This window comes from Methylocystis sp., assembly GCF_021731785.1.
In the GTDB taxonomy this organism is placed as follows: Bacteria; Pseudomonadota; Alphaproteobacteria; order Rhizobiales; family Beijerinckiaceae; genus Methylocystis.
Genome location: NZ_JAKFWS010000055.1, coordinates 1 through 46,931, shown reverse-complemented (window position 1 = coordinate 46,931; position 46,931 = coordinate 1). Strand labels below are relative to the sequence as shown.

44 protein-coding genes, 1 tRNA gene and 1 pseudogene are annotated in these 46,931 nt (G+C 62.7%); 19 read left to right on the top strand and 27 right to left on the bottom strand.

Translation table 11 applies throughout. The annotated features are described in order from the left end of the window. Window positions 1-139: pseudogene (locus QZ964_RS11040) on the top strand (IS630 family transposase); the annotation flags it as partial. A gap of 859 nt (window positions 140-998) precedes the next feature. Here the strand turns inward: QZ964_RS11040 and aroC are convergent. Next, window positions 999-2,081 (bottom strand): chorismate synthase, encoded by a 1,083-nt coding sequence (gene aroC / locus QZ964_RS11035; protein ID WP_292531666.1) that lies wholly within the window; start codon window positions 2,079-2,081, stop codon window positions 999-1,001. Between the two features lie 94 nt (window positions 2,082-2,175). Here aroC and polA point away from each other — a divergent pair, with 94 nt between their 5' ends. Next, window positions 2,176-5,169, top strand: a complete 2,994-nt coding sequence (gene polA / locus QZ964_RS11030) for a DNA polymerase I (protein ID WP_292531664.1) — start codon at window positions 2,176-2,178, stop codon at window positions 5,167-5,169. Between the two features lie 244 nt (window positions 5,170-5,413). On the opposite strand, the gene cysN is transcribed toward polA, so the two are convergent. From cysN to QZ964_RS10995, 7 genes are read right to left on the bottom strand one after another with little or no spacing between them, the layout of a single operon-like run. Then, window positions 5,414-7,042 carry a sulfate adenylyltransferase subunit CysN gene (gene cysN / locus QZ964_RS11025; protein WP_292531663.1) on the bottom strand — a complete coding sequence of 543 codons (1,629 nt, stop codon included), beginning with the start codon at window positions 7,040-7,042 and terminating at the stop codon, window positions 5,414-5,416. A 1-nt stretch (window position 7,043) separates the two neighbouring features. Next, window positions 7,044-7,961, bottom strand: a complete 918-nt coding sequence (cysD, locus tag QZ964_RS11020; protein WP_292531662.1) for a sulfate adenylyltransferase subunit CysD — start codon at window positions 7,959-7,961, stop codon at window positions 7,044-7,046. Continuing rightward, window positions 7,958-8,707: a phosphoadenylyl-sulfate reductase gene (locus QZ964_RS11015; RefSeq protein WP_292531660.1), complete on the bottom strand. Its 750-nt coding sequence runs from the start codon at window positions 8,705-8,707 to the stop codon at window positions 7,958-7,960. Before QZ964_RS11015 ends, cysD begins: the two co-directional genes overlap by 4 nt. After that, complete coding sequence (locus QZ964_RS11010) at window positions 8,704-9,210, bottom strand: DUF934 domain-containing protein (protein WP_292531659.1); 507 nt, start codon at window positions 9,208-9,210, stop codon at window positions 8,704-8,706. The genes QZ964_RS11015 and QZ964_RS11010 overlap by 4 nt, the downstream gene beginning before the upstream one ends. Further along, window positions 9,194-10,918 carry a nitrite/sulfite reductase gene (locus tag QZ964_RS11005; RefSeq protein WP_292531657.1) on the bottom strand — a complete coding sequence of 575 codons (1,725 nt, stop codon included), beginning with the start codon at window positions 10,916-10,918 and terminating at the stop codon, window positions 9,194-9,196. Before QZ964_RS11005 ends, QZ964_RS11010 begins: the two co-directional genes overlap by 17 nt. Then, the gene (locus tag QZ964_RS11000) at window positions 10,915-11,238 is read right to left on the bottom strand and encodes a DUF2849 domain-containing protein (RefSeq protein WP_292531655.1); all 324 of its coding nucleotides are present in this window, start codon (window positions 11,236-11,238) and stop codon (window positions 10,915-10,917) included. Before QZ964_RS11000 ends, QZ964_RS11005 begins: the two co-directional genes overlap by 4 nt. Continuing rightward, entirely contained in the window at window positions 11,238-11,609 is a 372-nt protein-coding gene (locus QZ964_RS10995) for a 2Fe-2S iron-sulfur cluster-binding protein (RefSeq protein WP_292531653.1), read from the bottom strand. The genes QZ964_RS11000 and QZ964_RS10995 overlap by 1 nt, the downstream gene beginning before the upstream one ends. 276 nt (window positions 11,610-11,885) lie before the next feature. Between QZ964_RS10995 and QZ964_RS10990 the strand changes: the two genes are divergently transcribed. The 4 genes from QZ964_RS10990 to QZ964_RS10975 all read left to right on the top strand — a co-directional run bounded on the left by QZ964_RS10990 (window position 11,886) and on the right by QZ964_RS10975 (window position 15,053). Beyond that, window positions 11,886-12,722 carry a hypothetical protein gene (locus tag QZ964_RS10990; protein ID WP_292531651.1) on the top strand — a complete coding sequence of 279 codons (837 nt, stop codon included), beginning with the start codon at window positions 11,886-11,888 and terminating at the stop codon, window positions 12,720-12,722. A 90-nt stretch (window positions 12,723-12,812) separates the two neighbouring features. Next, the gene (locus QZ964_RS10985; protein WP_292531649.1) at window positions 12,813-13,472 is read left to right on the top strand and encodes a hypothetical protein; all 660 of its coding nucleotides are present in this window, start codon (window positions 12,813-12,815) and stop codon (window positions 13,470-13,472) included. Window positions 13,473-13,482: 10 nt separating this feature from the next. Continuing rightward, window positions 13,483-14,532, top strand: a complete 1,050-nt coding sequence (locus tag QZ964_RS10980) for an aldo/keto reductase (RefSeq protein ID WP_292531648.1) — start codon at window positions 13,483-13,485, stop codon at window positions 14,530-14,532. Next, on the top strand, window positions 14,529-15,053 hold the full coding sequence (locus QZ964_RS10975; RefSeq protein ID WP_292531647.1) for a GNAT family N-acetyltransferase: 525 nt from the start codon (window positions 14,529-14,531) through the stop codon (window positions 15,051-15,053). Before QZ964_RS10980 ends, QZ964_RS10975 begins: the two co-directional genes overlap by 4 nt. On the opposite strand, the gene QZ964_RS10970 is transcribed toward QZ964_RS10975, so the two are convergent. Further along, window positions 15,033-15,683, bottom strand: coding sequence for a YqgE/AlgH family protein (locus QZ964_RS10970; RefSeq protein WP_292531645.1), 651 nt, complete (start codon window positions 15,681-15,683; stop codon window positions 15,033-15,035). The genes QZ964_RS10975 and QZ964_RS10970 overlap by 21 nt on opposite strands. 91 nt (window positions 15,684-15,774) lie before the next feature. Between QZ964_RS10970 and QZ964_RS10965 the strand changes: the two genes are divergently transcribed. Then, on the top strand, window positions 15,775-16,587 hold the full coding sequence (locus QZ964_RS10965; protein WP_292531644.1) for a protein-disulfide reductase DsbD domain-containing protein: 813 nt from the start codon (window positions 15,775-15,777) through the stop codon (window positions 16,585-16,587). Window positions 16,588-16,608: 21 nt separating this feature from the next. On the opposite strand, the gene QZ964_RS10960 is transcribed toward QZ964_RS10965, so the two are convergent. From QZ964_RS10960 to QZ964_RS10930, 7 genes are read right to left on the bottom strand one after another with little or no spacing between them, the layout of a single operon-like run. Continuing rightward, entirely contained in the window at window positions 16,609-17,904 is a 1,296-nt protein-coding gene (locus QZ964_RS10960) for a glycosyltransferase family 2 protein (RefSeq protein ID WP_292531642.1), read from the bottom strand. Window positions 17,905-17,912: 8 nt separating this feature from the next. Continuing rightward, window positions 17,913-19,070 carry a glycosyltransferase gene (locus QZ964_RS10955; protein WP_292531640.1) on the bottom strand — a complete coding sequence of 386 codons (1,158 nt, stop codon included), beginning with the start codon at window positions 19,068-19,070 and terminating at the stop codon, window positions 17,913-17,915. Further along, window positions 19,067-19,927, bottom strand: a complete 861-nt coding sequence (locus tag QZ964_RS10950; RefSeq protein ID WP_292531639.1) for an SDR family oxidoreductase — start codon at window positions 19,925-19,927, stop codon at window positions 19,067-19,069. Before QZ964_RS10950 ends, QZ964_RS10955 begins: the two co-directional genes overlap by 4 nt. Before the next feature lie 33 nt (window positions 19,928-19,960). Further along, window positions 19,961-20,365 (bottom strand): MaoC family dehydratase, encoded by a 405-nt coding sequence (locus QZ964_RS10945; RefSeq protein ID WP_292531637.1) that lies wholly within the window; start codon window positions 20,363-20,365, stop codon window positions 19,961-19,963. After that, window positions 20,362-20,757, bottom strand: coding sequence for a hypothetical protein (locus tag QZ964_RS10940; protein WP_292531635.1), 396 nt, complete (start codon window positions 20,755-20,757; stop codon window positions 20,362-20,364). The genes QZ964_RS10945 and QZ964_RS10940 overlap by 4 nt, the downstream gene beginning before the upstream one ends. Then, the gene (locus QZ964_RS10935; RefSeq protein ID WP_292531634.1) at window positions 20,747-21,982 is read right to left on the bottom strand and encodes a beta-ketoacyl synthase; all 1,236 of its coding nucleotides are present in this window, start codon (window positions 21,980-21,982) and stop codon (window positions 20,747-20,749) included. The genes QZ964_RS10940 and QZ964_RS10935 overlap by 11 nt, the downstream gene beginning before the upstream one ends. After that, a complete protein-coding gene (locus QZ964_RS10930; RefSeq protein WP_292531633.1) occupies window positions 21,983-22,258 on the bottom strand; it encodes an acyl carrier protein in 276 nt (91 codons plus the stop codon). Between the two features lie 290 nt (window positions 22,259-22,548). Here QZ964_RS10930 and QZ964_RS10925 point away from each other — a divergent pair, with 290 nt between their 5' ends. Both QZ964_RS10925 and QZ964_RS10920 read left to right on the top strand, forming a co-directional pair. Then, window positions 22,549-24,414, top strand: a complete 1,866-nt coding sequence (locus QZ964_RS10925) for a methylmalonyl-CoA mutase family protein (RefSeq protein ID WP_292531632.1) — start codon at window positions 22,549-22,551, stop codon at window positions 24,412-24,414. Further along, window positions 24,411-24,833 carry a hypothetical protein gene (locus tag QZ964_RS10920; RefSeq protein ID WP_292531631.1) on the top strand — a complete coding sequence of 141 codons (423 nt, stop codon included), beginning with the start codon at window positions 24,411-24,413 and terminating at the stop codon, window positions 24,831-24,833. The genes QZ964_RS10925 and QZ964_RS10920 overlap by 4 nt, the downstream gene beginning before the upstream one ends. A gap of 9 nt (window positions 24,834-24,842) precedes the next feature. Here the strand turns inward: QZ964_RS10920 and QZ964_RS10915 are convergent, their stop codons facing one another. From QZ964_RS10915 to QZ964_RS10905, 3 genes are all read right to left on the bottom strand, one after another. Further along, entirely contained in the window at window positions 24,843-26,195 is a 1,353-nt protein-coding gene (locus QZ964_RS10915) for a L,D-transpeptidase family protein (RefSeq protein ID WP_292531630.1), read from the bottom strand. A gap of 268 nt (window positions 26,196-26,463) precedes the next feature. After that, on the bottom strand, window positions 26,464-27,195 hold the full coding sequence (locus QZ964_RS10910) for an arginyltransferase (RefSeq protein WP_292531629.1): 732 nt from the start codon (window positions 27,193-27,195) through the stop codon (window positions 26,464-26,466). Window positions 27,196-27,281: 86 nt separating this feature from the next. Continuing rightward, window positions 27,282-27,767 (bottom strand): RDD family protein, encoded by a 486-nt coding sequence (locus tag QZ964_RS10905; RefSeq protein ID WP_292531628.1) that lies wholly within the window; start codon window positions 27,765-27,767, stop codon window positions 27,282-27,284. 183 nt (window positions 27,768-27,950) lie between these two features. On the opposite strand from QZ964_RS10905, the gene QZ964_RS10900 reads away from it, so the two are divergent. Next, window positions 27,951-28,199, top strand: a complete 249-nt coding sequence (locus tag QZ964_RS10900; RefSeq protein ID WP_292531627.1) for a DUF2312 domain-containing protein — start codon at window positions 27,951-27,953, stop codon at window positions 28,197-28,199. A 72-nt stretch (window positions 28,200-28,271) separates the two neighbouring features. Beyond that, window positions 28,272-29,780: a bifunctional aminoglycoside phosphotransferase/ATP-binding protein gene (locus QZ964_RS10895; protein WP_292531626.1), complete on the top strand. Its 1,509-nt coding sequence runs from the start codon at window positions 28,272-28,274 to the stop codon at window positions 29,778-29,780. Window positions 29,781-29,863: 83 nt separating this feature from the next. Here QZ964_RS10895 and QZ964_RS10890 read toward each other — a convergent pair whose 3' ends face one another. Next, window positions 29,864-30,847 carry a zinc-dependent alcohol dehydrogenase family protein gene (locus QZ964_RS10890; RefSeq protein ID WP_292531668.1) on the bottom strand — a complete coding sequence of 328 codons (984 nt, stop codon included), beginning with the start codon at window positions 30,845-30,847 and terminating at the stop codon, window positions 29,864-29,866. An 8-nt stretch (window positions 30,848-30,855) separates the two neighbouring features. Beyond that, window positions 30,856-31,317, bottom strand: coding sequence for a GNAT family N-acetyltransferase (locus QZ964_RS10885; RefSeq protein ID WP_292531624.1), 462 nt, complete (start codon window positions 31,315-31,317; stop codon window positions 30,856-30,858). Between the two features lie 9 nt (window positions 31,318-31,326). On the opposite strand from QZ964_RS10885, the gene QZ964_RS10880 reads away from it, so the two are divergent. From QZ964_RS10880 to QZ964_RS10845, 8 genes are all read left to right on the top strand, one after another. Continuing rightward, entirely contained in the window at window positions 31,327-32,295 is a 969-nt protein-coding gene (locus QZ964_RS10880) for a polysaccharide deacetylase (protein WP_292531622.1), read from the top strand. Between the two features lie 202 nt (window positions 32,296-32,497). Next, window positions 32,498-35,326, top strand: a complete 2,829-nt coding sequence (gene secA / locus QZ964_RS10875; RefSeq protein WP_292531621.1) for a preprotein translocase subunit SecA — start codon at window positions 32,498-32,500, stop codon at window positions 35,324-35,326. 19 nt (window positions 35,327-35,345) lie between these two features. Beyond that, window positions 35,346-35,759 (top strand): surface-adhesin E family protein, encoded by a 414-nt coding sequence (locus QZ964_RS10870; protein ID WP_292531620.1) that lies wholly within the window; start codon window positions 35,346-35,348, stop codon window positions 35,757-35,759. Between the two features lie 118 nt (window positions 35,760-35,877). Further along, window positions 35,878-37,098 (top strand): 6-phosphofructokinase, encoded by a 1,221-nt coding sequence (locus tag QZ964_RS10865; protein ID WP_292531619.1) that lies wholly within the window; start codon window positions 35,878-35,880, stop codon window positions 37,096-37,098. A gap of 234 nt (window positions 37,099-37,332) precedes the next feature. Then, the gene (gene clpX, locus QZ964_RS10860) at window positions 37,333-38,598 is read left to right on the top strand and encodes an ATP-dependent Clp protease ATP-binding subunit ClpX (RefSeq protein WP_292531618.1); all 1,266 of its coding nucleotides are present in this window, start codon (window positions 37,333-37,335) and stop codon (window positions 38,596-38,598) included. Between the two features lie 214 nt (window positions 38,599-38,812). Beyond that, on the top strand, window positions 38,813-41,242 hold the full coding sequence (gene lon / locus QZ964_RS10855) for an endopeptidase La (protein WP_292531617.1): 2,430 nt from the start codon (window positions 38,813-38,815) through the stop codon (window positions 41,240-41,242). A 305-nt stretch (window positions 41,243-41,547) separates the two neighbouring features. Further along, the gene (locus QZ964_RS10850; RefSeq protein WP_292531616.1) at window positions 41,548-41,829 is read left to right on the top strand and encodes an HU family DNA-binding protein; all 282 of its coding nucleotides are present in this window, start codon (window positions 41,548-41,550) and stop codon (window positions 41,827-41,829) included. 149 nt (window positions 41,830-41,978) lie between these two features. Further along, window positions 41,979-42,054: transfer RNA gene (locus tag QZ964_RS10845), tRNA-Val, on the top strand. A 181-nt stretch (window positions 42,055-42,235) separates the two neighbouring features. Here the strand turns inward: QZ964_RS10845 and QZ964_RS10840 are convergent. The 6 genes from QZ964_RS10840 to QZ964_RS10815 form a co-directional block, all read right to left on the bottom strand. Beyond that, on the bottom strand, window positions 42,236-42,478 hold the full coding sequence (locus QZ964_RS10840) for a hypothetical protein (RefSeq protein WP_292531615.1): 243 nt from the start codon (window positions 42,476-42,478) through the stop codon (window positions 42,236-42,238). After that, on the bottom strand, window positions 42,475-42,645 hold the full coding sequence (locus QZ964_RS10835) for a hypothetical protein (protein WP_292531614.1): 171 nt from the start codon (window positions 42,643-42,645) through the stop codon (window positions 42,475-42,477). The genes QZ964_RS10840 and QZ964_RS10835 overlap by 4 nt, the downstream gene beginning before the upstream one ends. Window positions 42,646-43,168: 523 nt before the next feature. Then, window positions 43,169-43,342: a hypothetical protein gene (locus QZ964_RS10830; protein ID WP_292531613.1), complete on the bottom strand. Its 174-nt coding sequence runs from the start codon at window positions 43,340-43,342 to the stop codon at window positions 43,169-43,171. Window positions 43,343-43,438: 96 nt separating this feature from the next. Beyond that, window positions 43,439-44,191: a hypothetical protein gene (locus QZ964_RS10825; protein WP_292531611.1), complete on the bottom strand. Its 753-nt coding sequence runs from the start codon at window positions 44,189-44,191 to the stop codon at window positions 43,439-43,441. After that, entirely contained in the window at window positions 44,188-44,592 is a 405-nt protein-coding gene (locus tag QZ964_RS10820; protein WP_292531610.1) for a hypothetical protein, read from the bottom strand. The genes QZ964_RS10825 and QZ964_RS10820 overlap by 4 nt, the downstream gene beginning before the upstream one ends. A gap of 729 nt (window positions 44,593-45,321) precedes the next feature. Beyond that, window positions 45,322-46,931: DUF3631 domain-containing protein (locus QZ964_RS10815; protein ID WP_292531609.1), on the bottom strand; the 1,610-nt coding region annotated here is incomplete at its 5' end.

Sequence of the window (46,931 nt, the reverse complement as noted above, 5' to 3'; positions counted from 1 at the left end):
GCTCGCGCGATCGGCACTTCGCCATATCCGCGTCGCGTCCAAACAGGAGTTGAAGGATCGAATCATTGAGGCAATCGACGACGTTAACCGTGAGCCTGTCGTTCATACCTGGACTTACAAGATCGACATCGCGGCATGATATGAGTCGATCCAAAGAAACGCTCTACTAGGGCGGGTAGGTTCCGAAAACTTTCTCGCGCGCATCTTTCGCCCGCATCGCCATGGAAATGGCGAGGGCGGATGCTCGTCCGCGAAAAAAACTTCAGCCCTGCTGGGGAGGAGCCCTTGGCGATTGGGACGCGCGTTGTGGCTCGATCCGCGGCGCCCGGCCGAAAGTCTTCAGCCGAGGCGAAACAGCCTCGGATGGAAAAATCAACGCAGCTGAAACGACAGGTCTTAAAGGCGGCGCATCGAGCGCACCGTCATGCAGAATGCAGCAAAACGCCTGGCAATGGCGATTAGGAGGAGCGATCGGCGCGGCGCCGTCCTTTGCTCCGTCTTGCGGCGCGCAGACTGCGCCGAAGCCGACGCCTTGTCCGAACACAGTAAGATGTGTGGCCGCGATCCCCGTCTGCGCCAGAAAAACGCAGGCGACCATCGCCGCGAACAAGCGCGCGGGCAGACGTATCCGCTGAAAGATTGGAGCCACCGCCGCCTCTCGGTTCCAAAGTCAACGTTAGGTTTCGATCGCTTGCGCGGTCAAGTAAGCCGCGATCGGCCGCCATGCGGCGAAACGACGCTTCGAAATTGATGCGGGACAAGAGTGAAAGCGATGCGCCTGTTTTCACCTTCGATTTGGAATCTCGCCCTCGATCTGATCGCCATCGGCAGGAGGAGAATTCCACGCAATCGATACGCGCGCATGACAAGCGGCGTCCAAACACATTTTCTTGCGCGACGCCGCATGGAGATGTTGGCAAGCAAGGCGCGGGCGTTGCTTTGGGACTCGCGATCGCAAGCAAGACGACAAGAAAGCTCGCCGGCCTCGCCGCTTGGGCTCACCCCACCTGCCCGCGATGGCGCAGGAAATGATCGGCGAGCACGCAGGCCATCATTGCTTCGCCCACCGGAACGGCGCGAATGCCGACGCAAGGATCGTGGCGGCCTTTGGTGACGATGTCAGTCTCATTGCCGAAGCGATCGATGGTGCGGCGGGGCGTGAGAATTGAAGATGTCGGTTTCACCGCGAAGCGCACGACGACTGGCTGGCCGGTCGAAATGCCGCCGAGCACGCCGCCGGCGTTGTTGGACAAAAACGTCAGTCCGTCGTTTCCGGCGCGCATTTCATCGGCGTTCTCTTCGCCGGTGAGTTGGGCGGCGCCGAATCCAGCGCCAATCTCGACGCCCTTCACGGCGTTGATCGACATCATCGCCGCGGCGAGATCGGCGTCGAGCTTGCCGTAAACCGGCGCGCCCCAGCCGGCCGGAACGCCTTCCGCCACGATTTCGATCACCGCGCCGATCGAGGATCCGTCCTTGCGCACGTCGTCGAGATAGTCCGCCCATAATTCCGCCGCGCGCGCGTCGGGGCAGAAAAGCGAATTGCGCTCCACCTCTGCCCAATCGAAATTCGCGCGGTCGATCTTGTGCGATCCCACCTGCACCAACGCGCCGCGAATCGTCACGCCGGCGATCACCTTTCGCGCGACGGCCCCCGCGGCTACCCTCGCCGCCGTTTCACGCGCCGAGGAGCGTCCGCCGCCGCGATAGTCCCGCACGCCATATTTCGCATCGTAGACATAATCGGCGTGGCCGGGCCGATATCTGTCGGCGATCTCCCCATAGTCCTTCGAGCGCTGGTCGGTATTTTCGATCACGAGCGCGATCGGGGTTCCGGTCGTCACCTGGCGGCCGTCGCCATCAGCAAAAACCCCGGAAAGAATCTTCACCTCATCCGCTTCCCGCCGCTGCGTGGTGAAGCGCGACTGTCCCGGCTTGCGCTTGTCGAGAAAGCCTTGGATATCCTTCGCTTCGAGCGGAATTTTCGGCGGACAGCCGTCGACGATCGCGCCGAGCGCCGGTCCATGGCTCTCGCCGAACGTCGTGACGCGAAAAAGATGGCCGAAACTGTTGTGGGACATGCGGTCTTCTAGGCCCGGGACCAACGCCGGTCAAACGGCGGTTTCAGGCGGCCCGCGTCATGACGCGGCGCGCGCGCGCCGTTAAGATAGGCCCATGACCCTCACCTTTAAGCCCGTCGGCCCCGGGAGCCATATCTTCCTCGTTGACGGCTCTTCCTTCGTCTTTCGCGCCTATTTTCAGTCGATCCGACAGGATGCGAAATACAATTATCGCTCCGACCGGCTGCCGACCGGCGCCGTGCGGCTTTTCTGCACGAAGCTGTTGCAGTTCGTGCGCGAGGGCGCGGCCGGCGTGAAGCCAACGCATCTCGCCATCATCTTCGACAAGAGCGAGCATTCGTTCCGCAAGGACATTTACCCCGACTACAAAGCGCATCGCTCGGAGCCGCCAGAAGACCTCATTCCGCAGTTTCCGCTGATGCGCGCCGCCGTGCGCGCTTTCGGCCTCACGCCGATTGAACAGGACGTCTACGAGGCCGATGATCTCATCGCCACCTATGCCACGCAGGCGCAGGCGAAGGGCGCGGACGTGTTGATTGTTTCGGCCGACAAGGACCTGATGCAGCTCGTCGGTCCCGGCGTGAGAATGTATGACCCCGCCTCGGGGACGGCAGGCGCAAAGGGCTCGCGGGAAGAACGCCTCATCGGCGAGGCCGAGGTTGTCGACTATTTCGGCGTCATGCCGGACAAAGTCGTCGACGTGCAGGCGCTGGCTGGCGATTCGACCGACAATGTCCCGGGCGCGAAAGGCATCGGCGTCAAAACCGCCGCTCAGCTCATCAACAAATACGGCGATCTCGAAACGCTGCTCGCGCAGGCGTCGGGTATCAAGCAGCCAAAGCGGCGGGAGGCGCTGACCGAGCCGGATGCGGTTGCGCGTATCCTTATTTCGAGGAAGCTCTGCGAACTCGTGCGCGACGCGCCTCTTGAAACGCCGCTCGAAGACCTTGGACTCCATCAGCCTGACGCCGCAAAGCTCATCGCCTTTCTGCAGGCGATGGAGTTCACGACAATCACCCGCCGCGTCGCCGAGATGTATGGCGTGCATGCGCAGGATGTTGAGCCGGATCCCGGTTTTGTCGGCGCCGCCGGCTGGCGCGCCCGCGATGGCGCATTGTCCGAGGTCGCGCCGACCGCTGCTGAAGCGCCGAAGCGCGCCGAGAAAGCGCCAAGCGACGCCCGCACGCCCGCAAGCCTCGTCGCGGCGCGTCGCGCCGAAGCGAAAGCGAACAAGATTGACCGCTCCATCTATGAAACGGTTGTCTCAGCGGAGCGTCTGAATCAATGGATCACGGAAGCCGCTGGCGCAGGACTGGTCGCCGTCAATGTCGAAACGACCGTTCCAGACCCAATGCGTTGCGAGCTTATTGGCGTCTCGATGGCGACCGCCCCTGGAAACGCCTGCTATATTCCGCTGCAACATCGCTCTGGGGAGTCGGCGGATCTTTTCGCAGGCGCCGATTTGGTCGAGGGACAGATTCCGCTCGCTGCGGCTCTCGCACAATTGAAGCCGCTGTTTGAGGACGCCTCGATCCTCAAAATCGCGCATAATATGAAGCATGATCTGCTCGTTCTATCCCGCTACGGGATCGACGTCGCGCCGATCGACGACACGATGCTGATGTCATACACGCTGGATTCGGGACGCAGCGATCATCGTCTTGAAGACCTGGCGCGCAACTATTGCGGCCATGACGCTCTGACCTTTGCCGCCGTCGCGGGCTCTGGCCGCAATTACGTCGGCTTCCCGCGCGCCTCGCTGACGGCGGCGACGGAATATGCGGCGGAACGGACGGATGTTGCCCTGCGCCTTTGGCGCGTGTTGAAGCCGCGGCTCTTGGCGGAACGCATGAGCACCGTCTACGAGACCTTGGAGCGACCGATGGTCGCGACGCTCGCGCGCATGGAGCGAAGGGGCGTCACTGTCGAGCGGGCGACCTTGTCGCGGCTCTCTGGCGAATTTGCGCAGGACATGGCGCGTCTGGAATTTGAGATCTTCGATCTTGCCGGCGAGAAATTCAACCTCGGCTCACCCAAGCAATTAGGCGACATATTATTCGGCAAAATGGGGCTGCCCGGCGCAAAAAAAACCGCGACCGGCGCCTGGTCCACCTCAGCGAGCGTTCTCGAAGATCTCGCCGTCGCCGGCAATGATTTTGCGCGCCGCATTCTCGACTGGCGCCAGCTTTCCAAGCTCAAGAGCACCTACGCCGACGCCCTGCCCGGCTATATCAATCAGGAGACCGGCCGCGTGCATACGAGCTATGCGCTCGCCGCGACAACGACGGGAAGGCTCTCGTCATCCGAGCCCAATCTGCAGAATATTCCCGTTCGCAACGAGGCAGGCCGCAAAATCCGCAAGGCGTTTGTCTCGGCGCCCGGCCGTGTGCTGATCTCGGCGGATTACTCACAGATCGAGTTGCGGTTGCTCGCCCACATCGCCGACATTCCGCAGCTCAGACGCGCCTTCGCCGATAATCTCGACATTCACGCGATGACGGCGAGCGAAATGTTCAATGTGCCCATCAAGGACATGCCGGCCGAAACGCGCCGTCGCGCCAAGGCGATCAATTTCGGCATCATCTACGGCATTTCCGCCTTCGGACTCGCCAATCAGCTGAGCATTCCGCGCGAAGAGGCGAGCGCCTATATCAAGCGCTATTTCGAACGCTTTCCTGGCATTCGTGACTATATGGATTCGACGCGCAAGACGGTGCGCGAGAAAGGCGAAGTCTCGACGATTTTCGGCCGCGTCTATCACTTCCCCGGCATTGGCTCAGCCAATGCGTCAGACCGCGCGTTTTATGAGCGCGCGGCGATTAACGCGCCGATCCAGGGCGCGGCCGCCGACATCATCCGGCGAGCGATGATACGAATGGATGATGCGCTGGCGCACGCTGGCCTTTCGGCGCAGATGCTCTTGCAGGTGCATGATGAGCTTGTGTTCGAAGCGCCGAATGATGAAGCGGAGGCGACGATCGAGGTGGCGCGCCGCGTGATGGAGCAAGCGCCTGCGCCCGCCGTTCACCTTGCCGTGCCGCTGAAAGTCGATGCGCGCGCCGCCGCCAATTGGGACGAAGCGCATTAACGGCTCATGTTTCCGTCTGAAGCGCTTGCAGGTCATTCGCTGCAGGCCCAGCCAAACGAACAGTCGGAATTCGTCATTCGGAATCCAGCTGATCCGTTTGCGCTGACTGTGTCATTCCCGGCAGGCCATAGGCCTGACCGGGAATCCAGAGCCAATTCAAGAACACTGGGCTTGCTCTAAATTCCCGATCGCGCGCTTTGCGCGCGTCGGGAATGACATTCGAACCGTTCAACCGCAATTCTTCTCACAGGCCCAGATCGTCTCCGCTGCGCGCTTCTTCCGTCGCAAGTCCGAAGTTCAATCGCGACCAGAGCCGCTCGTGCAGATAATAGAGCGAGAAGATCGCCAGCAACTCGACGCCGGTGATTTCGGCGGCGAGTTCTGCGTTTTGGATGAAGGCGTAAACGATCAGGAAGGTCGAAATGCTCGCCGGAGCAAGCCAGGACAGCGCCTTGGCCAGGCTGCGCGTCGGAGTCGGTCGAAACGACTCGCGCACAAGTGTCAGACCTTCCATAGATGCGTAGCTGAGTTCAGTCAGCGGGGGCGCCGTGCGGCCGTTTGAAGCGGCGACCGTTTTGACCATGCCGACCGCGACCGTTTCATTGGTGATCCGGTCGATGAGAATGAATCCGCCTGTTTCGCGATTTTCGAGATAAGGGTCGCAGGCGATCATTGTTTCGAGCGACAGGCGCACGTCGCCGATTTCGTTGAATGTGAGCTTCGAGCCCCCGGGAAGCGGCTGCGACTGTCCGGTTTCAATATCGATGCGCGTATCGACGACCGTGACGGCGGCGGGCGCAGTTTTCGTTCCGAGCTTCAGCAGATAGCTTTTGCCGGCGACAAGCGGCTCGCGCACGAGCCATAAGAGCTTGGCCTCGAGACGATCTCCGATTTTCGCGGGCGAGACCGGCGAACACAAGAGATCGCCGCGCGAAACGTCGATCTCCTCGGCGAGAGTGAGCGTCGCGGACTGACCTGAGACAGCGCTGTCGAGGTCGCCGTCAAAGGTGACGATCCTGGCGACGCGCGTATCGCGGCCTGAAGGCAGAATGCGCACGATATCGCCGGGCCGGATGTTGCCGCCGCTGATGAAGCCGGAGAAGCCGCGGAAGTCGAGATTGGGCCGATTCACCCACTGCACGGGCATGCGAAAGGGCGCGATCGCCATCGCGTCGTCCACTGCGACGCCTTCGAGATAAGAGAGAAGCGGCGGACCATCGTGCCAGGGCATGTTTGCGCTGGCGTGAACAAGATTGTCTCCATCCGTCGCCACGAGCGGCGCGACATAGATCGATGCAAAGCGAAGACCGTCGGCGAATGCGCGAAAATCCGCCTCGATCTTGCGAAATACCTCTTCGCTGTAGCCGACAAGGTCCATCTTGTTGACCGCGACAACGACATGGCGCACGCCGAACATCGAGGTGATGACGCTGTGCCGGCGGGTCTGCGGCAGAATGCCCTTGCGCGCGTCGACAAGCAGAATGGCGAGATCGGCGGTCGAAGCGCCGACCGCCATGTTGCGGGTGTATTGCTCATGACCCGGCGTGTCGGCGACGATGAATTTGCGCCGGTCAGTCGCGAAATAGCGATAGGCGACATCAATGGTGATGCCCTGTTCGCGCTCAGCCGCAAGCCCGTCGACCAGCAGCGCGAAATCCAGAGCCTCGCCCTGAGTGCCGTGCTTCTTTGAATCGCTCTCCAGTGCCGCGATAATGTCGTCGGGCGCAAGATCGGCGTCGTAGAGCAGACGCCCGATCAATGTCGATTTGCCGTCATCGACTGAGCCGCAGGTGATAAACCGCAAAAGCGGCTTTTCGCCGCCCAGTCGCGCCAGCGCACGCGACGGCAATGCGGCAGCGACGGCGCCATGCATCTTAGAAATACCCTTCCTGTTTCTTTTGCTCCATTGAACTGGAGCCGTCGTGGTCGATCAGCCGCCCCTGGCGCTCCGAAGAGCGGCTCTCGCGCATTTCCGTAATGATCTCGTCGAGACTGGCGGCGTTGCTTTCTATGGCTCCGGTCAGCGGATAGCAGCCGAGCGTGCGAAACCGCACCATCTTATGTTCGATCGATTCTCCCGGCGCGAGCTCCATGCGATTGTCGTCGACCATGATGAGCGTGCCGCCGCGGCGCACGACCGGCCGTTCTTTGGCGAAATAGAGCGGAACGACCGGAATGTCCTCGCGGGCGATGTAGTCCCAGATATCCGCTTCCGTCCAATTCGACATGGGAAAAACGCGCAGACTCTCTCCGGGCGCCTTTCGCGTATTGTAGAGACGCCAGAATTCGGGCCGCTGATTCTTCGGGTCCCAACGATGCTGCGCCGTACGGAACGAGAGCACGCGCTCCTTGGCGCGCGACTTCTCTTCGTCGCGGCGCGCGCCGCCGAAGGCGGCGTCGAATCCATGTTTGTCCAGCGCCTGTTTCAGCGCTTCGGTCTTCATGATCTCGGTGTGAAGCTTCGAGCCATGGGCGAACGGGCTGATGTTCATCTCAATCCCTTTGGGATTGATATATTCGATCAGCTCGAGGCCAAGCTCCTTCATCCGACGGTCGCGAAATTCGATCATCTCGCGAAATTTCCATGTCGTATTGACATGGAGCAGCGGGAACGGCGGCTTCGATGGATAAAAGGCTTTCATGGCGATGTGCAGCATCGCCGCCGAGTCCTTGCCGATGGAATAGAGCATTACCGGCCGTTCGCATTCGGCGACGGTCTCGCGCATGATATGGATGCTCTCGGCCTCGAGTCGATCGAGATAGCCGAGCTGACGCACGGCGAGCGCGGTCATTGGTTCACCTCTTGCGGCGCTCCGCGGCGCAAGACGCCGTCTTCGCCGACATGAAGGCCGCATTCCTTCTTGCCGTCATCTTCCCACCACCAGCGGCCGGCGCGCTCGCTCTCGCCCGGAAGCACGGCGCGCGTGCATGGCGCACAGCCGATCGACAAAAAGCCCTTGGCGTGGAGATCGTTGATCGGCACGGAAAACTCCTCGGCCGCCGCGACGACGGCGTCGCGCGTGTAGTCTGTAAGCGGATTGAGCTTCAGCAGCCTGTGCGTCTCGTCGAAGTCGATGACCGGCGCATCGGCGCGCGCCTGCGACTGATCCGCTCGAAGTCCCGTCACCCAGGCCGAAACGCCGGCAAGCAGCCTCGACAGCGGTTCGACCTTGCGCACATGACAGCAGGCCTTGCGCGCTTCCACCGAGTTATAAAAGCCGTTGATTCCCTGCTCTTCGATCAGCGCTTCAAGCGGCGCAGCCTGCGGATAGACCGCGCGAATGCGCCGCGCATAGCGCGCTTCGGTACGCTCCCACAGCTCATAGGTTTCGGGAAACAGCCGGCCCGTATCGATGGTCGCGATGTCGATATCGAGGCCCTGCGTAAAGATCGAATGCGCGATGAGCTGATCCTCTATCCCGAAACTCGTGGTGAACACGATCCGGCCAGGAATGAACTCGCGCAACAGCAGCAAACGATGGTCGAGATCGAGCGGCGCTAACCGCGGCGCCAACGTTTCAGCGATTGAAGCCTTCATGACCGCGCCGCCCTCCGGCGCGCCTCGAGAATCGAGCCGCGCCCGGTATAGCCGCGCTGATAGCTCATCGAATAGGCGTTGAGCGCGGCGCGCCACTGTTCTTCGTCCTGGCGCTCGGCGAGATCATCCGGAATTTCGATCGTATCGAAACCGCTGCCGACCACATGGGAATACTGATCGGCGACAAGCCGCCCGCTGGCGCGCAGCTCCCCTTTAAATCCCGCGCGCCGCAGCAGACGCGCCAAGGAAAAGCCGCGGCCGTCGGCGAAACCGGGGAAGGAGATTGAGACGAGGCCCAGTCGCGGCAGCGCCTCCACGAGCGCCGACGGTTCGGTCGTGTTCGGAACAATGACGCCAAGCGACGACATTGGCCCAAGGACCTCGAGCGCATGTTCGAGTCGCGGGAATGACACGATGACCTTGCCTGCTTTCGGCAGCGCTTCTTCGTCAGCGAGACGGCGCCAAGCGTCCTCGACGAAGCGGCCGTCAGATATCAGCGCCATCTTCGCCCTCCCGACGCAGAACGTCTTTGAAACGAGCATGGCCGAGCCGGCGCCACGTGTCGATGAAGGCTTCGCCCTCCTCGCGTTCCGCGAGGTAGAAATCGACGAGATGCTCGATCACGTCCGGCGCCTGCTCGACGGTGACGCCAGGTCCGAGAATTTCGCCGATTGACGCCGAAAAGGTCGGATCGCCGCCGAGCGTGATCTGATAGGATTCCTGGCCCTTTTTCTCAAGACCGAGAATGCCGATCGCGCCGACATGGTGATGGCCGCAGGCGTTGATGCAGCCGGAAATCTTGATGCCGAGCTTGCCAATGCGCCGCTGCCTCGACATGTCCGAAAAGCGCTTCGAAATCGCCTGCGCGATTGGAATCGAGCGTGCAGTCGCAAGCGAGCAATAATCCATACCCGGGCACGCGATGATGTCGGAGACGAGGCCGGCGTTCGCCGTCGCGAGACCGGCGGCGTCGAGCATCCGCCATAGCGCAAAAAGGTCGTCCTGCTTCACATGCGGCAGGATAATATTCTGCTCATGGCTGACTCGCAGTTCGCCGAAGCCGAAGCGCTCGCTAGCGTCGGCCAGCACCCGCATCTGATCGGACGTGGCGTCGCCGGGGACGCCGCCGATGGGCTTCAATGAGACGGTGACGATGGCGTAGCCGGGGGTCTTGTGCGCGCTGACGTTGACGTCGACGAAATTGGCAAAAGCCGGCGTTTCCAGTTTCGCGGCGTGCAGCATTTGAGAGTCACGCGCCAGCGATTCATATGGCGGCGGCGCAAAGAAGCCGGCGATGCGCTCAAATTCCTCGGGATCGTGGCAGAAAATCGAGCGGTCCATCGACGCGAACTCGGCTTCGACCGCAGCGCGGATTTCGTCGATTCCCGTCTCATGGACGAGAATTTTTATGCGCGCCTTATATTTATTGTCGCGCCGGCCGAAGCGGTTGTAGACGCGCATGATCGCTTCCAGAAAGGCGAGCAGATCTGCGCGCGGCACGAATTCGCCGACGACCTTGCCGATAAAGGGCGAACGGCCGAGACCGCCGCCGACGACGACCTGATAGCCGATCGCGCCCACAGCGTTGCTGACGATGCGCAGGCCGATGTCATGCACCATGATCGCAGCGCGGTCGTGCTCTGCGCCGGTCACCGCAATCTTAAACTTGCGCGGCAGAAACGAGAATTCGGGATGCAGGCTCGACCATTGACGGAGAAACTCCGCTGTCGGGCGCGGATCTTCGATTTCATCCGGCGCAACGCCGGCGAAATGATCAGCCGTCACATTCCGAATGCAGTTGCCGGAGGTCTGAATGGCGTGCATTTCGACGTCGGCGAGCGCTTCAAGAATGTCAGGCGTATCGACGAGCTTCGGCCAATTGTACTGCAGGTTCTGGCGCGTCGTGAAATGGCCGTAACCTTTGTCCCATTTGTCGGCGATATCGGCGAGCCGACGCATCTGGCGCGCGGTCAGCGTCCCATAAGGAATAGCGACGCGCAGCATGTAGGCGTGAAGCTGGAGATAGAGTCCGTTCATCAATCGGAACGGCCGGAATTCTTCTTCGGTCAGCGCGCCGGAAAGCCGCCGGCGCACCTGTTCGCGAAACTCGGCCACGCGCTCGCGCACAAAAGCGGCGTCGTATGCATCATAGCGATAGGTCGTCATCGGCGAATTGGGCCGCTGCGCGACGCGCAAGTCGAGGGCGGTCATGGCGCGCCTCGCCCGGCTGCGGCCTGCTTGCCAAGATCGAGCCGCACGCTTGGTCCCTTGACGCGCATTCTCTCGCGATAATGGACTGGCGTGGGCGCGCCGTCGCCGCCGATCTCGACGTCGGCGAGATAGACATCGACCACGCGATTGGCCGAAATGTCTCGCTTGCCGAAAACTTCGAGCGCCGCCGCCTCTTCGGCGTTCAGCGCAACGCGGGCGCGGCGATGGTCGCGCTCCCAGCCTGACGCGCCGAGAAACACCACTTCGCCGTCGCTAAGATTCGAGGCGATGAGGATCTGCGGATGCTTGAAGCTGGCCATCACGTTTCCTGCGCCAGCTTCAATCGAAGCCCGCTCATTTCATCCGACCAGATGATCTGGCAGGAAAGACGCGAATGTTCGAAAAGCATCGGCAGTTCATCGAGTTTTTCGATTTCCTCTTCGTTCGGCGGCGGCACGCGCTGAGTCCATTCCGCATCGAGGATGACATGGCATTCCGCGCATGCGAGCGCGCCGCCGCAGGTGTTGTCCATGCCGACGCCATGGTCGCGCAAAATCTCCATCAGCCGCCAGCCTTCGACCGCCTCCAGTTCATGGACGACGCCGTGGCGATCCTCAACGTGAAGGGTCGGCAGCGTTTGCTGCGATGACTCTGCAGGCCGCTGCGCCGCCAGGTTCTCGATGTTGCTCATGTCGTAGACGCGTCGAGTGGTCCGCTTCGGGGCACCGTTGCGGACGTTCTGTATTTCGAACGCATAAACCTCTAAACCGCACGAATGTCAATTTACAAAGAATTGTGGAGCTTCCTATTAAATAACATATTTTCTGCGTTGTTTTGGTCTGTTCACATTTGGAGCGCCATCTGCGACTAGCTCAATCAGGGCATGACAAGCGCCTGAAAACCATGTTTGCTGCACTCTTGTCAGTCATTAACAGCGGCGCCATCGCGAGATCCGATAGGAGCACTCATGGCTAAGAAGCCGGTCAAAATCACCAAGGGAGCGCCAGCTAAAGGGGAGCCCGCGAGCCAGGGTCGGACGGCCGAGGCTCCGGTCGCCGCCTCAAGCGCCGCCGTTCGCCCCGCGGTCATCGTCGTCGGCGCTGACAAGGGCGGCGTCGGCAAGACCACAATCGCCAGAGCGATCCTCGATTTCCTTTCGCTCAATGACATCCATGCGCGCGCTTTCGATACCGAAACGCCGCGCGGAACGCTGCATCGTTTCCACCCCGACGAGACGATGATCGTCGATCTGACCGAACCGTCGGATCAGATGAAGATTATCGACACGCTGAATACGTCGCAGGCCAAGGTCAGCGTCATCGACGTGCGCGCCGGCGGTCTGAGCCCGGCGCTTCAGGCTCTCGACGAGATCGGATTTTTCGACGCAGTGAAAAGCGGCGAATTCCGCTTCGTCCTGCTGCATGTGATCGGCTCCTCCATCTCTTCGCTGGAGGAAATCGCCGAGATTGCGCCCTATGTCGCGGACGCCAATTATTTCATGGTGAAGAATCACGTCAACGACACGACCTTCTTCGAGTGGGATCCGCAGACCCACGCGAAATATTTCGAGGATGTGGTCACTTCAGGCGAGATCACCATCCCCAAACTTAGCGAGCTCGCCTACGAGCAGGTCGAACTGTCTGGCGCGCCATTCTCGACATTCATCGCGAATCAGGATGCGCAGGGCCGGCCTGCCGAACATTCCTTTGTGTTGCGCGGTTATGTCCGGACCTGGCTGGCGCGCGTCGCCGACGAGTTCGAACGAGTGGGCCTACTCGATCTTGTCGGCGAAAAGAGGCGATAGCGGCCGCGGGCGCGCGCCATTCTTCGCGAAGGCCATATGACGCGCCGCACGCTAGCGTTCTTCGTTTGCTCTCCGCATTCACGAACGGGCGTGACCACGGCGGCGCGTTTGCTCACCGACTATTATCTTTGGCGCAATGTCGGCGTCGAGGGCTTCGACACCGATGTCCGCGAGCCGGTCTATGCGCTGTTCTTTCCGGAACGGACGCGCGTCGCCGATCTGAGCGACGTGAAAGGACAGATCTCCCTCTTCGACCGCCTGCTCGTCGCCGACGAAAGGCCGAAGATCGTGGACGTCTGTCATCGCTCCTATGAACGCCTGTTCACGACCATCGCAGAAATCGGCTTTCTCGAAGAAACACGGCGGCAGGGCGTCGAGCCTGTCGTGCTCTTTCAGACGGATGCGACGCAGAGCGCGGCGAATGGCGCGCTCGTCCTGAAGACCACATGGCCCGACCTTACGATGAGCGTCATTCACAATCGCGGCGCCTCGCCGCTTGGCCAGGACTCGCTCGCGGTGCTTGCACGCTACCCTCCAAGCGGCAAGTTTGTGATCCCGCGCCTCGAGGCGCCGGTGGCGCGAGCGCTCGACGATGTCGGTCTGTCGCTCTCCGCCTTGATGAGCGACGCGCCGCCAGCAAACTCCTTCGCGGTTCGCAACACGCTCAAATCATGGCTCTTGCCGATATTCACTCAGTTTCAGAGCTTCGAACTGCGGCTGGAGCTGCAGTCGGGCAAATGTCTCGGTTAGGGATCGCGTCGTGGAATACCGCAAGCTCGGAAACAGCGGCCTCTCCGTCTCGGCGATTTGCCTGGGGTCCATGACCTGGGGACAGCAGAACAGCGAGGCCGAAGGTCACGCCCAATTGGACTATGCGTTTGATTGCGGCGTCAATTTCATCGACACGGCGGAAATCTATTCCATCCCGTCAAGACAAGAGACTCAAGGCTCGACCGAGCGCATTATTGGAAGCTGGCTTACCGCGCGCAAGAACCGCGATAAGGCGATCATCGCCACCAAGGTCGCCGGGCGTGGCGACGCCAATTGGTTGCGCCCCGAGCGGGCCGGAACCGTTCTCGACGCCAAGAATATCGATTATGCGATCGATGGTTCGCTCAAGCGACTGCAGACCGACTACATCGATCTTTATCAATTGCATTGGCCGGATCGCTCATTGCCGCTTTGGGGCGCAGGCGGCACGACCTATCGACGACCGACAAAACGGGACGAAATTCCAATTGAAGAAACGCTCGAAGCGCTGACGCGCCTCGTTAGCGCCGGAAAGGTTCGCCACATCGGCCTGTCGAATGAAACGCCATGGGGCGTCGCGCGTTTCCTGCGCGCCGCCGAACTCGGCCATGGGCCACGCGTCGTTTCGATTCAAAACGCGTATAATCTCGTCAACCGCACGTTCGAGATCGGCCTTGCTGAATTCGCCGAGCGCGAGCGCGTGGGATTGCTCGCCTATTCGCCGCTCGCGCAAGGCTACCTTACCGGCAAATACCAGGGCGGCGCGCGGCCGCCCGGCGCGCGCACCACGCTATTCGAGCGCGCGCAGCGTTATGAAAAGCCAGGAGTCGAACACGCAATCGCCGCCTATCTGGCGCTGGCGCGAGATGTCGGCGCCGATCCGGCGCAACTCGCGATCGCCTTCGTCACCTCGCGGCCCTTCGTGACGTCGAATATCATCGGCGCAACGACGATGGCGCAGCTCAAGACCGACCTTGCTTCGATCGAATTCAAGATCACGCCTGAAATCGAGCGGCGCATCGACGCCGTCCACCATCTCTACAGCAATCCTGCGCCATGACCGCAAGCGCAATTCTTCGCGAAGAAACAGCCGAAGATCATCCGGCCATACGCGCGTTGCTGCTCACAGCCTTCCAACGATCGGGCGAGGCTGAACTCGTCGACGCGCTGCGCAAGGAAGGCGACTTGGTCTTCGGCTGCATCGCCGCCATTGACGGCGTCATCGTCGGCTACGCCGCCCTGTCCCGGATGAGCGCTGCCTTTCCGGCGCTCGGGCTCGGTCCTGTCGCCGTCGCCGCCGCGCATCGCAGCAAGGGCGTCGCCAGCGCTCTTTTGCGCTGGAGCTTGGCGCGTGCGCAGGACGACCAGTGGCGCGCGATTTTTGTATTGGGCGACGGCGCCTTTTATGGCCGCTTCGGATTTCGACCCGAGCCTGCGGCCGGTTTTGCTTCGCCCTACGCAGGACCGCATTTCCTGGCGCTGGCGCTCAACGGCGCGCTTCCGGCTGCGGAAGGAACTGTCGACTATGCGCCAGCTTTCGGCCGGATCTGCGGCCGACCGTCAGGCGTGTCCGGCGTTTGACGACAGCCGTTCGGGATCGACGCCGATCGAGCGCAATGCGCGCGAGTATTTCGTCCCAAGGTCTCGGTCAAACAGCAAGGCGGGATCGGCAGGGCAATTCAGCCAGCCGTTTCGCTGTATTTCTTCTTCGAGCTGACCCGCGTCCCAGCCTGCATAGCCGAGCGCGAGCAGCGCCCGGTCGGGTCCGTGTCCTGCCGCGATGGCGCGCAAAATGTCGATGGTCGCCGTGAGAGACACGCCGTCGTCGATCGGCAGGGTCGAATTGTCCAGGAAGAAATCGGGCGAATGCAGCACGAAGCCGCGGTCGGTCTGCACCGGTCCGCCCGACAGAACCTGAATGTCTTCAGCGCGGCGCGGCAGGCTGATGCGCTCCTGCGGGGCGATCACTTGCAGCTGCACCAGCAGATCGGGGAAATTGCGCACGCGGGCCGGCTGATTGACGACGATGCCCATGGCGCCTTCTTCGGAATGGGCGCAAAGATAAATCACCGACCGAGCGAAGCGCTGATCCAACATGCTCGGCATCGCGACCAGCAACTGGCCGTCGAGAAAGCGGCGCTCGCCAGGCCGACGGCCACGGCGCTCGCTCGCGGTCGCCGCGAAATCTTGCTTCTTGCCGCCTGGGCTCATAGGGTCATGCTACGCTCGCCGCGTCTCGAGAACAAGCGGCGCCGATGACGTAACTAACTGCCTTGACTGAGGGACGGGCCGCCGCAAACCGATGACGCGCTCAAAATTCCTGTTACTCGCGCCGCTAGCCGCCGTAACGCTCGCGCAGGGCCTTTTGACCGAGTCGCTCGCCAAGGACGCGGCCTTCGCCTCTGCGGTCGTTAAGGGCGCGGCGTCCAGTGCCCGGCTTCTGGCGGCCGGCCCTCCGCAGGGCGGCGCTTATCGCGCCGCCGTCGAAATCGCGCTCGATCCTCAAACGGTCACTTACTGGCGCCAGCCCGGCGAGGCAGGCTCGCCGCCGGCGTTCGATTTTTCGAAATCCGTCAATGTCGCCAAGGTCGAACCGTCATTTCCCGTGCCCAAGCATATCGACGAGGCCGGAACCGTCGTCGCCGGCTATGAGTCGCGCGTCGTGCTGCCTTTGACGGTGACGCCCCGCGACTCGAACGCGCCGGTAACGCTCAATCTCGTGCTGGACTATGCGTCCTGCGGCAAGATCTGCCTGCCCGCACGCGCCGATCTGTCGCTGGAGCTGCCACGCGAGGGCGATTCGCCGCATGCGGCGGCGATCGCGGAGGCGGAACGGCTCGTGCCGAAAAAGCTCAGCGCGGAGGAAGCGAAGAAGCGCGTTGCGCTGTCGCGCAGCGGCGCGGATGGATCATGGCGGCTTCGCTATCTCGGTCCCGGCAAGGCGACGGACGTCTTTGCGGAAGCGGCGGAGCCGTTCTTCATCGAAAGCACGCGGGCGGGAGAAGTTTTCGAGCTTAAGCTTTTTTCCGGCGACGCGCCGGCTAAGGCTGCCGATGCGACGCTGACGATCATCACCGACGCCGGCGCTTTCGAAGCTCCGACGCGACTCGAATGACGGCGCGCTTCGCGCCTCGCCCTACTCCACTCCCGCGTCGATTGGGGCGGCCGGCTCGTGATCGAGCTTTGGCGTGCGCTTGAACGTCGATTTGCGTCCGCGCAGAGTCTGCAAGATTTTGGCGCCATTGGCGAAGGCGAGATAGATCATCAGCGGCGGAATCGACGCGACGGTCTTCAGATAGTCGGCCACAGTCCCGCGTCTTAACGCCAGATAGGGCGGAAGCGTAATGCCGATCGCCACCAAGCCCGTCATAACGCCGACAATCTCCAGCAGGTAGGCGTACGGCGAGAGAGAACCGTGCAGGATTCCGCCTAGAACAAAGGCGATGAAGCCGATTGCCGCAGCCGGAAAGAAAATCTGATGGGCGATGAGGGAGATCGCCATCAGGCGGCGCGTCAGACTCCACGGCGAGCGCCAGATCGGCAGAATAGTTTTCTGCGCGACCTGAACGAAGCCATTCGACCAACGCCTTTGCTGGCGGCGGAAGTCGCGGATCCCTTCCGGCACCTGACCGGGGATCGGCGGCTCGGAGACAAACAGCCCATGCCATCCATTAAGCGCCGCGCGCACGGTGAGATCGAGGTCCTCGCATAGCGAATAGTCCGACCAGCCGCCGGCGTCGTCGATCGTCGCGCGCCGCCATATGCCGCCGGTGCCGTTGAACTGGAAGAGCCAGCCGGCATGCGCGCGCGAGCGCTGCTCGACGAGATAATGTCCGTCCTGCACGAGACCCTGCGCGCGCGTCAGCCAGTTCTTTTCGAAATTCTGGAACTCGCAGCGCGACTGCACAAACCCGACGCGATCGTCGGTCAAAAAAAGCGGGACCGTTCGCCTGAGCCAATTGGGCGGCGGACGGAAGTCGGCGTCGAGCATCGCCACAAAGGGTTCATCGGTGATCGCGAGGCCGTGCGCGCAGGCGCCCGCCTTAAATCCCGAGCGGTCGGCGCGCCGCACATGGTCGATCACGGCGCCGCAGGCGCGAAGCTCCGCCGCCACCGCATCGGCGCGCGCGCTCGTCTCGTCGGTGGAATCGTCGAGAAGCTGAATGCGCAGCCTGTCCTTGGGCCAGTCCAGAAGCACGACGCAGCGCAATGATTGCTCGGTGACGAGCGGCTCGTTGAACACGGGGATTTGAAGCAGCACTCGCGGCAAATCCCGGTCAGGCGTCGCGGGCGCTTCCGAATCGCGCACGCGCCGCAGCTGGTCGTAACAGAAGCGGCCGATGACGATGAGATAACCGATCCCGATCGCGAGCAGTATCGAGGCGCAGACAATCACGACCGCGTCGACAAGGAATTGAAAAAGCCCCAGCACCAAACGGCCTATCCTTCTTCATGCGGAACCGGCGGAGGTTTAGCCCCGGCGCGCGCATTCACGCTGTCCTTCGCCCAGACCACCTGGTCGGTGACCCAGGCGTTCAACCAGACCGCCAGCATCGTCGCCTCGCGAACCACGAACACCGCGGGCGCCGCCCAAGATAACTGCCATCCTTTCGCCATGGAAAGCAATGTCTCGAGCGCAAACCACAGCAAAAGCGTCGCCGACCCGGCGACGGTGGGGGCTAGGCCGAGGAGCGGGGCGGCGAGGGCTGAGGCGATAACTGCCGGAACCGCTTGGCATATTGGCTCGGCCAAGAATGAAATGAGTTCGTCGTTGCGGCGGATAACCATCCAACGCAATTGCCGGTGATAAACATCGACAAAGTGGCGAGCGCCAAGCTCCTGCCGGACGGGTCTATGGGAGAAAACCGGCCACTTGCCGATCCGTCGCATCGCCTTCGCCAGGGCGTTGTCTTCGCCGACCGTATGGGAAATCGCGTCGAAGCCGCCCGCGCGCAGGAAGTCGGATCGCCTGAATAGCATGATTTTTCCGATGCCGTGTCCCTGCCCCAACGCGGAGGCGAGAAACAGCACGCGCGCATGCGGACCGTTGATGATCGCCGCCTCGACATGGGCGGCGAAATTTTCAAGCCGCGCACAGTAAGGAATGGCGCAAACCAGCCCGACTTCATCTGTCAGCTGTCTCATATGCTGCGTCAACGCATCCGGCTCAAGCAGTACATTGGCGTCCTTCACGAAGATGACGTCTTGCGCCGCCTGCATGACGGGCGCGTAAAGATTGTCGACCTTCGGACTGACCGCGAATTTCGCCGTCGAAAGGAGAATGCGCGAAGGCGCGGTCGGATGGCGCGCGAGAATGACGCGCATGCGCTGAACCGCAGGCGCATCGAGGTCGGTTGCGGACACCGTCACGTCGAAGTCGCGATAGTGCTGCGTCAGCGCGGATTCTTGCGTGCGGTCGAACCCTTTTTCGAGCAGCTTGACCGGAAGAATTATCGAGACCGGCGGCCGGTCTCGACGCGTGGCGCGGCGCGCGGCGATCCAAGGTTGCGCGATTGTCGCCGCAACAGAGGCGACCAGCAGCGCCATCGCGATGAGCCAATAGACCGCCGCCGTCCACGTGATAACGTCGAAGATCACCTTTCCCCGCGCTCCGACGTCTCCGGCACTTCGGCGGGAAACTGGCGCAGGGCGCCGTCGACGAGCGCCGCCGGCAAGAGGGAGAAGAGGCGCATCGCCCAATACATATACCGCGGAAAGGCGATGACGTTGCGCCGGCGTTCGAGCCCATTCTTGATGATGCGTGCGGCTTCTTCGTCGGAAAGAGCGCCCGGTTGCCAGGATTCGACGCCCGCCGACGCTGATGTCTTTGCGATGGCGCGCGCCGAAAAGGGCGTCTTCACAATGGTGCGCGCCGACATGGGCGTCTTCACATAGCCCGGCACGATTAGCGCGACATGCACGCCATAGGGCGCGAGTTGGGCGCGCAGGCAGTCCGCCCACATGTGAACGCATGCCTTCGCCGCGCAATAGGCGGGCGAATGGGGGAGCGCGCGCACGCCGGCCATCGAGCCCACGATGGCGATGGCGCCTCGTTTACGCGTGCACATCGGCAATATGGCGGGCTCGACGGCGTTGAAGACCCCTGCGACATTGATCGCGAGCATGGCGCGCACCGCCTCGGGCGTTTCGAGAATCTGGCCGGGCGACAGTCCGGTCGACACGCCGGCGTTGGCGACGAGAAGGTCGAGGGGGCGGTTGTCATGCGCAGACTGAACGATGCGCGCCATCGCTTCGCGATCCCGCACGTCGGCGACATGAGTCTCGGCCTCTTCCGCGCCGTCGGCGAGACAGGCGCGCGCGGTCGCCTCAAGCCGCTCGGCGTCCCTGCCTAGCAAGACAAGGCTCGCGCCCTCGCGCGCATAGGCGAGCGCCAGCGCGCGCCCGATCCCGCTGGAGGCGCCGGTGATAAAAACGCGAACGGCGCTTTTAGGCATCTGAAGACCGCGTTGCGCTGAGCAGCCGGAAATTCATGTCGCCGCCTTCGGCCGCAGAGTGGCTTCGCCGACAATGCCCGGCGCCCGAGCCGCGCCATAAGCCGTAAGTCGGACGAAAATCTCGTCGTCGCTCGCGCGCAGCACGCGTCCCGACAGCCTGACGGTCTCCCCGCGCAAAATCGGCTGCACGAACTTTCCAGCAAGCGAAGCGATGACGAGGTCTCCGCGCCACGCTCTCAGCATCGGTTCAAAGGCGGCAAGAAGCTTCATACCGTGCACCGGCGGCGCGGCCAGGCCGATCGCTTCCGCCACTGCATCATCGAGATGCAGGGGATTAGCGTCGCCCGACACCTCGGCGTAACGCACGAGCGAAGACGCATCGAAAGGACCAATGACGGTCTCCGGCAATTGGTCGCCGACCTTGATGGCGTCGCTCATGACGCGCTCCCAAATCCGGCGCGCGGGACCAGCCGCAACAGGGTTTCGATTCGCGCGCAGGTTTCGCCGCCAGGCGTCGCGACAATCGCCGCCATGATCAGGCGCGGCGGCGCTTCCTCGCGGCTCATGGTGACGCTCAAATCATAGCTCTCTCCGGCGACGAGAGGCTTGTCATAGGAGAAGCTTTGCGACTCATGCACGGGCACGACGTCAAGTTCGGCGCAGAGGTCGTGCACCGCTGAAAAAAGCGAGGGCTCGCTAAGCCAGACGGCGGGATAGGCGAGCGGCACGCTCGCGCAGTCGCCACCCGTTTCCCGCGCGTACGCCGCGACGCGCGCCGGATCGACGCGCAGCCGAAACGGACCCAGGGCGCGCAGCGGCTCAAGCGGCATGACGCACGATCAACACGGCGTTGATCCCCCCGAAAGCGAAAGAATTCGACATTGCCGCATCGATCTTGTGCTGGCGCGCGGCGTTGGGGACAACGTCGAGCGGGCATTTGGGATCGCGCTCCAGGAAATTGATCGTCGGCGGCGCGATTTGTTCGCGAAGCGCCTTAATGGTGATGACGAGCTCCAGGCCGCCGCTCGCGCCGAGCGCGTGACCGTGAATGGGCTTCGTCGACGACACCGGCACCACGCGCCCATAGTCGCCAAACACGCGCAAAATCGCCTCGGCTTCGGTGATGTCGTTCGCGTGAGTCGCGGTGCCATGCGCGTTCACGTAGTGAATCTGCTGCGGCTCCATTTCGGCGTCTTCCAGCGCCAAAGCGATCGAACTTGCCGCGCCTTCGAGATCGGGGCGCACCGGGTCCTTGGCGTCGCTCGTGGTTCCGTAGCCGGCGAGTTCGCACAAGGGTTCGTGGCCCCGCGCCCGCGCCGACTCCTCTGTTTCGAGAATGAACACGGCGGCGCCTTCGCCAAGCGACATGCCGTTGCGGCCCTTCGAAAAGGGGCGGCACAGACTTGGCGTCAACACGCGCAGGCCCTCCCAGGCGCGGATTGTCGCATTGATGACGCAGGCTTCGGCGCCGCCGACGATCGCCTTGTCCACGAGGCCTTGTCTGATCATCTGCATGCCGAGTCCGATCGACTGCGTCGCCGACGAGCAGGCGCTGCCTATGGCGAAGGTCGGGCCGAGGCAGGAATAGCGCATGCCGATCGTCGCGGGCGCGGCGCTCGGGATGAGCTTGGGGACGCTGAGCATCTCGGGCCGCGTTCCTTCGACATAATATCGATAGATGCCGTCCTCGATCGTCGTCATGCCGCCGATGCCGGAGCCGATGATGACGGCCGTTCCGGGCCCGGCGACGTCTTTGCGCCCAAACCCCGCCTGCGCCATCGCTTCGTCGGCCGCGACGACGCAGAACTGCGTAAAGGGATCGCAGAACGGAAGGACATTGGCTTCGATGTGTTCGGCCGGATCGAAGTCGGGCACCTGCGCAGCCATTTTGATACGGCCGTCGTAAGGGCGTTCGGTCTTGAGCGGACGAATCTGGCCGACGCCGTCGCGCGCCGCTTCCCAGAGCTTTTGCGCGCCGACGCCCGAGGCGCAGACAGCGCCCATGCCGGAAATAACGACGCGGCGCCCTTGGGGGCGCGCTCGCGAGAACGCCATTTACTGTTTCTCGCGTTCTTTCTGAATATGATCTGCGATCGCCTCGATCAGACTTTTAACGTCCTTGGCTTCCTGCAGCGATCCATCCATCGGGATATAGACATTAAACTTCTCTTCGAGCGCCGTGAGAATCATAACTATATCCACGGATTTGAGATCGAGACTTTCAATCGACGCGTCGGGAGTGATCTTGCTTCGATCGACCATCCCTTCCGATGCGATCACCTCTACGATCTCGTCGACGAGCTGACTCTTGTCCTGCACATTGTCTGTCACGAGTCCCTCCATTTCAGGGGTTCTTCGCCGCCTGGCGATGGCCCGCGCGGCGCTTTGACGCGGCGACGCCGATCCGACGCCTCTCATCGGGCCGCACGGCCGGACCGCCCGACTCTTACTCCCGCCATTCCGCTCTCACGCGCCGCTCACCCGCCCGAAGCGCGATCGGCACTGGTTAAGGCGTTTGGCCCCGAAAATAAAGCCCGCTCCGCAATTGACGGATTTGCAGTGGCCCGGCGGACGGGTTCATGCGAAAAGGCCGCGCGAAACAACGGAGGGCGACGGCGAACATGACGGGACAGGAGACGGCGCTGGCGGGTGCTTTTCCACAGGCCACCGAAGCCCAATGGCGCGCTCTCGTCGAGCGCGCGCTCAAAGGCGCGTCCTTCGAAACGCTCGTCTCCAGGACCTATGACGGTCTTTCCATTGGGCCGCTCTACGCCCACGCCGCAGGTTCGCCCGTCCCGGCCCTGCGGACGAACCCCGGGCGCTGGGCCATACTCGCGCGCGTCGACGTCTCCGACGCCGACGCCGCCAACCGCTTGGCGCTGCACGATCTCGATGGCGGCGCCGACGGACTCCATCTTGTCTTCGCCGGCGCGATCGGCACCTATGGCGGAGGACTCGCCGGCGACGACGATGACGCGATCGCCCACACGCTCGCCAATGTTCGTCTCGACTACGGCATTCCCATAACGCTTGACCATTCGCCGCGCGCGCCTCGCGCCGGCGCGGCGCTCATGCGCCTCATCGACCGTCGCCACATCGAACCGTCGCTCACCCGAGTTTCGATGGGCTTCGATCCCCTTGGCGCACAGGCGCGGCACGGGTTCGCCGCGGAGCCGTGGTCGCAAGCCTCCAAAAGCTTCGCGCGGGACGTGAGGGCCGCTGCGGACGCCGGCTACGGCTACGCGACTGCGGTGGCGGACGCCCGCGTCGTGCATGCGGCCGGCGGGACCGAGTCGCAGGAGCTCGCTTTCGCGCTGTCGTCGGCGCTCTCCTATCTCCGGGCCTTGGCTGACGCCGGAGTCGATCTCGATCGGGCGCGGCGCCTGATCGCCTTCCGATTCAGCGCTGACGCCGACGAATTGCTGGGCGTCGCCAAATTCCGAGCGGCCCGGCGCCTCTGGTCGCGGGTCGAAGAGGCCTGCGGCGTCAATCCAATGCCGACGCTGGTTTTCGCAGAGACAGCTTGGCGGATGATGTCGCGTCGCGATCCTTGGAACAATATTCTGCGCGGGACGCTCGCCGCCTTCTCGGCGGCGGTCGGCGGCGCCGACGCCGTCTCGGTGCTGCCGTTCACTCAGGCTTTGGGCGCTCCCGATGAATTTGCCCGACGGCTGGCGCGCGACACCCAGCTTGTCCTGCAAGACGAAGCCCATATCGACGCCGTCGACGATCCGACGAACGGCGCCGGCGGCTTCGAGGCGCTGACCAACGCGCTGTGCCAGCGGGCGTGGGCGCTGTTTCAAGAGATCGAAGCCGAAGGCGGTCTCGCCAAGGCGCTTGAGACGGGAGCGTTCCAGGCGCGCGTCGCGGAGGCCGCGGCGCTGCGGGTGAAGAACACGGCTCGCGCCAAGGACAAGCTCATCGGCGCAAACCAGTTTCCCGACATAAACGAGGGCGCGCTCGAGGTTTTGGCGCCCTACGACGCGGCCGCCGAAAGCGTCGAGCCGCCGGAAGGCGGGCTAAGAAGCGCCGCGCTCGCGCCACATCGTCTTGCCGAGCCATTTGAGCGGCTGCGCGAGGAATCGGACGCTTATTTCGCCGACACGGGGCGCCGGCCCAATATTTTCCTGGCCAATCTCGGTTCGGTGGCCGCCTTCACGTCGCGGGCGAATTTCGCCAAGAACTTTTTCGAGGCCGGCGGCGTCGAGGCCGTTTTCGGCCCGGAATCCGAATCGACGATCGAAATCGTCAACGCCTACCGGGAATCCGGCGCCAAACTCGCTTGCATCTGCTCATCCGACAGGGTCTATGGAGACGCTGCGGAGACGGCGGCGCTTGCGCTCAAAGGCGCTGGCGCCAAAATTTATCTCGCCGGCCGGCCTGGGGAACTCGAGGAGCGCTTGCGCCATGCCGGCGTGACCGAATTTATCTACGCAGGCTGCGACATGCATGGCGCGCTGCGAGGCGCGCTTTCGGAGGCCAAATGAGAATTCTAGCGTTGGCGCTTGCAGCCTGCGTGGCGGCTGGGGGCGCATACGCCAAACAGCCGCACGGCCAAAAGGCCAAGCCGGAGAACGAACAGACGCTTTCAGGCCCGGTCGGCGATACGAACGGCAGATGGAGCATCGAAGCCGCGACGACGGTCGGCGAATGCCAGCTCTTGATCCCGCCGTCCTTCGACATCGTCGACAATAAGATCGCCGCCGCGCCCGGCCCTGCCGGCTCCGCCTGGGGCTATGTCGACGAAGAGGGAACGATCGTCGCAAGGTTCACGGGTGAAGGCGAGCGCGTCGTGCGCTTTCACGGAACGCTTCGCAACGGCAAGGGCTCCGGCGCGTGGTCGTCGTCGACCGACCTTTGCGGCGGAACCTGGCGCGCGACGCGCGGCGACGCTGTGGGGCAATAAGCGCTGCGGCTATCGCCGCGGGCGCTCCTCGAAATAGCTGTCGTCGTCGCCCTGAATCAAACCATCGGACGCCATCGGACGCGCCGCCTGCACGACCGTCGGGGCCGCCTGATCGGCGCCGACTGAGCGCAGCCCGAGCCCGTCGCGCTGATAGATGTCCTCGCGGAACTGGGTGACCCCGTCCGGCGTCGCCCACGCCGTGACATAGACCCAGTAAACCGGCACGGCCGGCGTGATCTTGACGTCCACGCGCTCGCCGGAAGCGATGACCTGGTCGATATGGTCGCGGTCCCAACCCGGCGTCTCCTTCAAGAGCCAGGCGACATAGTCGCGAACGTTCTGAAGCCGGATGCAGCCCGACGAGACGAAGCGGAAATCGTCGCCGAAAACGCCCTTCGCGGGCGTGTCATGCATATAGACCCCATAGGGGTTGGCGATATCGATGCGCACCACGCCGAGCGAGTTGAAGTCGCCGCCGATGTCCTGGCGGAACCGGAAATTGAGCGCATCGAGCGAGCGCCAGTTGATCTGCTCGGGCTGCAGCTCCTGATTGTCCTTGTTGTAAACACGGATGTGATTGGCGTTGAGATAGTTTGGATCCGCCTGCATCTTGGGGATGAGGTCCTTGCGGATCACCGACGCCGGCACGGTCCAGAACGGATTGAAATTGACCTGGATCGCCTTGGTCTGCATCACCGGCGACTGCCGGTCGATCTTGCCGACGCCCGCCATGTGATGGGTCATGACCTCGCCGTTCTCCACGGTCTCCACCGTAGCGGCGGGGATATTCGCGGTGACGTAGCGGTTGCCGAGTTCGCGGGAAAAGCTGCGCAAACGCACGAGGTTGGTTTCGAGCTGCTGCAGCCGGGTCTCGGCCGGAACATTCATCGCCTGGACCGTCTGCTGATTGACGACTCCGGTCGCGATGACGCCATGACGGGCCTGGAATCGACGCACCCCCGCCTCGACATAAGAGTCGAACACCGGGCTTGCGCCGGTTTCGGGCCCGATGTCGCCCGAGGCGATCAGCCGACGGCGAAGAGCCGAGACGGCCGGTCCGTTCGAGCCGAGCCGCAATTGCTGACCCGAGGGCACCTGCGGCCAGCCGCCATTGCCGACGATTTCGCGAAAGCGCTGGATCGCAGCTTCCGTCGCGGCCACCGTCTGGGTCGAAAGTATGGGAGTGGTCGAACGCGACACGGTGAGGCGGGCGTCGGCGTCATAGCGCTGCGCCCACTCGGCCTGTCCATCCTGTTCCAAAGCGGCGCAGGCCGGCGCGAGCGCGACTGCGCCGACGACAAGCGCAACGCCGCGGACAAACTGCAAAAATGCGGATTCTCGCACAGATCGCTCCAATCGCATCGCCGGAAAGCGCCCCGGCGGTCAAGCCAAAAGACGACGCGTCTAGAGGACTGCGCCGACTGTTTTGATCGAGTTGTGCATCTTCGACGTTAACAAGGCGCGAATAGTCCGGCGATTTTGTGACTGCGTGCTCGATCGCGCTGCCTTTGGGCGTAAGCGCCTAAATCAAGATTAATCGATCAATCTCAAACGCTTAGAATACGCGCTGCGCCAACCACCGGGGTTCCGCATTTTCGCGAGCCGCGCTCAATGGGGCGAGGCGCGGGGCTCAGTCCACCCGGACCCATCCACTCATGCCCAGACGCTCTTGAGGCAGGAAGCGGGACTTATATTCCATTTTGCGCGAACCTTCGACCCAATAGCCAAGATAGACGTGCGGCAGGCCGAAGCTGCGGCCGCGCTCGGCATGATCGAGAATCATGAAGGCTCCAAGCGAGCGGCACTCCAGTTCCGGCTCGTAGAAGGAATAGACCATCGACAGCCCGTCAGAGAGCCGGTCGGTCAGGCAGCAGGCGACCAACGCGCCGATCTCGCCATTTGCGCGCACGAGACGATATTCGATGAGCCGCGTGTCGACGTGGCTGTCTTCGATCATCATTTGATAATCGACCATGCTCATGTCGGCCATGCCGCCGTCGGAATGGCGGGCGCCGACATAGCGGCGAAACAAGGCGTATTGCTCATGCGTCGCGCGCGCCGGAAGGGTTTCGGCGACAAGATCGGCGTTCCGCCTGCGGATGCGCCGCATCCCGCGCGAGGGGCTGAACTCGTCGATCTTCACCCGCACGGAAACGCAGGCTCGACACTGCTCACAGGCCGGGCGGTAGGCGATGGTCTGCGAGCGGCGAAAGCCAGATTGGGTCAACGTGTCGTTGAGCGCCGGCGCTCGAAGTCCGATCAGATGAGTGAAGACCTTCCGCTCCTCCCGGCCCGGCAAATAAGGGCACGGCGCCGGAGAGGTCAGATAGAATTGCGGCGCGTCGCGCGGCTCTTTCGTCACGCTCTATGATCCCAGATACGAAGTTAATCTAGAGCTCTCATGCGGCGCACGCCACAGTCTGATTTGCAGCCCCGAAGGTGCAAAAATTAAGACGAGCGCCGCAAAACGATTACGTCGGCAAGGATGTCGTGCAGGCAGCGCTTGTCACTCGTAAACAGCGACACGAGCAGCAGCGGCGGGAACAGCCAGGTAAGGTAAAATAGCACAGCGTGCATGGCCGCCTGCAGAAACGGCACGGGATTTCCGTCCATAGCGCGGATCTCCAGATCCATGAACGCCATTCCAGGCGTCGCCATTCGCGGTCCGGAGACCGTCAGGCCGTTATAGAAGAATGCGACGACGGGAAACAGCGGCGGCAGGAGGAACGCCGACAGTCCGGCGCTAAGAATGAGGAGCGCGACGAAAAGCGCCGCCGACATGCCGGAGACGAGGATCAAGTCCAGCATGACGGCCATAATGCGGCGCGTGCGCACGCCCTCGAGCGCCTGAGGCGGAATGTATGGCGCGGCGCGCGCGCCGATCGGGTTGATCGGCGGCTCTCGGCTGGCGGTAAAGGGATCGCGCTCGGTCATCAACTTAACGCCTTTCGGTTGGCCCGCCAAAGATCGGCTGCCTAGAAGGCGGTTTCAAGTGCGCGCTCGGGGTGCGGAATTCGGGGATTAGTCGGCGCGCCGTCTTGACGGGCGCGGCTGGTTTGGCGCAAGGCTCCCGCCCAGCCGGCGCGCGCCCCCTGCCCGCCCGGAGCAGCCTCGGGAATGCACATGACCAGTAACGCCGTCGACGGCGGACATTTGCGCGCCTTCATCGAGAGGATCGAGAAGCTCGAGGAGGAAAAGCGCGCGATCGGCGACGACATCAAGGATGTCTACGCGGAAGCAAAGGGGACCGGGTTCGATCCCAAGGTGATGCGCAAGATCGTGTCGATACGCCGTTTGGATAAGCACAAGCGGCAGGAGGAGGAGGAAATCCTCGACCTCTATCTCTCCGCGCTCGGCATGGAATAGCCTCCTCCGGACGTCGAAACGACTTGACCGTTACACGGCAGGCGTTTTGGCGGGGCTAAGTCGAGGCGCAGAATGGATTTTGGCGCGCAGGACGACATCGTGCGCTTTCTCGCCTCGCTCGACGGCGGCGCGGAGCGGATCGTCACGACTCACATCTCCGTCGTCGCGCTGTGCCGGACGCACGCCTACAAGCTCAAGAAGGCGGTGCGCTTTTCCTATCTCGATTTCTCGACGCCGAGCCGCCGATTGGAGATGTGCGAACGCGAAGCGGCGCTCAACACGCGCTTCGCGCCCGAACTTTATCTCGGTGCGCATCGCGTGACCCGCGAGGCGGACGGCGGGCTGGCGCTCGATGGTCCAGGCGAAACGATCGACGCGGTGGTCGTCATGCGGCGCTTCGCCGACGCCGATCTCCTCGAACAGATCGCAACGGACGGCCGCCTGACGGGCGCAATGGTGGAGGCCTTGGCGCGTCGAGTCGCGAAGACCCACGACGAGGCGGCGCCGGACTATGAGAAGGGCGGCGCGGCGTCGATGCGCCGAACGCTCGACGACACGGCTCAGAGCCTGCGCCATGCGGGGGCCGCAAGCGCGGAACAGATCGACGCGCTCGTCGCGCGGCTGGGCGATGAGCTGGATGCGCAATCTGCGCTTCTCGACAGGCGCAAGGCGCATGGCAAGGTGCGCCGCTGCCACGGCGATCTGACGCTGCGCAACATCTGTCTGTTCGACGGCGCGCCAACCCTCTTCGACTGTCTCGAATTCGATGAGGAGCTCGCGACCATCGATGTGCTCTACGACATCGGCTTCCTGCTGATGGATTTTTGGCGAATCGGCGCGCCCGCCTTCTCGAATCTCGCCTTCAACCGCTATCTCGACGCACGCGACGAGACCGACGGCCTGCCGCTGCTCCCCTTTTTCATGTCGCTGCGCGCCGCCATACGCGCCCATGTCGAAGCCTCGCAGCAAAACGCCGAACGCGCGCGCCTCTATTTCGGTCTCGCGATGACGCTGCTCGCGCCGGCCAAAGGCGCCGTCATCGCGATTGGCGGCCTCAGCGCGTCGGGCAAGTCGAGCGTCGCCGCAGCGCTCGCGCCATTGATCGGATGCGCGCCCGGCGCGCGCGTCATCAACAGCGACCGAATCCGCAAGCGGCTCTTTGGCGTCCCGCCGACCGCGCGTCTGCCGCAGGAAGCCTATGCGAGCGCCGTGTCGGCGAAAGTTTACGGCGAGATGTTCGATTCGGCGGCGCTAATAGCCGCGCTCGGCTGGCCGGTCATCGTCGACGCCGTCTTCGATCGTCCTGAAGACCGCGAAGCGATCAGAGCCGCGGCCGACCGTGCGCGCGCGCCGTTCCTTGGCGTCTGGCTCGATCTCGATCTCGCGCGGCGCGTGGCGCGCGTCGACGCACGCGTCGACGACGTGTCGGACGCCACCCGCGACGTGCTGAAGGCTCAAATGGAGAAAGCGACCGGCGCGATCGCATGGCTCAAGGTCGACGCTTCGAAAGATAGGGAATCGATTGCCGCCCAGATCAAGAACGTTTTTGAGTCCCGCCACACGTTACCCTTACGGGAATGATGCACGCATAATGAGCCCACTCGCGCCAGCAGCGTGGATTGCTTCGGCGCCGTTGCGCCTCGCAACGACGGCCCCATGTCGAGCTATGGAATAAGCACTGCCGCGCCCTGCAGCCGACCCTCGCGCAGATCGGCGAGCGCCTCATTGGCCTGCGCCAGAGGATAGCGCGTCGTATGCATTTTCAGCGGTAGCGTCGGCGCCAGTGCGAGAAATTCACGCGCATCTTCGCGCGTGAGATTGGCCACCGAAAGCAGCCGCCGTTCCTCCCAGAGCAGCGCGTAGGGAAAGCTCGGAATGTCGCTCATGTGAATGCCGCCGCAAACCACGGCGCCGCCCTTCTTTGTCGCGCCGAGCGCGCGCGGCACGAGGGCGCCGACCGGCGCGAAGATCAGCGCGGCGTCGAGCGGCTCCGGCGAGGGCGCGTCGGAGTCCTGCGCCGACGCCGCGCCAAGCGAAAGCGCAAAATCGGCGGCGGCCCGATCGCCCGGCCGAACGAAAGCGTGAACGCGCTTGCCTTGAACGATCGCGACCTGGGCGATGATATGCGCGGCGGCGCCGAAGCCGAAAATGCCGATCGCTTCCGCCGGACCGGCCATCTTCAACGTGCGCCAGCCGATGAGGCCCGCGCACAGTAGCGGCGCGAGCGTCGCCGGATCGCCGCTTTCCGGCAACGGAAAACAATAGGAGGCGTCGGCGACCGCGTGGGTCGCATAGCCGCCGTCGCGCGTATACCCGGTAAAGCGCGGATCATCGCACAGATTTTCGCGCGCGCTCATGCAATAGGCGCAATGGCCGCAGGTGTGGCCGAGCCAGGGAACGCCGACCCGCTGTCCAAGTAGAACGCCGGTCACGCCCGCGCCGATCGCGTCGACGCGCCCGACGATTTCATGGCCCGGAATGATGGGAAGCTTCGGCTGCGTGAGTTCGCCGTCGACGGCATGGAGATCGGTGCGGCAAACGCCGCAAGCTTCGACCTTGAGCCGCACTTCGCCGGCTCGAGGCGACGGCGCCGGCCGTTCTTCCAAGACAAGCGGCGCATGGGGCGCCGGCAGAACCATCGCCGACATCGTTTGCGTCATTTTCCCCCTCCCGAGGGAGGGGGCACATCAGCCAACCGCTTGATCAAGAAGATGCGCGCATGGCCAGGCGGAAAATCCGCGATCTCGCCCGCACGGGCAAAGCCGAGAGCTTCGTAAAAGGCGGCCGCCTGGGGATCGAATGTGTCGACATAGACCCCCAAGCAGCCGCCGTCCCTGGCGATCCGCTCGGCTTCCGCCATCAATCGGGCCCCCAAGCGACGCCCGCGCTGCGACGTCGCCACCCACAGATGGCGAACGTAGAACCAGCGCCAGTGCGAGACCCCGTTCAGGCCGGCGAGAAGCAGGCCCTGCGCATCATGCGCCGCGATGGCGACCGGCGTTTCATCGCGTGGCCCGAACCGAGTCGCGATCTCTTCGCCCAATCTCGCCGCAAGCTCGGCCGACTCCATAGGTTCGATCGAAAAAACGATCTTCTCACTCTCTTCGTTTTTGATCATGATCGCGCCGTGAGACGAGTCCTCGTCCTGCTACTGTGGGCGTGCGTCGCTTCCGCCGCAACCGCCCGCGGCGAAGACGAGTCCTGCGCGCCCGTCGACATCGCGCCAGGGCCGGCGCCGGCGCATGAGCGGGTGCACGACTACACGCCGATTTTCGAACGCTGCGCCAGGGAAGACGAATCGCGGCTCGCCATCCGGCGCATGAGCGTCAACGGGACGCCCCTGATCCTCACGGTCGACCCGCAATCGCTGCAGACCTCGCTCGAGCGCGCGGCGTGCTGGCGCTGCGAAGAGACAAGCGACGCGGCGCAGGCCGAGACGCGCTATCTCCAGGCGCTTCATCCGCCGCAAGACCCGACGCGTCCGCCGGCGCTCGTCAATGCGGGACTCATCCATGGCGCCGGCGACGGCGCCTTCGTCACCGGCGATCTCTGCCCGAGCCGTAAGCCGCTCGACCGTGGCTTTTTCGAAAAGCTCGCCGCCCAGGGGCCGCACACGCCCGTGATGCTCGCCGTCTCCGGCGGCTGGATCGCCCGCCACGGCGCGGACTTCGCCTGGCTGCGTGAGAAGACCAAAGCCGGGGCGCTCGACATCGCCTGGGCCAATCATTCCTTCAGCCATCCCTATGTTCGCCGCCTTCCGGACGGCCGGAATTACTTCCTGCGGCCGGGCGTCGACGTCGATCGCGAAATTTTCGAGACTGAAAAGCTCATCATCGCCGAAGGCGAAACGCCGTCGGCGTTTTTTCGCTTTCCGGGTCTCGTCGCCGACGCCGCGCTGCTGGAGCGCATCCGCAGCCGCCATCTCATCGCGCTCGGCGCCGACAGCTGGCTGGCGCTGGGGCTGCGGCCCCGCCCGGGCGCGATCGTGCTCGTTCATCCCAACGGCAACGAGCCGGTAGGGCTGAGGATTTTCTCGCGGCTCATCGATGCGGGCGCGATGCCTCTGCCGCTGCGGCCGATCAATCAGGCACCCTAGCGGGCAAACGCCCTTCATTGACAAGGTTTCCGGCGGCTCTTATCTCTCGCGCGGAAACGCCGCGTCGGTCTCGGCGCCCCGCCGCCATTGGGGCGATGTCGCAGGCGTATGTTATTCATGCATTAAGTGACGCTCCGCCGGCCGCCGTCCCCCGGCGCGCCGAGAAGGCGGCAGACGCTGCGCGGGAGAAAGGTTCGCAAGAATGATCGGCGCACTCGCCAAGAAGATTTTCGGCACGGCCAACGATCGCCGTCTCAAGACCTATGCGCCGAAAGTCAAGGCGATCAACGCGCTGGAGCCGGAAATCGAGGCGCTTTCCGACGACGAGCTGAAAGACCGCACCCGCCAGTTCCGCGAAGAGCTTGCCGCCGGCAAGGCTCTCGATGACCTGCTCGTTCCCGCTTTCGCCACGGTGCGCGAGGCGGCCAAGCGAACCCTCGGGCAGCGCCATTTCGACGTTCAGCTCATCGGCGGCATGGTGCTGCATGAAGGCGCGATCGCCGAGATGCGCACCGGCGAAGGCAAGACGCTCGTCGCTACCCTCGCCGTCTATCTCAACGCGCTCGCCGGCAAAGGCGTCCATGTCGTCACGGTGAACGACTATCTGGCCAAACGCGACGCCGAGTGGATGGGCCAGATCTACAAATTCCTCGGCATGACCGTGGGCGTCGTCGTGCACGACCTGATGGACGAGGAGCGCGGCGCGGCTTACGCCTGCGACATCACCTACGGCACCAACAACGAATACGGCTTCGACTATCTGCGCGACAACATGAAATATGAGTTCGCGCAGATGGTGCAGCGCGGACATAATTTCGCGATCGTCGACGAAGTGGACTCGATCCTGATCGACGAGGCGCGCACGCCACTCATCATTTCGGGCGCGATCGACGACAAATCCGATCTCTACAATACGATCGACAAGCTGATCCCCAAGCTCAACGCCGACGATTTCGAACTCGACGAGAAGCAGCGCACCGTCCATCTCACCGACGCCGGCAACGAGCATATGGAAGAGCTGCTGACCGAGGCCGGCGCGCTGACCGAAGGCGCGCTTTATGAAGCCCACAACGTCACGCTCGTGCATCACGTCAATCAGGCGCTGCGCGCGCATAAGCTGTTCCAGAAGGACAAGGATTACATCGTCCGCAAGGGCGAGGTGGTCATCATCGATGAATTCACCGGCCGCATGATGCCGGGCCGCCGCTATTCGGAAGGCCTGCATCAGGCGCTCGAGGCCAAGGAGCGCGTCCAGGTTCAGCCCGAGAACGTCACCCTCGCCTCGATCACCTTCCAGAACTATTTCCGCCTCTACGACAAGCTCGCCGGCATGACCGGCACGGCGGCGACTGAGGCGAACGAATTCGCCGAAATTTATAAGCTCGACGTCGTCGAGATTCCGACGAATCGTGAGGTCTGCCGCCTCGATCAAGATGACGAGGTCTATCGCAGCTCGAAAGAAAAGCTCGGCGCCATCGGCGCGGAGATTCAGGACGCGAACGGGCGGATGCAGCCGCTTCTCGTCGGCACCACGTCAATTGAAAAATCGGAGCAGTTGGCCGAGTTCCTGCTGTCGCAGGGCTACAAAATGATCGACTTCGCCGATGCAAAGGGCCTCACCAAACTGTATGAGGCCGCGCGCTCCGGCAAGCCCTCGAAACTCTTCGCCGTGCTCAACGCGCGCTTCCACGAACAGGAAGCCTATATCGTCGCGGAAGCCGGCGTGCCCGGCGCGATCACCATCGCCACCAATATGGCCGGCCGCGGCACCGACATTCAGCTTGGTGGCAATGTCGAGATGCGCGTGACCCAGGAATGCGCCGGCCTCGAAGGCGACGCCCGCGCCAAAAAGGAAGCGGAAATTCGCGAGGAGGTCGCCGACTTCAAGGAGAAGGCGATCGCCGCCGGCGGCCTCTATATCATCGGCACCGAACGTCACGAGAGCCGCCGCATCGATAATCAGCTGCGCGGCCGATCCGGACGCCAGGGCGACCCGGGCCGCTCAAAGTTCTTCCTGTCGCTGCAGGACGACCTCATGCGCATCTTCGGCTCCGAGCGCATGGATTCGATGCTGGTGAAGCTCGGCCTGCAGGAGGGCGAAGCCATCGTCCATCCATGGATCAACAAGGCGATCGAGAAGGCGCAGCATAAGGTCGAGGCGCGCAACTTCGACATCCGCAAGAATATCCTCAAGTTCGACAACGTCATGAACGACCAGCGCAAGGTGATCTTCGAGCGCCGGCGCGAAATCATGAACGAGGAAAGCGTCGAGGAGCAGGTCGCCGACATGCGTGCCGACGTCGTCGACGCGATGGTCTCGCAGCATATCGCGCATGACGCCTACGCCGAGGCTTGGGACGTCAAGGGTCTCGCTGAAGAAGTGACCGCGAAGCTCAATCTCGACCTCCCTGTCGCCGACTGGGCCAAGGAAGAGGGCATCGCCGACGAGGAGATCAAGGAGCGCCTGCTGGAAGCGGCCGACGGCGCCTATGGCGAGCGCGTCGAGAAAAACACCGAGCCGCTGATGCGCATGATCGAGAAGCAGGTGGTGCTGCAATCCCTCGATACGCTCTGGCGCGAACATCTCGTCGCGCTCGATCATCTTCGACAGGTGATCGGTTGGCGCGGCATGGCGCAGCGCGATCCGCTCAATGAATACAAGTCCGAGGCGCTCGAACTGTTCAAGAGCCTGATGACGCGCTGGGACGAAACGGTGACCGCGCAACTGATGCGCGTCGAAGTCTCCTTCGAGGCGCCGCCTTCCGCGCCGCCGGAATTGCCGCCGATGGAAATGTCGCATCCCAATCCCGAGGCGCTGATCGGCGGCGGACAGCAAACGGCGCTCAACGAACTCAATGCGCGTCTGGCGACGGCGGATTTCTCGGCGCGCGGGCTCGCCGATGGCGAAGCGGCGACCGCGCAGCAGCGCGACCCGGCCAATCCCGGGTCCTGGGGCAAGGTCGGCCGCAACGAGCCCTGCCCGTGCGGCTCCGGCAAGAAATACAAGCATTGCCACGGCGCTCTGGTCTAAGCCGGCGATGAGGACGGCCATGTGGAAGATCAGCGTTTCGGCTCTCATGTCGTCGCTGGTTTCTTCCGCATCGGCCGGCGTCGAATGGGCGCCGGTCTCCAAGGACGATTTTTCGACTGTCTATATGGATCCCAGCTCCCGTCGGATGTCGCCCGACGGAATCGTCACGGTCGACGCGCTTACCGATTACGATCCCGCCTCGCCAAAGGCCGCCACCTTCGGCCTTGCCGAGAAAGGGCTTTCGGAAATCGAGAAAGTCTCATTCGATTGCGTCAATCGGAAATACCGATCCGGGGGCGGCGGCTGGCGTCAAGGCCAGATGGGCGAAGGGAAAATCACCAAGCCATATCCGCCGAAAGACGGCTGGTCGCCCGTGCCGCCCTATTACGTCGGACTCTTTGCGCGAGTGTGCGCAAGCGAGCCTTCGAAGTAGTCGTCCGATCCCGATTTGAACCGCTTGCTCCCTGAGAATATAAGCGCAACGCGTTGAAGCGCCGCTGTCCCGCGCCGGGCGGGAAAGCGGCCGCAGCAGGCGTTTCCAGGAGCTTGTCGTGACCGCAATAGATTTCTCCAAAGTGCTCGTCGCCCAGGGTGGCGGCCCCACCGCCGTCATCAATCAGTCGCTCGTCGGTGCCGTGCTGGAATCTCGCAAATTTCGCGAGGTCGAGCGGGTCTATGGCGCGTTCCACGGCGTTCGCGGCATCGTCAACGAGGATTTCGTCGACCTCACCCAGGAGACGACCCATAATCTCGAACTCGTCGCCTGCACCCCCTCTTCGGCACTCGGCTCGACCCGCGACAAGCCGGACCTCAAATATTGTCAGGAAATCTTTCGCGTCCTGCGCGCCCATGGAGTCGGCTGTTTTTTCTATGTCGGCGGCAATGATTCATCCGACACCGTGCGCATCGTCTCGCAGGAGGCCCAAAACGCCGGCTATCCGCTGCGGACCGTTCACATTCCCAAAACCATCGACAATGACCTGGTGGTCAACGACCACACGCCCGGCTTTCCCTCGGCGGCGCGCTGGGTGGCGCAGGCCTTCGCCGGCGCCAATCTCGACAATTGGGCCCTCCCCGGCGTCTACATCGCCGTCGTCATGGGACGCCACGCTGGATTTCTGACCGCCGCCTCCGCGCTCGGCAAGAAATTTCCCGACGACGGCCCGCATCTCATCTACATCCCAGAGCGCGCCTTCATCGTCGATCGGTTCTTGACCGACGTTAAGGCGACGATGGCGAAATACGGCCGCTGCGTGGTCGCGGTCTCGGAAGGCGTCTGCGACGAGAACCATACGCCGATCGCCGAAAAGCTCGCCAAGACCGTCGAGCGGGACGATCACGGCAATGTTCATCTCGGCGGCGGCGCGCTCGCCGACGAACTCACCCGGCTCGTGAAGGACCGGCTGGGATTCAAGCGGGTGCGCGCCGACACCTTTGGCTATGTGCAGCGCAGCTTCGTCGGCTGCGTCTCCGACGTGGATCAGCGCGAGGCGCGCGAAGTCGGCGAAAAGGCTGTGCAATACGCCATTTGGGGCGACCGCGACGGCTCGGTGACGATCCACCGGACCGGCTTTTATTCGGTCGACTATCGATTGACGCCGCTCGAGGAAATTGCGGCGAAAACCAAAGTCATGCCTGACGAATTTATCAGTCCCTGCGGGACGGACGTGACGGACGCCTTCCGGCTCTATCTGCGCCCGCTGCTCGGAAGCGGCATGCCGGACGCCTACCGGCTGCGGCTCAATCGGGTTCCCAAAATCCTCACCGCCTGATCCGGCTGGTTCGGGCGCCGTTCTTGCTTTGAGGGAGTTTCCGGCGAAGGTTGCAATTTGGCCGTCGTCTAAAATACACTAACCAGTCATGGTTCTCGGGCGCTCGTCGCTGACGACCGAAACGATGGATGAGGAGCGGGCACGCCAACCGCTTCCACCTTTTGTTAGTTTGGGGCCGGTATCACAGGCGATCGGGCCGATTCGCCCGGCAGCCCGGCCCGAGAGGAGAACAATATGAGCAAGGTCGGCGGCGGCGATTCCAAGAACACGCTTTACTGCTCCTTTTGCGGCAAGAGCCAGCATGAGGTGCGTAAGCTTATCGCCGGTCCGACGGTGTTCATCTGCGACGAATGCGTCGAACTGTGCATGGACATCATTCGCGAGGAGAACAAGTCCTCGCTCGTCAAGCAGCGCGACGGCATTCCGACCCCGCGAGAGATTTGTAAAGTTCTGGACGACTATGTCATCGGCCAGTCCCAGGCCAAGCGCGTTCTTTCGGTCGCGGTCCACAACCATTACAAGCGTCTCAACCACGCGACCAAGCATGGCGACGTGGAGCTTGCAAAGTCCAATATTCTTCTGATCGGGCCGACCGGCGTCGGCAAGACCATGCTGGCGCAGACCTTGGCCCGCATTCTCGACGTTCCCTTCACCATGGCCGACGCCACCACCCTGACCGAGGCGGGCTACGTCGGCGAGGACGTGGAAAACATTATTCTCAAGCTGCTGCAGGCGTCGGACTATAACGTCGAACGCGCGCAGCGCGGCATCGTCTATGTCGACGAAATCGACAAGATTTCGCGCAAATCCGATAACCCGTCGATCACCCGCGACGTCTCGGGTGAAGGCGTGCAGCAGGCGCTCCTGAAGATCATGGAGGGGACCGTCGCCTCCGTGCCGCCGCAGGGCGGACGCAAGCATCCGCAGCAGGAGTTCCTGCAGGTCGACACGACCAACATCCTCTTCATCTGCGGCGGCGCTTTCGCCGGTCTCGAAAAGATCATTTCCGCCCGCGGCCGCAACACGTCGATCGGCTTCGCCGCCACCGTGCAGGCGCCCGACGAACGGCGCACCGGCGACATTTTCAGGCAAGTGCAGCCGGAAGACCTGTTGAAATTCGGGCTCATCCCCGAATTCGTCGGCCGTCTGCCGGTCATCGCGACGCTTGAGGATCTTGACGAGGACGCGCTCAAGCGAATACTCACCGAGCCCAAGAACGCGCTGGTCAAGCAGTATCAGCGGCTCTTCGAGATGGAAAACGTCGAACTCACCTTCCAGGACGAGGCCCTTTCGTCCGTCGCCCGCAAGGCGATCGAACGCCACACCGGCGCGCGCGGCCTGCGCTCGATCATGGAAGGAATCTTGCTAGACACGATGTTCGATCTGCCAGGCTTGGAGGGCGTTGAACAGGTTGTGATCGGACCGGAAGTCGTGGAGGGCAAAGCCAGGCCTCTCTACATTTACGCCGAGCGCAGCGAAAAGAGCGGCGCGAGCGCCTGAAGCGCCGCGAAAGCGGAATTAAGCTCTGGCGCCGTAGCGCCTTGAATCAATTGTTTGCGTATCCCATTTGCGTTAGCGGGGCCGTCGGGCGCGACAGCCGGCGGTCCTTTGTGGCGCGAAATCGGCGGGCGACCGTATCGCGGCCTTAAACCCAAATCGCCCGCGGTTTCGCGTCGCCGCTTGAGCGGGGCGTGGTCAAGGACAGGACAAGAAAATGTCGAACGAAAAGCGAGACGCCGTCACGCCCGGGGCCGTCGAAAGCTATCCGGTGCTGCCGCTGCGCGACATTGTCGTCTTTCCGCACATGATTGTCCCACTTTTCGTTGCGCGCGAGAAATCCATCCGCGCGCTTGAAGAGGTGACGAAATCCGATCGGCTTATTCTGCTGGCGACGCAGAAGAACGCGGGAGACGACGATCCCGCGTCGGACGCCATCTATTCGATCGGGACGCTCGCCTCAGTGCTTCAGCTCTTGAAGCTGCCCGACGGCACGGTGAAGGTGCTGGTCGAAGGCGTATCGCGCGCCAGCGTGCGCACGTATACCCGCGCCGACGACTATTATGAGGCGGACGCCGAAGTTCTCGCCGACGATCTCGGCTCTCCGGTTGAGGTCGAAGCGCTCGGGCGCTCAGTGATCGCCGAATTCGAAAGCTATGTGAAACTCAACAAGCGAGTCTCGTCCGAAGTCGTCGGCGCGGTCACGCAGATCGACGACTATTCGAAACTCTCCGATACCGTGGCGTCTCACCTTTCGGTCAAGATCGCCGAGAAGCAAGACGTGCTCGAGACGATCAGCGTCGCACGGCGCCTCGAAAAATGTCTGTCGCTGATGGAGAGCGAGATCTCGGTCCTGCAGGTCGAGAAGCGCATTCGCACGCGCGTCAAGCGCCAGATGGAGAAGACGCAGCGCGAATATTATCTCAACGAGCAGATGAAGGCGATCCAGAAGGAGCTGGGCGACGAGGAGGGCAAGGACGACCTCGCCGAACTCGAGGAGCGCATCAAGAACACTAAGCTCTCCAAGGACGCGCGCGACAAGGCCCTCGCCGAATTCAAGAAGCTGCGGCAGATGTCGCCGATGTCGGCGGAAGCCACCGTCGTGCGCAACTATCTCGACTGGATCCTGTCGATCCCGTGGGGCAAGCGCTCCAAAGTGAAGCGGGATCTCGGACAGGCGGAGGCAGTGCTCGACGCCGAACATTTCGGCCTCGAGAAGGTCAAGGAGCGCATCCTTGAGTATCTCGCCGTGCAGAGCCGCGCCAACAAACTGACCGGCCCGATCCTCTGCCTCGTCGGCCCGCCCGGCGTCGGCAAGACTTCGCTCGGCAAGTCGATCGCAAAGGCCACCGGCCGCGAATTCGTGCGCATGTCGCTTGGCGGCGTGCGCGACGAAGCGGAAATCCGCGGACACCGGCGCACCTATATCGGCTCGATGCCCGGCAAGATCATCCAGTCGATGCGCAAGGCGAAAACGTCCAATCCGCTTTTCCTTTTGGACGAGATCGACAAGATGGGCATGGACTTCCGAGGCGATCCGTCATCGGCCTTGCTCGAAGTGCTCGACCCGGAGCAGAACGCCACATTCAACGACCATTACCTCGAGGTCGACTACGATCTGTCGAATGTGATGTTCGTTACGACGGCGAATACGCTGAACATTCCACCGCCGCTGATGGATCGTATGGAGATCATCCGCATCGCCGGCTACACGGAAAACGAGAAGGTAGAGATCGCGCGCAGGCACCTCATCCCCAATGCGGTGCACAAGCATGGTCTTGCGCCTGAAGAATGGATGATCGCCGACGACGGCCTGCTCACGCTCATCCGCCGCTATACGCGCGAAGCGGGCGTGCGCAATCTGGAGCGCGAAATCTCCAATCTGGCGCGCAAGGCGGTGAAGGAGATTCTCCTCAAGAAGAAGGAGAAGATCGTCGTCACCAACGAGAACCTCTCGGATTATCTCGGCGTGCCGAAATTCCGCTATGGCGAAGCCGAACTCGAAGATCAGGTCGGCGTCGTTACGGGACTTGCCTGGACCGAGGTCGGCGGCGAATTGCTGACGATCGAAGGCGTCATGATGCCCGGCAAGGGCAAGATGACGGTCACCGGCAATCTGCGCGACGTGATGAAAGAGTCGATTTCAGCGGCGGCGTCCTATGTGCGCTCACGCGCCGTCGACTTTGGCGTCGAACCGCCGATCTTCGATCGTCGCGACTTCCACGTGCACGTGCCGGAAGGCGCGACGCCGAAGGATGGGCCGTCGGCGGGCGTGGCGATGGCGACCGCGATCGTCTCGATCATCACCGGGATTCCCGTAAAGCGCGACATCGCCATGACCGGCGAGATCACGCTGCGTGGCCGGGTGCTGCCGATCGGCGGCTTGAAGGAAAAGCTACTGGCGGCGCTCCGCGGCGGACTGAAGAAGGTGCTGATCCCCGAGGAGAACGCCAAGGATTTGGCGGAAATCCCGGACGCGGTGAAGAATGGCCTGGAGATTGTCCCGGTTGCGCGCATGGAAGAGGTGCTGCGCCATGCGCTGATTTCGCAGCCGACGCCGATCAAATGGCAGGAGGACGCCGCCGCCATCGCTAAGCACGGCGCCGCCATCAGCGATGACGACGGATCGGGCGTGCGCGCACATTGACCGCCGACCCTTAGACGAACGGCTCGAGAGCCCCGCCTTCAGGCGGGGCTCTTTTCTTTATGACATTGGCGGGGCTCTATTCTTTCTGACGTAAATGTGCGGCCTGCAGCCCATGGTATGCATGATTTTTCCGCGGCGCGGCGGTCGTTTCCCCCGGAAATCCAGCGATTTTGCGCCTTTGGCGGCCGGCATCCCTTGCATTTACTGCGATTCGCGACCAACACTCGCCATCGCTGCGCAACGCCGATTCGAGGTCGCGCATTCTACGCCCGGGCGGCTCGCAGTGAAGGAGAAGGACAAAGGCCATGAACAAACTGGAACTCGTCGAGCACGTCGCGAACGAGACGGACAGCTCGAAAGCGGCGGCGGCGGCCGCCATCGACGCGGTCATCGACGGCATCACGAAGGCCCTCAAGAAGGGCGACGAAGTCCGCCTCGTCGGCTTCGGCACCTTTTCGGTCAAGAAGCGCGCCGCCGGCAAGGGCCGCAATCCGGCGACCGGCGAAGAGATCAAGATTCCGGCGTCAAAGAGCGCCCGTTTCAAGCCTGGCGCGACGCTGAAAGCCTCGCTCAACAAAGCCAAATAGCGCCGGCGCAGGGAGGCGCTGGCGTCGTAGGCGTTTTCCAGAACTTCGCACGATGGCCGTCGGCATTCCGGCGGCCGTCGTTTTTTTGCTCGGCTTGCTTCGCGCCGACCCCGCCCTTAAAACGTCGCGGGCCGCGCGTCGCGCTGTTTGGGCGGTTAGCTCAGTTGGTAGAGCATCTCGTTTACACCGAGAGGGTCGGCGGTTCGAGACCGTCACCGCCCACCAATAAAATCAAGTGATTAGACATGAAGCGCTGCTAGCAGTCTCCACCGGGGAAGCATAGGGGAAGCAGGAATTGGAAAATCGGAGCGGTGTCGCTTCGGCGAGCGCCAAATAAAAACGCTCCGCCAGTTCATCCGTGGTCGGGGCGTTCTCTAGCGGCGGCAGGTATTGCCCCCGCGCGCGCTTAGCTCATCGCCGCGCGGCGTTCTTCCTCGGCTTCTCTTTCGAGGATAGCAGTCAGCTTTTTCATAAAATCGAGCGCGAAGTCGTAACCCGCCGTCGAGACAAGCGCCGCGGCGCCGCCATGCACAAATTTCATCGCGAGGCCGCGCGTTTGATCGGCAGTCGCACATGCCGCGCACTGCGACAGAACGAGATTCACGACTCGTGTCGTGTCGTCTTTTTCGGCGAGCGTCATCCTCGTCATTTGACGGCTTCGGCCGCCCCGCCGTCAGCCCCAATAGCGTCGGCCGCTTCGTGGAGCGCGTCGCGGATCGCGGAATCGATCGCCAGGATGTCATGTTTCGACAGATGCGGGAGTAGCTGCGCAATGTCGGAGGCGAGCGCCAACATACGCGCTCGGATGGTGGACAAAATGTCGCTCCACGCGGACTCTACTTCGGCCGCTGGCACCAATTCCCGCTTTGCCGCAGCGTTTTTTAGCTCAATTGCTTCCTTCTGCGCGTTCGCCAAGGCGATGCGAGCCTGTGTTAATGAACCGCCGCCACGTCCGGCGGCCATTTCCGATAGGTGCTCAATCAACGCCTGAAGGCCGACAAGCCAATGAATTTTCCCGTCAGCGCCCGCGGGGATCACGCCCTCTCGAACAAACCGACTTACGCGCTGTCGCGACATTCCTGTGCGATCGCCGAACACGGTTTGGCTGAGATATTCGTCGCCTCTTTTCGTCAAAGCCGCACCCACATTTTCTCGCATATTTTTTACGGCTTTCGCCCGCTATTTCACTTATCTACATAAAAACAAATGCTTGTCGCAGCCTTTAGTAAAAATCTGCATAGGTTCCCATCTCGCGCTCTGGCCCCTCGCATTGGAAACGGACTTTTACCAGGACCCGAGATCGCCATAGGGGCTTGCGGCAGCGAGAAACCGCGCAGCCTCACTCCGGCCGACGCAGAATGCGCAGCTTGCCCGACGCTTGCGCTTTGGCAAATGAGGCGAAGTCGGCGAAGTTCATAAATTCGGCGCGCGCCTTCGGATCACGCTCCCATTCGGCGCGAAGCTTTTCGTCCGTCAGTTCTTGCGGCGCCGGGGTGGTTTTGTCTTGTCGCATTTCAGTCTCCAGTTCTTGTGAAAGGTAGGCGCGCAGCCGCCGAGCAGACTGCGCGCCGCCCGTCGAGCGGCCAGCAACAAAAACCGCCGACGGGATTCACGACGCGTCGTCGACGCCCTCGCGTAGCGCCTGCGCCTTCGATCGAAGCGGCGAGACGAGGAGCAATCGGGCTGTGTCGAGCGCCGGCAAAACCCGGCTTTCCTCGCCGCACAAGCCGGCGCAGCGCGGCAGCAGCGTGTCGCCGACAAGCGAAAAGATGTGAAGCGAGCGCTCGACGCCGCCGCCGTAACCTGCAAAAGCCGGACGTTGACGCGCCATTTCGAAAATCCCCGGCGCGGCGTCGAAAAGCGCAGCGCCAAAAATCGCTCGCGCTAATGCTTCGGCATCGGCCGGAATCGCCGTCGTGTGGCCGTCGGAATATCTTTTCAAGCCGGTTTCGGCCGGGATCGCTTTGCAAAGGTCCGCGAAGGCTGCGGCGACAGGCGCGAGCGCCGTTTCCAAGTTTTTCGTGGCCGGCTCGATAGCCGAAGCCGCGCGCTCAAATTCGCTGGCCAGGCGTTCACGTTGGGCGGAGTCGCGAGCGGCGTCGAGTTTTTCAACGAGCGATAGCTCGCAAATCTCCAAGCGCTCCAAGCGAATTTGCGCGAGGTTGGCGGCGGCGTCGAGTTTTGCAATGTCGTCGTCGGTCATGTCGCTGAGTAGCGCGTCTGCGCGCCGGGCTCCGTGGCTCTCGACTGCGCTTTCAAATTCTTTACGCTCGGCGCGCAAGCGTTCGAGGCTTGCTTGCATTTCTTGGATTGCCGCTGCGGGCGCCGACTTCTTCGTCGTCAAAAATGACATAACGCTCATTGCGCCTCTCCTATTCCATTTTCGGGAGAAGCTTCGTCGCGGAATTTATGCAATCGCAAGCGCTCCTGATTGCATTTTTTGGCAACGTCAAAAATTCTGCGCGCCTTAATGCCTTCGCCGTTGCGCGATTGCGCTATCCGATGAAGCGCGCGCCGCAATGGCGACGAAGTTTCGGGAAGACTTTCAAGATCGCGCTCGCGCAGCCACGCGACGCCCAAATAGCGCTTAAGATCGATTTCCAGTGCGGCTGAGCGCGTCGTCAACGAGGCGTCGTAAAGCTCCAGCGCCGCGACAATCGCATCGCGGCGCTCTCGCACTTGGAGACGGCGTCCCTCGGCCTCAGCCACTGCGGCGCGTGCACGAAGCTCGGCGGCTTCGACGAGAAGGGCGACGCCGGGCATCATCGCGGCCGGCGGGAAGCTTTGCGCGGCGGCGGAGGCGGACGGCGCGCTGGAAGCGCAAGCACGCGATCAGTGCGCGGGCAGATTTTCAGCTCAGTGAAGCGCGGCGAATGCGCGGCCCGCTTTAGATCGAGCAAATGCCGCCACGAGGCTTCTTTGTTCGCGGCGCGGACTTTCGGCGAGGTGGGATCGAGGTCCGTCACGCGCGGCCCATTGTCGGCGCACACTCGTCGCAAGTCCAAGTCGGGCGGCCATCGGTTAGCCATTGGCACCGCGCGAGCGCGCCGCAGGCACAATAGCGGTCGGTCGAATGGTTGCGCGCGGCTTCCGCATTTCGCCGGTCGGCTTCGCGCTGGTCGACGAGTCGGAAGCGATAAGATCGGCCCGGCGTCGCCCTTGCCCGCGCCATGCGGATTAGCTGTGCAGCCGTCGCGAACGGATCGGCGCCGGCCGGAACGGTCACGATGGCCCTTTGGTCGCGCGAGAGGGGCGACGCGCCGTCGTAAGTCCGCCGTCCCTCCCCACCTTGACGGAGTGGCGGTCTTGGCGGTCTTGGCGAATTTGACTCCAATTCGGCCAATTCGGCGAGCAGCTCGGACTTATGCTCGCGAAGGATAGGCAGCCATTTCGCTCGCGCCTCGGCCGGCCCGCAAGCCTTTAATTTATTGTCGCTTTCCAGCTTGACGCTAATGCCTTCAGCGGCTGCTTTTCTGATAAGGCGGGAGGCGCTCATATCTCGTCCTCCCCCTCTTCAGGTATGCCTTCCCTAGAGGGGGGGGCTGAAAATGGAACATTGGAACATTCCCGGTTTTCCGGAGGATTCGTCGTTCCATTCGCGTTCCAGTTCCACTTTGATTTTGGAACAGGCGACGAATTGAGGGCGGAGTCGGCATGTTCCGATTCTGAAACTGGAACTGGAACGTCGTCGGAACGCTCAGACGCTTGGTTTTCCAGCGATGTTCCATTGTTCCGATTCTGAGAGGTGCTCTCAGGGGAAACATGGTCCTCGCCATCAAGGTAACGACTCCAAGCGTCCTCGAATTGCCGGCGCTCGAACCCCTGCGCCGTCAGGTAGGCGTTGAGACGAACCTTCTTTGTCTTGATCGCAAAGGCGGCGAGCCGCTTCCGGAACTGTGCCGCCGACATTGGCTTGCCTTTGTTCCAAGTCGCCCATGGTCCTTCTTCGTCGGCGACGAGACGGCGCAGCAGTTCTTCGCGTGAAAGCTTGTCTGCCCCGTCCTGATCAAAGGCGTCGCGTATCGAGAGAAGCAGTTGCTCGCCGAGCGATAGGTCTTCGCGATCGTTGGCGCCGCATATCGACAAGGCGGCGCGCATCGCTTCTTGGGGCCATGCGCCACCGGCCAAGTTGGCGATTGCGAGCAGGTGTTCCCAGTTGTCCTGTTCGCGATCGCCAAGCGCGTCGGGAAGATCGGGCCGAGCGCGGCCTATGGCGCTGCCGTGATCCTGTCCGAAGCGCGCGAGCCGTGCGGCAAGCGCCTCAAACATGCGGGGCGGCGCATGGCGCAGCCGCTGCACGCTTTCGGTTTTGAGCTTTCGGCGCAGGTTCAGAACAATGCCGCGCGACATGACGGTTTCGGGCAGCTTGCCTATGCCGGCGATTGCCTTGGCGCCCCACGTCGAGAAACGCTTCACTTCAAAATCGTCGCCAACAGTTCGAATCACATACGCGCTCGTCCGCGTATGCCCACTGTTTACGACGCCGCGCAATTCCTCGTTCTCTCGAAAGAAGGCGTCGGCTTCGTCAATTAACAGCGTCGGCGTCTTCGCTTCGATGATTCGGAAAGTCGCGGCTGGCGTTATGTTTGATGCGAACAACGGACGCCGGGACATGCGGCCAATAACGTCGAGCAATTGAGTTTTGCCGCAACCCTTCTCCGGCGCCGTGATGATCGCGAGCGGCGCGACGTGAACGTGTTCGATGCACCAGGTGAAGGCGCACCAAAGCGCCGTCGCCGTCGCCGTGTTCTTGTCGCATACAATGAACCGATGCACGGTCGCGCGAACGTCATTCAGCAGATCGCAGACGTTCACAGGGTCGGCGCTCGGCTCAATGTCGGCGCAGAGCGATGCGGCGTCGGTCGCCGCGCGTTCGCCGCGTCGCTTCCCAACTTCCTTGTCGAGCGTCGAGATTCGGCAACCAAGCGTTTCAGCCGCTAGTGCCCGCTCGGCGTCATAGGCAATCGGATCGAGTGAGGCGAGGCGACCGATTTCATCTTGGTGTTTGGCAGACGCCGCCTTTTTATGAAGGGACGCCTTCGCCGCAGCGACTTCGGCCGCTGCGTCCCATTGCTCCGGCTTTTGTTCCTCGGGCCAATTCG

Excerpts from the sequence above, each read along its gene's own strand:
- QZ964_RS10925 (WP_292531632.1), top strand. The coding sequence starts at position 22,549 with ATGACGGGACAGGAGACGGCGCTGGCGGGTGCTTTTCCACAGGCCACC.
- secA (WP_292531621.1), top strand. The coding sequence starts at position 32,498 with ATGATCGGCGCACTCGCCAAGAAGATTTTCGGCACGGCCAACGATCGC.
- cysN (WP_292531663.1), bottom strand. The coding sequence starts at position 7,042 with ATGCATGGCGCCGTCGCTGCCGCATTGCCGTCGCGTGCGCTGGCGCGA.
- QZ964_RS10840 (WP_292531615.1), bottom strand. The coding sequence starts at position 42,478 with ATGACGAGGATGACGCTCGCCGAAAAAGACGACACGACACGAGTCGTG.
- QZ964_RS11000 (WP_292531655.1), bottom strand. The coding sequence starts at position 11,238 with ATGGCCAGCTTCAAGCATCCGCAGATCCTCATCGCCTCGAATCTTAGC.
- QZ964_RS10820 (WP_292531610.1), bottom strand. The coding sequence starts at position 44,592 with ATGCCCGGCGTCGCCCTTCTCGTCGAAGCCGCCGAGCTTCGTGCACGC.
- QZ964_RS10970 (WP_292531645.1), bottom strand. The coding sequence starts at position 15,683 with ATGAGCCCAGGCGGCAAGAAGCAAGATTTCGCGGCGACCGCGAGCGAG.
- clpX (WP_292531618.1), top strand. The coding sequence starts at position 37,333 with ATGAGCAAGGTCGGCGGCGGCGATTCCAAGAACACGCTTTACTGCTCC.
- QZ964_RS10940 (WP_292531635.1), bottom strand. The coding sequence starts at position 20,757 with ATGCCGCTTGAGCCGCTGCGCGCCCTGGGTCCGTTTCGGCTGCGCGTC.
- QZ964_RS11005 (WP_292531657.1), bottom strand. The coding sequence starts at position 10,918 with ATGACCGCCCTCGACTTGCGCGTCGCGCAGCGGCCCAATTCGCCGATG.
- cysD (WP_292531662.1), bottom strand. The coding sequence starts at position 7,961 with ATGACCGCGCTCGCCGTGCGTCAGCTCGGCTATCTCGATCGACTCGAG.
- QZ964_RS11015 (WP_292531660.1), bottom strand. The coding sequence starts at position 8,707 with ATGAAGGCTTCAATCGCTGAAACGTTGGCGCCGCGGTTAGCGCCGCTC.
- QZ964_RS10825 (WP_292531611.1), bottom strand. The coding sequence starts at position 44,191 with ATGAGCGTTATGTCATTTTTGACGACGAAGAAGTCGGCGCCCGCAGCG.
- QZ964_RS10995 (WP_292531653.1), bottom strand. The coding sequence starts at position 11,609 with ATGAGCAACATCGAGAACCTGGCGGCGCAGCGGCCTGCAGAGTCATCG.
- polA (WP_292531664.1), top strand. The coding sequence starts at position 2,176 with ATGACCCTCACCTTTAAGCCCGTCGGCCCCGGGAGCCATATCTTCCTC.
- QZ964_RS10905 (WP_292531628.1), bottom strand. The coding sequence starts at position 27,767 with ATGACCGAGCGCGATCCCTTTACCGCCAGCCGAGAGCCGCCGATCAAC.
- lon (WP_292531617.1), top strand. The coding sequence starts at position 38,813 with ATGTCGAACGAAAAGCGAGACGCCGTCACGCCCGGGGCCGTCGAAAGC.
- QZ964_RS10990 (WP_292531651.1), top strand. The coding sequence starts at position 11,886 with ATGGCTAAGAAGCCGGTCAAAATCACCAAGGGAGCGCCAGCTAAAGGG.
- QZ964_RS10920 (WP_292531631.1), top strand. The coding sequence starts at position 24,411 with ATGAGAATTCTAGCGTTGGCGCTTGCAGCCTGCGTGGCGGCTGGGGGC.
- QZ964_RS10890 (WP_292531668.1), bottom strand. The coding sequence starts at position 30,847 with ATGTCGGCGATGGTTCTGCCGGCGCCCCATGCGCCGCTTGTCTTGGAA.
- QZ964_RS10965 (WP_292531644.1), top strand. The coding sequence starts at position 15,775 with ATGACGCGCTCAAAATTCCTGTTACTCGCGCCGCTAGCCGCCGTAACG.
- QZ964_RS10935 (WP_292531634.1), bottom strand. The coding sequence starts at position 21,982 with ATGGCGTTCTCGCGAGCGCGCCCCCAAGGGCGCCGCGTCGTTATTTCC.
- QZ964_RS10950 (WP_292531639.1), bottom strand. The coding sequence starts at position 19,927 with ATGCCTAAAAGCGCCGTTCGCGTTTTTATCACCGGCGCCTCCAGCGGG.
- QZ964_RS10900 (WP_292531627.1), top strand. The coding sequence starts at position 27,951 with ATGCACATGACCAGTAACGCCGTCGACGGCGGACATTTGCGCGCCTTC.
- QZ964_RS10975 (WP_292531647.1), top strand. The coding sequence starts at position 14,529 with ATGACCGCAAGCGCAATTCTTCGCGAAGAAACAGCCGAAGATCATCCG.
- aroC (WP_292531666.1), bottom strand. The coding sequence starts at position 2,081 with ATGTCCCACAACAGTTTCGGCCATCTTTTTCGCGTCACGACGTTCGGC.
- QZ964_RS10895 (WP_292531626.1), top strand. The coding sequence starts at position 28,272 with ATGGATTTTGGCGCGCAGGACGACATCGTGCGCTTTCTCGCCTCGCTC.
- QZ964_RS10945 (WP_292531637.1), bottom strand. The coding sequence starts at position 20,365 with ATGAGCGACGCCATCAAGGTCGGCGACCAATTGCCGGAGACCGTCATT.
- QZ964_RS10850 (WP_292531616.1), top strand. The coding sequence starts at position 41,548 with ATGAACAAACTGGAACTCGTCGAGCACGTCGCGAACGAGACGGACAGC.
- QZ964_RS10885 (WP_292531624.1), bottom strand. The coding sequence starts at position 31,317 with ATGATCAAAAACGAAGAGAGTGAGAAGATCGTTTTTTCGATCGAACCT.
- QZ964_RS10915 (WP_292531630.1), bottom strand. The coding sequence starts at position 26,195 with ATGCGATTGGAGCGATCTGTGCGAGAATCCGCATTTTTGCAGTTTGTC.
- QZ964_RS10830 (WP_292531613.1), bottom strand. The coding sequence starts at position 43,342 with ATGCGACAAGACAAAACCACCCCGGCGCCGCAAGAACTGACGGACGAA.
- QZ964_RS11010 (WP_292531659.1), bottom strand. The coding sequence starts at position 9,210 with ATGGCGCTGATATCTGACGGCCGCTTCGTCGAGGACGCTTGGCGCCGT.
- QZ964_RS10870 (WP_292531620.1), top strand. The coding sequence starts at position 35,346 with ATGTGGAAGATCAGCGTTTCGGCTCTCATGTCGTCGCTGGTTTCTTCC.